Genomic DNA, 57671 nt, shown 5'->3' with positions numbered 1-57671 from the left:
CCGGCAGGTCTTCCTGTACGGCAACCTGCTGCGCGCCCTGCTGGCCGCGGCCACCGCCGCGCTGATGATCGGCCACGCCCCCGAGTGGCTCTTCTACGTCTCCGCGCTGTGCGTCACGGCCGTCAACCGTTTCGTCCTCGCCGGGCTGTCCGCCGCCCTGCCCCGGGTCGTCGACGCCGAGCGCCTGGTGCTCGCCAACTCGATCTCCCCGACCGCCGGCACGCTCGCCGCGACCGCCGGCGGGGGTCTGGCCTTCGGCGTGCGGATCGTGGCGTCGGACTCGGACGCGGCGGTGGTGCTGCTCGGCGCCTTCCTCTATCTGTGTGCCGCCCTGGCCTCACTGGCCATGCCGCGCGCCCTGCTCGGCCCTGACCGGACGCCGGAGCGGCCCCATCTGCGGACCGCGCTCGCCGACACCGCCCGCGATCTCCTCGCGGCCGTCCGGTATCTGGCCGAGCCCCAGCGCCGGGAAGCGGCCTGGGCGCTGGCCTCGATGACCCTGATGCGCTTCTGCTACGGCGCGCTCCTGGTCCTGCTGCTCATGCTGTGCCGGTACGCCCTCTCCTCGACCCCCGACGAAGGGCTTCGCCTGCTCGGGCTCGCGCTGGCGGCGTCCGGTGCGGGCTTCTTCGCGGCTGCCGTGGTGACACCGGCAGCGGCGGGGCGTCTCGGCCCTGCCCGCTGGATCGCGGTCTGCTCCGGCGCGGCCACGGTGCTGGAACCCGCGCTCGGCCTGTCGTTTGCCACCGGCCCGCTGCTCGTCGCGGCCTTCGTCCTGGGCCTGACCACCCAGGGCGCCAAGATCGCCACGGACACGATCGTCCAGGAGTCGGTCGAGGACGGCTTCCGGGGCCGGATCTTCTCCGTGTACGACGTCCTCTTCAACGTCTCCTTCGTGGGCGCTGCCGGAGTGGCCGCCCTGATGCTTCCCCCGGATGGCCGGTCGGTGGTGCTGATCGTGTTCGTCGCCCTGATCTACGCCGGGGTCGCCGTGGCCATGGCGCGGCACCGAAACAGGAACGGGGGCGATGTTTCACGTGAAACATCGCCCCCTCGATAAGACCCCGGGTCATGTTTCACGTGAAACATGACCTCACGGATGGCCTCAGCCCTGCTCGGCCCACCACTCCTTGAGCGCGGCCACCGCGGCGTCGTGCTCCATCGGACCGTTCTCCAGGCGCAGCTCCAGCATGTGCTTGTACGCCTTGCCGACGGCCGGGCCCGGACCGACACCCAGGATCTCCATGATCTGGTTGCCGTCGAGGTCGGGACGGATGGCGTCCAGCTCCTCCTGGTCCTTCAGCTGGGCGATGCGCTCCTCCAGGCCGTCGTAGGCCCGGGACAGCGCCGCCGCCTTCCGCTTGTTGCGCGTGGTGCAGTCGGAGCGGGTCAGCTTGTGCAGGCGGTCCAGCAGCGGACCCGCGTCCCGGACATAGCGGCGGACCGCCGAGTCGGTCCACTCCCCGGTGCCGTAGCCGTGGAAGCGCAGGTGCAGCTCGACCAGCCGTGAGACGTCCTTCACCAGCTCGTTCGAGTACTTCAAGGCGGTCATGCGCTTCTTGGTCATCTTGGCGCCGACCACCTCGTGGTGGTGGAAGGAGACCCGGCCGTCCTTCTCGAAGCGTCGGGTGCGCGGCTTGCCGATGTCGTGCAGCAGCGCGGCCAGGCGGAGGGTGAGGTCCGGGCCGTCCTCCTCCAGCGCGATCGCCTGCTCCAGGACGATCAGCGTGTGCTCGTAGACGTCCTTGTGCCGGTGGTGTTCGTCACGCTCCAGGTGCAGCGCCGGCAGCTCGGGCAGGACATGGTCGGCGAGCCCCGTGTCGACGAGCAGCGCCAGTCCCTTGCGCGGGTGCGCGGAGAGGACCAGCTTGTTCAGCTCGTCCCGAACCCGCTCCGCCGAGACGATCTCGATGCGCCCGGCCATCTCCGTCATGGCGGTGACGACCTCGGGAGCGACCGTGAAGTCCAGCTGGGCGGCGAACCGGGCAGCCCGCATCATGCGCAGGGGGTCGTCCGAGAACGACGCCTCGGGCGTACCCGGTGTGCGCAGCACACGCGCCGCGAGATCCTCCAGGCCACCGTGCGGGTCGATGAACTCCTTCGCCGGCAGCGCCACGGCCATCGCGTTGACCGTGAAGTCGCGACGGACCAGGTCCTGCTCGATGGAGTCGCCGTAGGACACCTCCGGCTTGCGCGAGGTGCGGTCGTACGCCTCCGACCGGTAGGTGGTGATCTCGATCTGGTAGCCGCCCTTGTGCGCGCCGACCGTGCCGAAGGCGATGCCCACCTCCCAGACGGCGTCCGCCCATGGCCGGACGATCTTCAGTACGTCCTCAGGGCGGGCGTCGGTGGTGAAGTCCAGGTCGTTGCCGAGCCGGCCGAGCAGCGCGTCGCGGACCGATCCGCCGACCAGGGCGAGCGAGAACCCGGCCTCCTCGAATCGGCGGGCGAGGTCGTCGGCGACGGGGGCCACCCGCAGCAGCTCGGCGACCGCGCGCTGCTGCGCCTGGCTCAGGGCAGAGGGAGTTTCTTCGTTGGGGTTCGGCACAACAGAAGAGGGTACGTGCCCCGCACGGCCCGGGGCGCCCCCATTAAGGCGGTGGACAGGTCCCGGCATACCCGTGCAAGCGCTGCTCTTGCGGCGTACGGCCGCTCTCCCCTCGATACTGGATATAGAGGACGGGTCACCGCTGCTCTTCGATCTTGTCGAGGAGACCGCGGCACTTCCGTTCAGCGCGCATCGTTACCATGCGTGGACGCACAATCCGACGACCACTGACGACGACGAGGGACGGGCGAGCGCGTGGCCGAGGCGGCTGACTTCCAGGGGACCAGTGCCTCACCTGCCCGCCGCTGGCTGCGGCGCGCCGGAGCGCTCCTCACCGGGGCTCCACTGCTGGCCGGCCTGCTCCAGCTGCCCGCCGCCGGGCCCGCGCAGGCCGCCTCCTCCGGCCCGGTGTCGGTCTCCCTGGACTCGCTCAGCCCCAGTGCCCCCACGGACGACGACACGCTGACCGTGTCCGGCACGGTGACCAACAACGGCAAGCAGGCCGTCACCGACGCCCATGTGGGCCTGCGGGTGGGCTCCCAGCTGACCACCCGCTCGGACATCGACTCCGTCGCCCGGCACTCCGACGACGTGCAGGCCGCCACCGGCTCCGAGGTCGACGACAAGTACGAGGAGAAGTTCGACAAGCTGGCCCCGGGCGTCGCCGAGCACTTCAGCATCTCCGTCCCCATGGACAAGCTCGACCTCGGTGAGGACGGGGTCTACGAGTTCGACGTCGCTCTGTCCGGCCAGACCTCGGCCCAGCGCTGGGACCAGGTGCTCGGCGTGCAGCGGACGTTCCTGCCGTGGCAGCCGTCGGACGCCGACACCAAGACCAGGGCGACGTTCCTGTGGCCGCTGATCTCCACGGTCCACATGACGGCCAAGACGGGCGCGGGCGAGCTGCAGACGCCGGAGTTCCTCAACGACGACCTGGCCAAGGAGCTGGCACCCGGCGGTCGGCTGGCCCAGATGGTGGAGCTGGGCAAGGACCTGGACATCACCTGGGTGATCGACCCGGACCTGCTGGCCTCGGTCGACGCGATGGCCGTGGGCAACTACCGGATCCAGAACGACGACGGCACCAGCACGCCCGGCTCCCGGGAGCACCAGGCGCTCGCCAAGCAGTGGCTGGCCACCCTGCAGAAGGCGGTGACCGGCAAGGAGGTCGTCGCGCTGCCGTTCGGCGACCCGGACCTGGCCTCCCTGGCGCACCGGGGCACGAGCGTCACCGGCTCGCTCAGCCATCTCAAGGACGCCACCGAAGTCGCCGCGACCACCGTGAAGACCGTGCTCCACGTCACCCCGAGCACCGCCTTCGCCTGGCCCGTCAACGGCGCCGTGGACCCGTCGATCATGAAGGTCGCGACCTCCGCCGGGGCCGACCAGGTGATCGCCCGCAGCGACAGCCTCCAGGAGACCTCCGGGCTGTCGTACACGCCGTCCGCCGCCCGCCCGGTCGGCGGAGGCACCACGGCGGTGGTGGCCGACGCCCGGCTGTCCAGGGCGTTCGAGGGCGATCTGACGAAGGCGGGCTCGGCCACGCTCGCCGTGCAGAAGTTCCTGGCCCAGAGCCTGGAGCTGAACGGGCAGACGGACAGGGAGCGCAGCATCGTCGTCGCCCCGCAGCGCATGCCCACGGCGAGCCAGGCGCGGGCGATGGCGGCGGCGCTGACGGCGCTCCAGGGCGGCACCTGGTCCCAGTCGCAGGACCTCACCGCGGCGGCCAAGGACAAGCCCGACCCGGGGGCCACCACGCGCATCCCGTCGACGTCCGCCTACCCCTCCTCGCTGCGCCGGCAGGAGCTGCCGCGGGCGGCCTTCGACCAGATCGCCCGCACCCAGGACAAGCTCGACAACTTCCAGGTGATCCTCACCGACCAGTCCCGTGTGGTCACCCCGTTCGGACGGGCCATAAACCGCGAGATGTCCACGTCCTGGCGCGGCCGGAGCAGCGAGGCGGACAACTACCGAGGCGGCGTGGAGGCATGGCTCGACGAGCTGGCCGACCAGGTCAAGCTGATCGACAAGTCCGAGACCAAGCTCTCGGGCCGCAGCGCCACCATCCCGGTGACGGTCCAGAACAACCTCGTCCAGCCCGTCGGCCACCTGGTGCTGCGCCTGACCTCGACCCAGCCGACCCGGCTGAAGATCGGCGGCAACGCCTACTACGAGCAGCAGGTGGAGGTCTCCGGCGGGCACAGCCAGTCGGTGAAGTTCACCACCTCGGCCAACGCCAACGGCCGGGCCACGGTCATCGCCCAGCTGTACACCGAGGACGGCCGGAGGTACGGCGAAGCCGTCACCTTCGACGTGAAGGTCACCGAGGTCACGCCCACCGTGATGCTGGTCATCGGCGGCGGCGTACTGCTCCTCGTCCTGGCCGGCTTCCGGATGTACACCCAGCGCAAGCGCGCCGCCGCCCGGCAGGCCGACGAGGACGGCCCGGGCACGGCGGAAGAAGGCCCGGACCAGCCCGGGAACCCCGAGACGCCCGGCGGCCGTCTCCCGGAGGAGTCCGACTCCGCCTCCGGGGCAGACGACCCGGAGCAGCCGAGTGACCCTGCGCCGGACACCGCACCGGAAAGCGCCGACCCGTCCGGGACGGGTGAGAGAGTGGACCGTTGAGCGATGTCGTGGCCGGTGGGCCCGGGACGATGAGGTGGGGTAAGCATGAACGCGCCGTACGACGGTGACCGCGGTCAGGGCGCGGCCGGCTCGGGCTACCCCGAGCCGCCGCCCGAGCCCGGCCAGGCGCCGCCGCAGCACGCGGCGGACATGTATCTCCAGGACGCCTACGAGCAGGACCCCTACCGGGCGCACGACCTGGCCGCCCAGGACCCGGTCGCCGAGGCGCTGTACGACCGCGCCGCGCACCCGCCGCCGCCCCCGGGCACCTACGACCCGCAGCAGCAGCCCTACGCGCCGCCCGCCCAGTCCCCCTACGCCCCCGACCCGCAGGTGTGGGCGCAGACCCCGGCGCCGGAGCCGGGCGGCGCCGGGCAGTACCTGCCGTACGGCGACGACCCGCGCACGACCCAGTTCGTGGGCGTGGACGACCTGGTCTCGCACTCCGGCGAGGAGTACCACGAGCCGGACGCCTTCGCTCATCTCTTCAAGGACCAGCAGCACAGCGGCGGGCACGCGCCCATGGACCCGCCGGGCGTCCCCGGGCCGGCCGCCGCGCCGGGTCTGGGCACCGCCGGTCCGTACCCGCAGCAGCACGGTCAGGGCCCGCAGCAGGGCCACCCGTACGCCGCGGCCGGGTACCCGGCCGGCCCCTCCGCCGGATACCCCGCGCAGCCCCCGGTGCCCGCCCCGGCCGCGGCTCCGGATCCCGCCGGTGCCCAGGGGATCGCCGAGCCGGTGGCCACCACGGCCGGTGACGCTCCCGTCGCTCCCGCCGCTCCCGCCAAGAAGGGCGGGCGGGCCTCCGGGCTGCTGAAGTCCAGCGCGGTCATGGCGGCGGGCACGATGGTCTCCCGCCTCACCGGTTTCGTCCGCTCCGCGCTGATCGCCGCCGCGCTGGGCCTCGGCTTCCTCGCCGACTCCTTCCAGGTGGCCTACCAGCTTCCGACGATGATCTACATCCTCACCGTCGGCGGCGGCCTGAACTCCGTGTTCGTGCCGCAGCTGGTGCGTTCCATGAAGGAGGACGAGGACGGCGGCGAGGCCTTCGCCAACCGGCTGCTGACCCTCGTGATGGTGGCCCTGGCCGCCCTGACCGGGCTCGCGATGTTCGCCGCGCCGCTGCTGGTGCGGATGCTGGCCAACCCCGTCGCCAGCAACCCGGCGGCGAACGAGGTCGCGGTCACCTTCACCCGCTACTTCCTGCCCTCGATCTTCTTCATGGGCATCCATGTGGTGATGGGTCAGATCCTCAACGCGCGGGGGAAGTTCGGCGCGATGATGTGGACCCCGGTCCTGAACAACATCGTCATCATCGTGACGCTGGGCATGTTCATCTGGGTCTACGGCACCGCCGCCAACTCCCACCTGGACGTCACCAGCATCCCGCCGGAGGGCCAGCGGCTGCTCGGCGTCGGTGTGCTGCTCGGCCTGGTCGTCCAGGCACTGGCGATGATCCCCTACCTGCGGGAGACCGGCTTCCGGATCCGGCTGCGCTTCGACTGGAAGGGCCACGGCCTGGGCAAGGCCGCGATGCTCGCCAAGTGGACGGTCCTGTTCGTCCTCGCCAACCAGGCGGGTGCCATGGTCGTCACCCAGCTGTCCACCGCCGCCGGAAAGGACTCCGGCGTCAAGGGCACCGGCTTCGCCGCCTACGCCAACGCCCAGCTGATCTGGGGCCTGCCGCAGGCCATCATCACCGTGTCCCTGATGGCCGCCCTCCTGCCGCGCATCTCGCGCTCGGCCGCCGAGAACGACGCGGGCGCCATCCGCGACGACATCTCCCAGGGCCTGCGCACCACCGCGGTCGCCATCGTGCCCATCGCCTTCGGGTTCGTCTCGCTCGGCATCCCGATGTGCACGCTGATCTTCGGCTCCGCCGGCACCGGCGCGGCCGTCAACATGGGCTACATGCTGATGGCCTTCGGCCTCGGCCTGATCCCGTACTCCGTGCAGTACGTCGTCCTGCGCGCGTTCTACGCCTACGAGGACACCCGCACCCCCTTCTACAACACGGTCATCGTGGCCGCGGTCAACGCCGGTGCCTCGGCACTCTGCTACGTCCTGCTGCCGCCGCGCTGGGCGGTCGCAGGCATGGCCGCCGCCTACGGCCTCGCCTACGCCATCGGAGTGGGTGTCGCCTGGCGCCGGCTGCGCAAGCGGCTGGGCGGGGACCTGGACGGGTCCCGGGTGCTGCGCACGTACGCACGGCTGGGCATCGCCTCGGTGCCGGCGGCCCTGCTCAGCGGCGCGGCCTGCTACGGCATCGGGCACAGTCTCGGCCAGGGCGTCGTCGGCTCCTTCGCCGCGCTGCTCGTCGGCGGTGCCGTCCTGTTCGGCGTCTTCTTCGTCGCCGCCCGCCGGATGCGCATCGAGGAACTCAACTCGCTCGTGGGCATGGTGCGCGGGCGTCTGGGACGCTGAGGCGGGGGTAGGCGCACAACCATCGTCCGCCGCCGTGTGTCGTGCATAGCGGCGGACTGTGGGCACAATTGGTTTCGGCGTCGGACAGCGTGCAACGGATGGGGAGGCAGGGACGACGGTGGCGGAACGGAGCACGGCTGCCGTCGACGTGGCAGACAACAGCGGTGAGCAGCCGCTGACCGCCAAGGCGGACCAGTCCACGGCCGACGGGGTGGCCAAGAACCCGGAGCGGGACACGGACAGCGACGAGGCACAGGGAAGCGGCTCAGCCGAAGGTCCCGGACGGAAGGCATCGCCTCCGGAGCTGCACAGCGGTCACAAGCTCGCCAGACGCTACCGGCTGGAGGAGTGCGTCACCCGTCTGGACGGATTCAGCAGTTGGCGTGCGGTCGACGAGAAACTCCGTCGTGCCGTCGGCGTCCATGTACTGCCCGCGGACCATCCCCGCGGCCGCTCCGTGCTCGCCGCCGCCCGTTCCTCCGCACTGCTAGGCGACCCGCGCTTCGTCCAGGTCCTCGACGCCGTCGAGGACAACGACCTCGTCTACGTCGTCCACGAGTGGCTGCCCGATGCCACCGAGCTGTCCACGCTCCTCGCAGGCGGCCCGCTGGAGCCGCACGACGCCTACCAGATGGTCAGTCAGATCGCCTCGGCGATGGCTGCCGCGCACCGGGAGGGCCTCGCCCATCTGCGGCTGAACCCGAACGCCGTGCTGCGCACCTCCACCGGGCAGTGGCGCATCCGCGGCCTCGCCGTGAACGCGGCGCTGCGCGGCATCAGCTCCGACACCCCGCAGCGCACCGACACCGAGTCGATCGGCGCCCTGCTGTACGCGGCGCTGACCCAGCGCTGGCCGTACGAGAACGACGCCTACGGTCTGGCCGGCCTCCCCAAGGACATCGGCCTCATCGCCCCGGACCAGGTGCGGGCCGGTGTGCACCGGGGCCTGTCCGAGCTGGCGATGCGCGCCCTCGTGAACGACGGGGCCACGGCGTCCCGGCACGAGGCTCCGTGCACCACGCCGGAGGAGCTGGTGAAGGCGATCGGCGAGATGCCGCGCATCCGCCCGCCCGAGCCGGCGTTCACGGCCCCGCCGGAGTACCAGCGCACGACCTACCAGCAGGGCACGTACGGCCGCCAGGCGCCGCGCGCCGGTGTCACACAGCCGATGGCGACCCCGCCGCCCCCGCTCCAGAGCCGCACCGGCAAGGCCCTGAAGTGGGCGGTGTCGGCCCTTCTCATCGCCGCTCTGGGACTGGGCAGCTGGCAGCTGGCGGACGCCCTGATGGGCCAGGGCGAGAAGTCGGACGACACCCACAAGAGCCAGACGTCGGACAACGGCGACAAGAACACCGCGAAGCCGAAGCCGAAGCCGATAAAGATCCTGAACGGTCAGGAGTACATCGCCGAGGGCGGCGCCCAGAACTCCGGTGCCGAGCCCAAGACCTACGACGGCGACGCGTCGACGTACTGGAAGACCAAGAGCTTCAACGAGGGTCCGGCGTTCGCGCCTTACAAGCCGGGCGTCGGCATCGTGTACGACCTCGGCTCGGCCAAGGAACTCAGCACGGCCACCATCGACCTCCGCTACGCCGGTGACCACACGACGGTCGAGCTGTACGCTGCGGACTCTCTGACGTCGGCATCGCGCGACTCGGCCCACAGGATCGGCAGCGTCACGACGACCAGCACCACGGCCACGGTGAAGGCCACCAAGTCGGTCAAGACGCGGTACGTCCTCGTCTGGCTGACGGCCGTGCCGAACTCGGGGTACGACTCCACCCTGTACGCCAGCGCCGGCTGGAAGCAGGCCATCGGCGAAGTGAAGTTCACGGGCTGACATCTCACCCGGACCGGAGGGGGCAGATGGCGGACGGCGCCGCATACGACGGAGTGGGCGACCGCGACCTGCTCGCCCGCCACGTGGAAGGCGACCCCGAGGCCTTCGGTGAGATCGTGCGGCGGCATCGGGACCGGCTCTGGGCGGTCGCTCTGCGGACCCTGGGGGACCGGGAGGAGGCCGCCGACGCCGTGCAGGACGCCCTGGTGTCGGCCTACCGGGCTGCCCACACCTTCCGTGGTCAGTCGGCCGTCACGACGTGGCTGCACCGGATCACGGTGAACGCCTGTCTGGACCGGGCCCGTAAGGCGGCCTCGCGGAAGACGGCTCCGGTCGACGACACCGAGCGGCTGGAGCAGTTGCTGGAACCGCACGAGTCCGCCTCGGCACCGGCCGAGCGGAAGGACGTGCACCGTCAGCTCCTCGAAGCGCTCGGCACCCTTCCGCCCGAGCAGCGGGCCGCTCTGGTCCTGGTGGACATGCAGGGCTACCCCGTGGCGGAGGCCGCACGGATCCTGGATGTGCCGACGGGGACGGTGAAGAGCCGGTGCGCCCGGGGCCGGGCGAGGCTGCTGCCCCTGCTCACGCATCTTCGGCCCGAAGGCACCGGGGGCCCGCGATCCGGCGGTACCGGGGACGGGAAAGAAACCGGCCCGGGACGGAACCGGGGGAAGGGTCCATCCGTCCCACCGGCAACGGGGTCCCCGAGCGGACGACCACGGGACGCGGGACCGAGTGATTCAGCCGTAGTGAAGGGCGGAGGTGGGCGAGCGTGACTTCCACGACAGACACGGCCGGGCACCCGGACGTCGCGGAGATCTCCGACCTCACCGAGGGCCTGCTTCCCCCGGACCGCAGCACCGATGTGCGGCGCCATCTCGACACCTGCGAGCCGTGCGCGGATGTGTACACCTCTCTGGAGGAGATCCACGGCCTGCTCGGCTCCGTGCCGGAGCAGGAGCGCATGCCGGACGATGTGGCTGCGCGCATCGACGCCGCTCTTGCCGCCGAGGCAGCGCTGAGCGCCGTCGGCGAGGTCCCCGCGGGCCATGTTTCACGTGAAACATCGACCCCCACTGAACACCTCCCCGACCGCCTCACGGAACGCCCCGCTGACCGACCCGCCGGGCGGCCTCGTGCGGCGACCGGACCCGGCCGCAAGGGATCCGAGCGCGGCCGGCGCCGCGGCCGGCTCGTCCTGGGTGCCGTTCTCACGGCCGCGGTGCTGGGCGCCGGAGGTCTGATCGTGAAGTCGCTCGGCGACAACCCCGACCACCCGACAGCCCACGGAACGCCGACCGCCTCCGCCGGCGCCTTCTCCGGCGACAGCGTGCAGAACCAGGTGCACGCCCTCCTCACCACCAAGAAGACACTGCCGCGGCGCAGCGAGAAGCCCCGGATGGGCACCGACGGCGGAACGAACTCGCCCAGCTCCACCGAGGGACCGAACACCCTGCTGCAGACCTCGGTTCCGGTCCCCGACTGTGTCCGGCAGGCACTCCACCGGACCGCCGATGTCCTGGGCGCCAAGACGGGAACGTACGGAGGGAAGGCCGCCTACCTCGTCGTCGTGGCCGATGCCCACGACACCAAGTGGGTGACGGCCTACGTCGTCGACGCGGCCTGCGTGCACCAGCAGACCACGTCGACCGGCAGGGTTCTGCTGAAGCAGTCCGTCGCTCGCCCCTGAGTCTGGTGGCACACTCCTTCGGTCTTCCCTGGGCATGCGTGTGCCCGGACACACCGGGAATGCGGGCCCCGTAGGATCCGTTGGGTGGGGTGAGAGTCCTGAAAGGGGCTCCCGCCCGGTCGACTGACGCAGACCAGAGACGAGGAATCAAGCCGTGAGCGACGTCCGTAACGTGATCATCATCGGCTCCGGGCCCGCAGGCTACACGGCGGCGCTGTACACCGCCCGTGCCTCGCTGAAGCCCCTGGTGTTCGAAGGCGCCGTCACCGCGGGTGGTGCACTGATGAACACCACCGAGGTGGAGAACTTCCCGGGCTTCCGCGACGGCATCATGGGCCCCGACCTCATGGACAACATGCGCGCCCAGGCCGAGCGCTTCGGTGCGGAGCTGGTCCCGGACGACATCGTCTCCGTCGACCTGGCCGGTGAGATCAAGACCGTCACCGACACCGCGGGCACGGTCCACAAGGCGAAGGCCGTCATCGTCACCACCGGCTCCCAGCACCGCAAGCTGGGCCTGCCGAACGAGGACGCTCTCTCCGGCCGCGGCGTCTCCTGGTGCGCCACCTGTGACGGGTTCTTCTTCAAGGACCAGGACATCGCCGTGATCGGCGGTGGCGACACCGCGATGGAGGAGGCCACCTTCCTCTCGCGGTTCGCGAAGTCCGTGACGGTCGTCCACCGCCGGGACACCCTGCGCGCCTCCAAGGCGATGCAGGAGCGCGCCTTCAACGACCCGAAGATCAAGTTCGTCTGGGACAGCGAGGTCGCCGAGGTCCAGGGCGAGCAGAAGCTCTCCGGCCTGAAGCTGCGCAACGTCAAGACCGGCGAGCTGTCGGACCTGCCCGTGACCGGTCTGTTCATCGCGATCGGCCACGACCCGCGCACCGAGCTGTTCAAGGGCCAGCTGGACCTGGACGAGGAGGGGTACCTGAAGGTCGCCTCGCCGTCCACTCGCACCAACCTGACCGGTGTCTTCGCCGCCGGTGACGTGGTGGACCACACCTACCGCCAGGCGATCACCGCGGCCGGCACCGGCTGCTCCGCCGCTCTGGACGCCGAGCGCTTCCTCGCCGCCCTGGCGGACGAGGACCAGGCGGAGCCCGAGAAGACCGCAGTCTGACCTTCCCCTTCCCCGCCCCCACCGCACGACCGAGGTAAGGAGCCCACCGTGGCCGGCAACCTGAAGATTGTTACCGACGACACCTTTGACGAGGAAGTCCTCAAGAACGACAAGCCCGTCCTGGTGGACTTCTGGGCGGAGTGGTGCGGTCCGTGCCGCCAGATCGCCCCGTCCCTGGAGGCGATCGCCGCCGAGCACGGCGACAAGATCGAGATCGTCAAGATCAACATCGATGAGAACCCGGGCACGGCCGCCAAGTACGGCGTCATGTCCATCCCGACCCTGAGCGTCTACCAGGGCGGCGAGGTCACCAAGGTCATCGTCGGCGCCAAGCCCAAGGCCGCGCTCCTCCGTGACCTCGACGAGTACATCGCCGAGTGACGTTTCACGTGAAACACGAATGGGCCAACCCCCTCGGGGTTGGCCTATTCGCATAGAACGGCCCGTGCACAGAACTACAGCGGCCTCAGCACAGGCTCCTTCTGAACCGCTCCCAGGAGCCGGTCGAGTGCCATCTCCACGTCTTCCTTCCAGGAGAGCGTGGACCGCAGCTCCAGCCGCAGCCGGGGATGCGCGGGATGCTGCCGGACCGTCTTGAAGCCCACGGCCAGCAGATGGTCGGCCGGCAGCAGACAGGCGGGTGCCTCCCAGCGGGCATCGCCGAACGCCTCGATCGCCTTGAAGCCCCGGCGCAGCAGATCCTTGGCGACCGCCTGCACCAGCACCCGGCCCAGCCCCTGCCCCTGGTAGCCGGGCATGACGAACCCCGTCATCAGCTGGACGGCGTCCGACGAGACCGGGCTCGTGGGGAAGGCCGTCGACCGAGGGACATAGGCCGGCGGAGCGTAGAGGACGAAGCCCGCCGGCACGTCATCGACGTACACCACCCGGCCGCACGACCCCCAGTCCAGCAGGACGGCGGAGATCCAGGCTTCCTTCTCCAGCGCGGACGTGCCCGCCTTCACCGCCGCTTCGCCGCTGACGGGGTCCAGTTCCCAGAAGACACACGATCGACAGCGGTGGGGAAGGTCCTGAACGTTGTCCAGCGTGAGCGGCACGAGCCGACGCCCCATGAAGGCAGATCCTCGCTTCCTTCGCCCGCCGCATCGCGAGCGGCTGACAGAGCGCTCCGTTCCCTGAGCAGGCTGCCGACGAATCCGCCGACCGCTCCCAGGCCCAGGACGGCGCTCACCAGTCCGGTGCGGCTCATCGATCGCATGGCCCCCGACTCCCCACTCACAGATGCAGATGCTGTCCGGTGGATGTGCCATACCTGATCGCATCGTATCCACGATGGGATTCACGAGATACCGCCTCAAAGCAAAGAGCGGGCCGTGTTCCGGTACACACCGGACACGGCCCGCTCCACTGCACCCCGGGGCAGCACCGCCGGAGGATCAGTCCTGCGGCTCCTCGCCGTCGTTCTCCTGAAGGCTCTGCTGGAGGGCCAGCCGCTCGCCCGGGGCGAGCGTGCTGAGGATCCTTTCGAGATCGTCCGCGGAGGCGAACTCGACGGTGATCTTGCCCTTCTTCTGGCCCAGCTCGACCTTCACGCGCGTCTCGAAGCGGTCCGAGAGCCGCGTGGCCAGCTCGCTCAGCGCCGGAGAGGGCACCGAACCGGCCCGCGGGCCACGGGAGCGCGAGGCCTTCTGAGGCCGCGAGCCCATCAGCGTCACGATCTCTTCCACGGACCGCACCGACAGCCCCTCGGCCACGATCCGGTGCGCCAGCCGGTCCTGCTCCTCCGAGTCCTCGACGGCCAGCAGCGCCCGGGCGTGGCCGGCCGAGAGCACGCCGGCCGCTACCCGCTTCTGGACGGTCGGGGAGAGCTTCAGCAGACGCAGGGTGTTGGAGACCTGCGGACGGGAACGCCCGATCCGGTCGGCCAGCTGGTCATGCGTGCAGTTGAAGTCCTTCAGCAGCTGGTCGTAGGCAGCGGCCTCTTCGATCGGGTTCAGCTGCGCGCGGTGCAGGTTCTCCAGCAACGCGTCCAGGAGGAGCTTCTCGTCGTCCGTGGCCCGGACGATGGCCGGGATGGCCTCCAGACCGGCCTCACGGCAGGCGCGCCAGCGGCGCTCGCCCATGATCAGCTCGTAGCGGGCGGGCCCCACCTGACGGACCACGACGGGCTGCAGGAGACCGACCTCGGTGATCGAGGTGACCAGCTCCTGGAGCGCGTCCTCGTCGAAGATCTCACGCGGCTGGCGTGGGTTCGGCGTGATGGCGTCGAGCGGGATCTCGGCGAAGTGGGCACCCATCGGAGGCGCCGGCACCTCGACCGCCGGGCTCGCCGAGAGCACCTCGGTCTCCTGCGCCACGGGCGGCAGCGTGGCCACCTTCGCCGCGGCCACTCCGCGGTCGGTCGTCAGCACCGGGACGGCCGCGGGGGAGGTGGACGCTCCGCCCCCCATCGCGGCCGGAGCCGGAGCCTTCTCGGTCGGGGCAGCGGGGATCAGTGCGCCGAGACCACGGCCCAGACCCCTCCGTCGCTCACTCACTGGATCCCCTCCACCATGCTCGGGTCGTTCTGGGCGCCGATGTGGGCCTGGCTCGCGTCATAGCTGATGCCGATGCCCTTCAGCGCGATCTCTCGGGCCGCCTCGAAGTACGAGAGGGCGCCGCTCGATCCTGGATCGTAAGTCAGCACCGTCTGCCCATAGCTCGGCGCCTCGGAGATACGGACGGAGCGGGGAATGCTCGTCCGCAGCACCTCGTCACCGAAGTGGCTGCGCACCTCCTCCGCGACCTGGGAGGCGAGACGCGTCCGGCCGTCGTACATGGTGAGCAGGATGGTCGACACATGCAGGGTGGGGTTGAGGTGCCCCCGGACCAGGTCGACGTTGCGCAGGAGTTGGCCGAGGCCCTCCAGTGCGTAGTACTCGCACTGGATCGGAATGAGCACCTCGGCGCCCGCGACGAGCGCGTTGACCGTCAACAGGCCGAGCGAAGGCGGGCAGTCGATGAGGATGTAGTCCAGCGGCTGCTCGTACGCCTGGATCGCCCGCTGCAGCCGGCTCTCCCGGGCCACCAGGGACACCAGCTCGATCTCCGCACCGGCGAGATCGATGGTGGCGGGGGCGCAGAAGAGGCCTTCGACGTCCACCACGGGCTGGACGACCTCGGCGAGAGGCTTGCTCTCCACCAACACGTCGTAGATGGAAGGTACTTCGGCGTGGTGGTCGATCCCGAGCGCCGTGGACGCGTTGCCCTGCGGGTCGAGATCGATCACCAGGACGCGGGCACCGTGCAGAGCCAGCGAAGCGGCAAGATTGACGGTCGTCGTCGTCTTGCCCACGCCGCCCTTCTGGTTGGCGACCACGATGACTCGGGTCTGCTCCGGTCGCGGCAGGCCTTCGCCGGCGCGGCCGAGAGCCTCCACCGCCAGTTGGGCCGCACGACCGATGGGAGTGTCGTCCATCGGGGACGGTGTTTCACGTGAAACATCCGTCCCCATCGACTCGGTACGGGGACCGGGGACCGGATCGGTCATCGGTCCCGCGATGTTGGCGTCGGACCGCAAGGATTCACTCTCCTCGACTTCAGGCTCGCAATGAACAGAGCCTCCCATGTCTTCGGGGTCGTGAACCAGTGAGGCCTGGTGTTCTGTGGAGAAATCCACCTCTGTGGACAACTCCGTGCCCCTGGAGGGGGACGGACTGTCCGGGGACACCGGCTCCTCCGCGAGCGAGCCCAGGGGCTTCCGGTCGCGAGGTTCGGCCGCGGCGCGGCCACGACTGATGATGCCGTGCAGCAGTGAGCGACGTTTCACGTGAAACACGATGCACAGCCACTGCGACCGGACCTTCGCGACACTCCGTCTTGCATAGGTTTGGCAGCTTGTGTGGAGTACGTCTCGTCGTCAGGACGGATCAGTGACGTCCGTCCATCGACTCACCGCCGACGACGAGCCCGGCCGGCGCGGGCCGCCTTGGCGCGCTTCGCGGCGAAGCGCACACCGCCCGGACTCTCCCCCACCTCGACCCGCACCACGGTGGACAGCGGATCCACCACGCCCTCGCCCACATGCAGGATGGACGTCTCGACCGCGCCGAGCTTGCTGAGAGCGGTGGCCGCGGCCTTCAGCTCCTCCTCGGCGGTGTCACCCTTGAGCGCGAGCATCTCGCCGTAGGGGCGCAGCAGAGGGATGCCCCAGGCGGCCAGGCGGTCCAGCGGGGCCACAGCCCGGGCCGTCACCACATGGACCGGGGGCAGCTTGCCCAGGACCTCCTCGGCACGGCCGCGCACCACGGTGACGTGATCCAGGCCGAGTAGTTCGACGACCTCGGTGAGGAAGTTGGTGCGCCGCAGCAGCGGCTCCAGCAGGGTGATGTTCAGGTCGTCGCGGACCAGGGCCAGCGGGATGCCCGGCAGCCCGGCACCGGAGCCGACATCGCAGACCGTCACTCCCTCCGGGACGGCCTCGGAGAGCACCGCGCAGTTCAGCAGGTGCCGCTCCCACAGGCGGGGCACTTCCCGTGGGCCGATCAGGCCACGCTGCACGCCCGCCTCGGCGAGCAGCTCCGCATAGCGAACCGCATCGGCGAAGCGATCACCGAATACTGCCCGCGCCTGCTCGGGCGCGGGGGGAAGCTCCGCTGCCTCCGTCACAGGGACCGTCCTTCCGTACAGCGCCGGTGCTTCGCGCACCGGCCACCAGAACTACAGGCTGACAAAGTTCGGCCCCGCCTGCTCAACAGACGGGGCCGGGGAAATGAGGGGGCCGATCAGGCAGGCAGCACGACGACGAAGCGCTGCGGCTCCTCGCCCTCGGACTCGCTGCGCAGTCCTGCGGCCTTGACCGCGTCGTGCACGACCTTGCGCTCGAACGGGGTCATCGGCTTGAGCTTCACGGGCTCGCCGGTGCTCTTCACCTCGGCGGCGGCCTTGGCGCCCAGCTCGGACAGCTCGGACCGCTTCTTGGCCCGGTACCCCGCGATGTCCAGCATCAGCCGGCTGCGGTCGCCGGTCTCCCGGTGCACCGCCAGGCGCGTCAGCTCCTGCAGCGCCTCCAGCACCTCGCCGTCCCGGCCGACCAGCTTCTGCAGGTCGCGGCCGCCGGTGTCGCTGATGATCGACACGGAGGCGCGGTCGGCCTCGACGTCCATGTCGATGTCGCCGTCGAGGTCGGCGATATCCAGCAGACCCTCCAGGTAGTCCGCCGCGATCTCACCCTCCTGCTCCAGGCGGGTGAGGGTGTCTGCACCCTCGGCAGCGGCGGAGGTGGTGCCTTCCGTCACGGGATGGGCTCCTTCTTACTTCTTGGACGGGGACTTGGGCCGCTGCGGGCCACCCTTGCGCTGGCCGGACTGGGCCTTGCTGCGGGTGCCGGAGCCGGGCTTCTGGGGCTGCTTGGCAGCAGCGGGCTTGGTGTCCTCCGGCTCGTCGGACTTCTCCAGCGACGGGGAGTCACCTGCCTGCTTGGTCCCGCCGGACTGACGCTGGGCCTTGGACTGGCGCTTGGGCTGCTGGCGCCGGCCCGCGGCGGCGGTGGCCGTGGTGGTGGCCGCGCCCTCCTCGGTCTGCGCCGCGGCCTGGGCCGCGCTCTGCGTCACGGTGCCGTCGGTCTGGGCGGCGAGGCCGGCCTTGTTCAGCGCGTTGACGAACTTGCGCTCGAACTCGTTGCGGTCGCGGCCCTTGGCGACGATCGCCTTGACGATGGCCTTCTCGCTGCGCCGGCGGATCTTGCCGTGCTGCGTGACGTGCTTGGTCAGCCGCTCCAGGTAGGCGGCCTGAGCCTTGGAACCCGGGGTCGGGTTGTTGCGGATGACGTACATCTGCTGGCCCATGGTCCACACGTTGGTGGTCAGCCAGTAGACGAGGACACCGACCGGGAAGTTCACACCGAAGACGGCGAACATGACCGGGAAGACGTACATCAGCATCTTCTGCTGCTGCATGAACGGCGTCTTCACCGTGGTGTCGACGTTCTTCGTCATCAGCTGGCGCTGCGTGTAGAACTGCGACGCCGACATCAGCACGATCATGATCGCCGTCACGACGCGGACGTCGGTCAGCGAGGCGTGCAGCGCGGCGACCTGGTCCTCGCTGCTGAAGAACTTGGAGGCCAGCGGGGCGCCGAAGATGTGCGCCTTTCGGGCGCTCGTGAGCAGGCCCTCGTCGATGACGCCGATCTGCTTGCCCGACGCGATGCCGTTGAGCACGTGGTACAGGGCGAAGAAGAACGGGGACTGCGCCAGGATGGGAAGGCACGAGGAGAGCGGGTTGGTACCCGACTCCTTGTACAGCTTCATCATCTCTTCCGACTGGCGCTGCCGGTCGTTCTTGTAGCGCTCCTGGATCTTCTTCATCTCCGGCTGGAGCGTCTGCATCGCGCGCGTCGCCTTGATCTGCTTCACGAAGAGCGGGATCAGGCAGATGCGGATCAGGATCACGAGGGACACGATGGACAGGCCCCAGGCCCACCCCGTGTCAGCGCCGAAGATGGCGCCGTACACCGTGTGGAACTGGACGATGACCCATGAGACGGGTGTCGTGATGAAGCTGAAGAGGCTGGCAATCGTGTCCACTAATCATGCTCCTTGGGCATGGGACGAGGTCTCTGCGGCCGGGCTCGAAGGAGACTCGGGAACAAGCTTCGCTTCGGTGGCCGGTTCGGCGGCGGAGGGCCCGCCCCTGCGTGCACGCCAGGCGTCGCGCAGCATTTCGTGCCACCGCGGGCGCTTGCGCGGCGGGACGTGGTCCACACCGCCGAGCGACCACGGATTGCACCGGAGGATGCGCCAGGCGGTGAGTGCCGTTCCCTTGATCGCACCGTGCCGGTCGATGGCCGTGTAGCCGTAGTGGGAGCACGACGGGTAGTACTTGCACACCGGCCCCAGCAGTGGACTGATCGTCCACTGGTACAGCTTGATCAGAGCCAGCAGTGGGTACTTCATCGCGCGCCCCCTCCCAGCAGCCGCTGAAGGGCGGCATCCAGGTCTCGGGCCAGCTGTGCGTGGTCTGCGTCGCCCGCTCCGGGCAGCGCTCGTACGACTACCAGGCTACCGGGGGGAAACAGGGCGACTCGGTCACGCATCAGATGGCGCAGTCTGCGCTTCACTGTGTTGCGCACGACCGCACCACCCACGGCCTTGCTCACGACGAAACCCGCACGCGTCGGGGGAGCGCTCTCCCCTGGCGCGTGCGGGTCCGTGGCACCGCTACGAAGGTGGACGACGAGGGTCGGACGTCCGGCCCGACGACCCCGTCGTACCGCGGTCGCGAAGTCCTCGCGCCGCCTCAGCCGGTTCTCGGTGGGCAGCACGACGTCATGACCTGATCGGGATCAGGCGGACAGGCGGGCGCGACCCTTGCTACGGCGGGACGCGAGAATCGCGCGGCCGGCACGGGTGCGCATACGCAGCCGGAAGCCGTGGGTCTTCGCGCGACGACGGTTGTTCGGCTGGAAGGTGCGCTTGCTCACTCGGGGGCTCCAGAAAGAATCGGTAGTGGCGGGGTGCCGTCCTGGCTGTCACCGTGCGCCCACGAGTAGCTCGCTCACGCCCGAGTGCACCGCTTCCCGATCACCTGACGTGATCTGTGCCCATCGGAGGCAGGCGGCAGCAGCCATCGACAACTCGACCTGGTTACGGTACGCGGGGCCGCGCCATCCGGTCAAACCGAGGGTCGCCGAGAGACACTGTCCACAGGCTGGGGACAACAACTTGAACCGCACCCGCCACGCTGACTACCGTGGCTGGACTCCGATTCGTTCCCTTGTCCCCACCCGAGCGGGATTGCCCCCCGCCCATCCGTCCCGGATTCCGTCCCGACCCGTCCGCGAACCACACGTTCGTGGGACCTGTGAGAGAGCGTGCCCTGTGGCTGACGTACCTGCCGATCTTGCCGCAGTGTGGCCACGAGTACTCGAGCAGCTCCTCGGGGAGGGCCGCGGACAGGGTGTCGAGGCGAAGGACGAGCACTGGATCCGGCGCTGCCAGCCGCTCGCGCTGGTGGCGGACACCGCCCTGCTCGCCGTACCGAACGAATTCGCGAAGAACGTACTGGAGGGCCGTCTCGCGCCGATCGTCAGCGAGACCCTGAGCCGTGAGTGCGGCCGGCCCATCCGCATCGCGATCACCGTGGACGACTCGGCGGGCGAACCGCCGGCGCCCGCGGCACCCCCCGTCCAGCAGGCGCCCAAGCCGCGCTACGAGGAGCCGGAGCTGCCCTCCGGGCCGTACGAGGGCTACGGCCGTCACCGCGGCGCCGACCAGCTCCCGGGCAGCGAGCCGCGCTCCGAGCAGCTCCCGCCCGCGCGCCAGGACCAGCTGCCCACCGCCCGCCCGGCCTACCCGTCCGAGTACCAGCGCCCCGAGCCGGGCGCCTGGCCGCGCCCCGGGCAGGACGAGTACGGCTGGCAGCAGCCCCGGCTCGGCTTCCCCGAGCGCGACCCGTACGCCTCGCCGTCGTCCCAGGACTACGGCTCCGGCCCGGACGCGTACGGCGCGCCGGCCCCGGACTACCGCCCGCAGGGCATGGACCGGCCGCCGTACGAGCAGCAGCGCGGCGAGTACGACACCCCGCGCGCGGACTACGAATCGTCCCGCCCGGACTACGACTCCGCGCGGCCCGAGTACGACCCGTCCCGGACCGAGTACGACCAGCGCGACCCGGTCCGCCGTGAGCTGCCCGAGCCGCCGGCGCACCGCGGCGGCACCGGCCGCCCGGACGTGTCCCCGGCGGGCGGGCCCGGTCCTCTGGGCGCGCAGTCGGCGCCGGTCGGCGGCCAGGGCGAGCCGACGGCACGGCTGAACCCGAAGTACCTGTTCGACACGTTCGTCATCGGCGCCTCCAACCGGTTCGCGCACGCGGCGGCGGTGGCGGTCGCCGAGGCGCCGGCGAAGGCGTACAACCCCCTGTTCATCTACGGGGAGTCGGGGCTCGGCAAGACGCATCTGCTGCACGCCATCGGGCACTACGCGCGCAGCCTCTACCCGGGCACGCGTGTGCGGTACGTCAGCTCGGAGGAGTTCACCAACGAGTTCATCAACTCCATCCGCGACGGCAAGGGCGACAGCTTCCGCAAGCGCTACCGCGAGATGGACATCCTGCTCGTCGACGACATCCAGTTCCTCGCGGACAAGGAGTCGACGCAGGAGGAGTTCTTCCACACCTTCAACACGCTCCACAACGCCAACAAGCAGATCGTGCTCTCCAGCGACCGGCCGCCCAAGCAGCTGGTCACGCTGGAGGACCGGCTGCGGAACCGTTTCGAGTGGGGTCTGATCACCGATGTCCAGCCGCCCGAGCTGGAGACGCGGATCGCGATCCTCCGGAAGAAGGCGGTCCAGGAGCAGCTCAACGCCCCGCCGGAGGTGCTGGAGTTCATCGCCTCCCGGATCTCGCGCAACATCCGTGAGCTGGAGGGCGCGCTGATCCGGGTGACGGCGTTCGCCTCGCTCAACCGGCAGCCGGTGGACCTGGGGCTGACGGAGATCGTCCTGAAGGACCTGATCCCCGGCGGCGAGGACTCGACGCCGGAGATCACCGCGACGGCCATCATGGCGGCGACCGCGGACTACTTCGGGCTCACGGTCGACGATCTGTGCGGCAGCTCGCGGGGCCGCCAGCTGGTCACGGCCCGGCAGATCGCGATGTACCTGTGCCGGGAGCTGACGGATCTGTCGCTGCCGAAGATCGGCGCGCAGTTCGGCGGGCGTGACCACACGACCGTCATGCACGCCGACCGTAAGATCCGTGCGCTGATGGCCGAGCGGCGCTCGATCTACAACCAGGTCACCGAGCTGACCAACCGCATCAAGAACGGCTGACACCGGCCGTACGGCGACGCCGAGGGCGCCCTGGGAGGTATCCAGGGCGCCCTTTCGCATGCCGGCGCCCGATGCCGTGGCTGGGCGGCGGTGGGGTCGCTCACCGGTGCCCGCCGGGTGCCGCTGCGCCCACCCGTGCCGCCCCGGGGGCACCGCCCAGGCCCTTGGGCACCGGGGGAGGCACGACTGCCCGCAGCCACGACTCGTCATCCGGTGTTCGATTACTTGCCTGGTTACGGCCACTCTCCACAGATTCGGTGACTTTCTTCCGTCCACATCCTGGGGACTGTGGAGTTGTCCCGAACTGCGTCCACAGGGAAGCTGGCCTCACGGCGTCCACCCAGCTCAGGGGGCTGTGGAATCGTGGACGAAGGATCTCCACAGGCTGTGGAAAACATGGAGATCCCCAGGCTGTGTACGAAGTTGTCCACCGGTACCCCACAGGCTGGGGGCGGTTGTCCCCAGTGATCGGCGGCTTCTCCACATGGCTGTCCACTGTTCGGCAACCCGACGCACCCGCTCACCGCGTCGAGTGAAAGCCGTCACAGGAAGCTGCCGGATTGGGGTGTGGGAAACCTGGGTATTCCTGGGGACACAGCTGGGGAGAACTGCCCTCAGCCTGTGGGCGATGTGTGCAGAACTTTCTGTTCTCCACAGACAGCCCAAGTTGTCCACTGCCTCCACCCACAGGGTCGGTGGACAAAAAAGCCGTGCTGAGCTGGGCAAACGTGGTTATCCACGGTATCCACAGGCCCTACTACTACTCCCAACTAGAGAGAGCTCGGCAATCGCTTTGAAGCGGGGGCTGTGCACAACTCGCCGTCTCGCGTCCGGCTGCCCCTCGGACCGACTTGACCCCGACGGGCACCTACTGTCAGTGCCGTGCGTCAGACTGGTCCCCGGTGTCCTTCCCGTCCCAGTGGGCGGTGACACCGAGTCGGAGGACTCAGTAGCAACAGCAGGAGGCGGCTTACGGTGAAGATCCGGGTGGAACGCGACGTACTCGCGGAGGCAGTGGCGTGGGCTGCACGCAGCCTCCCGGCCCGTCCGCCGGCGCCTGTCCTCGCCGGCCTGCTGCTGAAGGCCGAGGACGGCCAGCTGAGCCTGTCGAGCTTCGACTACGAGGTCTCCGCACGGGTGAACGTCGAGGCGGAGGTCGAGGAGGAGGGCACCGTCCTCGTCTCCGGCCGGCTGCTCGCCGACATCTCCCGCGCCCTCCCCAACCGGCCGGTGGAGATTTCCACAGACGGTGTACGGGCGACGGTGGTCTGCGGTTCCTCGCGGTTCACACTCCACACCCTGCCTGTGGAGGAGTACCCGGCGCTGCCGCAGATGCCGAACGCGACCGGCACCGTCCCCGGCGAGATCTTCGCCGCCGCCGTCTCCCAGGTGGCCATCGCCGCCGGCCGGGACGACACGCTCCCGGTGCTCACCGGTGTGCGTATCGAGATCGAGGGCGACACGGTCACCCTGGCCTCCACCGACCGCTACCGCTTCGCGGTCCGCGAGTTCCTGTGGAAGCCGGAGAACCCGGACGCCTCCGCCGTCGCCCTGGTCCCGGCCAAGACGCTGCTGGACACCGCGAAGTCGCTGGGGGCCGGGGACAGCGTCACGCTGGCGCTGTCCGGCTCGGGCGCCGGTGAGGGCCTGATCGGCTTCGAGGGGGCCGGGCGGCGCACGACGACACGTCTGCTCGAAGGCGACCTGCCGAAGTACCGGACGCTGTTCCCGACCGAGTTCAACTCCGTCGCCGTGATCGAGACCGCGCCGTTCGTGGAGGCCGTCAAGCGCGTGGCCCTCGTGGCCGAGCGGAACACGCCGGTGCGGCTGAGCTTCGAGCAGGGTGTGCTGATCCTGGAGGCCGGTTCCAGCGACGACGCACAGGCTGTGGAAAGGGTCGACGCGCAGCTGGAGGGCGACGACATCTCGATCGCCTTCAACCCGACGTTCCTGCTCGACGGCCTGAGCGCGATCGACTCGCCGGTGGCGCAGCTGTCGTTCACCACGTCCACGAAGCCGGCGCTGCTGAGCGGCAAGCCGGCCGTGGACGCGGAGGCGGACGAGGCCTACAAGTACCTGATCATGCCGGTGCGGCTCAGCGGCTGATCGTTTTCCACAGGTGTGCACAGTGCCGGGCGCCCGCTGTGGGTGCCCGGTGCCGTGAGGGGCGGCGGTGTCTCCGCATGTGAGCGGCTATGCCCACAGCTGTGCATGAGCGTCCGGGTTTAGGCTCGGCTCGGCACTCAGGTGCCTCTCACGCCACACAGCGACCTAAGGAACACAACTGATGGAGCTCGGTCTCGTCGGCCTCGGCAAGATGGGCGGCAACATGCGCGAGCGGATCCGCCGCGCGGGCCACACCGTCATCGGATACGACCGCAACGCGGACGTCGCGGATGTCCACAGCCTGGAAGAGCTTGTGGGCAAGCTCAGCGGCCCGCGCGTGGTCTGGGTGATGGTCCCGGCCGGCGAGCCCACCCAGTCGACCATCGACCAGCTGGCCGAGCTGCTGGAGCCCGGCGACGTGGTCGTGGACGGCGGCAACTCCCGCTGGACGGACGACGAGAAGCACGCCGAGGAACTGGCGGCCAAGGGCATAGGCTTCGTCGACTGCGGCGTCTCCGGCGGCGTCTGGGGCCTGGAGAACGGGTACGCGCTGATGTACGGCGGCGACGCCGAGAACGTCGCCAAGGTGCAGCCGGTCTTCGACGCGCTGAAGCCCGAGGGCGACTTCGGTTCGGTGCACGCGGGCAAGGTCGGCGCGGGCCACTTCGCGAAGATGGTCCACAACGGCATCGAGTACGCCATGATGCAGGCCTACGCCGAGGGCTGGGAGCTGCTGGAGAAGGTCGACTCCGTCACGGACGTCCGTGAGGTCTTCCGCTCGTGGCAGGAGGGCACCGTCATCCGCTCCTGGCTGCTGGACCTGGCGGTCAACGCCCTCGACGAGGACGAGCACCTGGACGGCCTGCGCGGTTATGCACAGGACTCCGGTGAGGGACGCTGGACTGTGGAGGCCGCCATCGACAACGCGGTGCCGCTTCCCGCGATCACCGCGTCGCTGTTCGCGCGGTTCGCCTCCCGGCAGGAGGACTCGCCGCAGATGAAGATGATCGCCGCGCTGCGCAACCAGTTCGGTGGTCACGCCGTAGAGAAGAAGTAATCCACAGGGTCGCTCCGCGATCCACAACCCTGGGGGAGGTCGGCGCACGACCATGCACGTCACGCATCTTTCGCTGGCCGACTTCCGCTCGTACGCCCGGGCCGAGGTTCCGCTCGACCCGGGCGTCACCGCCTTCGTCGGCCCCAACGGGCAGGGCAAGACCAACCTCGTGGAGGCGGTCGGCTATCTGGCGACCCTCGGCAGCCACCGGGTCGCCTCGGACGCGCCCCTGGTCCGCATGGGCGCCGAGCGGGCCGTCGTACGGGCGCAGGTGCGGCAGGGCGACCGGCAGCAGCTGATCGAGCTGGAGCTGAACCCGGGCAAGGCCAACCGTGCCCGCATCAACCGGTCCTCGCAGGTCAGACCGCGTGACGTGCTGGGGATCGTACGGACCGTGCTGTTCGCGCCCGAGGATCTCGCGCTGGTGAAGGGGGATCCGGGCGAGCGGCGGCGGTTCCTCGACGAGCTGATCACCGCGCGCTCGCCGCGCATGGCCGGCGTGCGCTCCGACTACGAGCGGGTGCTGAAGCAGCGCAACACCCTGCTGAAGACGGCGGCGCTGGCCCGGCGGCACGGTGGGCGGTCCATGGACCTGTCCACGCTTGACGTGTGGGACCAGCACCTCGCGCGCGCGGGTGCGGAGCTGCTGGCCCAGCGGATGGATCTGATCGCGGCGCTGCATCCGCTGGCCGACAAGGCGTACGAGCAGCTGGCTCCCGGCGGCGGTCCGGTAGCGCTGGAGTACAAGCCGTCCGCGCCGGGCGAGGCGCACACGCGCGAGGACCTCTACGCCCAGCTGATGGCGGCACTCGCCGAGGCGCGCAAGCAGGAGATCGAGCGGGGTGTGACCCTGGTGGGCCCGCACCGGGACGACGTGATGCTCAAACTCGGTGAGCTGCCCGCCAAGGGGTACGCCTCGCACGGCGAGTCCTGGTCCTACGCCCTCGCCCTGCGGCTGGCCTCCTACGACCTGCTGCGCGCCGAGGGCAACGAGCCGGTGCTGATCCTGGACGACGTCTTCGCCGAGCTGGACGCCCGCCGCCGGGAGCGGCTGGCGGAGCTGGTCGCGCCCGGCGAGCAGGTGCTGGTCACCGCCGCCGTGGACGACGACGTACCTCATGTGCTGGCCGGCGCGCGGTACGCGGTGGCCGGCGGGACGGTGGAGCGCGTATGAGCACGGACGAACCCGCGCCGGACGGCCGGAAGAACGGGCCGGACAACGCCCGCAAGAGGACGGAACCCTCCGGTGTCGACCTCGCGCGCGTGGCGTTGCGCGCCGCGAAGGAGCAGGCACGCGCGCGTGGGGACGCGGCGCGGCAGAAGAAGCAGGCGCGGCGCGGCGGAGGTCTGCGCTCCGGGGCGCGCGCCGACGGCCGCGATCCGATGGCGCTCGGCGCGGCGATCAACCGGCTGATCAACGAGCGCGGCTGGGAGACCCCGGCCGCGGTGGGCGGGGTGATGGGCCGCTGGCCGCAGATCGTCGGCGACGACCTGGCCAAGCACTGTGTGCCGCAGCGGTACGACGAGGACGAGCGGGTGCTGACCGTGAGTTGCGACTCGACGGCCTGGGCGACCCAGCTGCGTGTGCTCGCCCCGGCGCTGGTGGCCCGGCTCAACGAGGATCTCGGGCACGGCAGCGTGCGGATGATCAAGGTGCTCAATCCGGGCGGCCCGGCCCGCCGCTACGGACCGCTGCGGGCTCCGGGGAGCACCGGACCCGGCGACACCTACGGCTGACGGACCGACTCCGCGCAGGTGACGTACCTCACGTCGGGAGGTTCCTCAGGCGTGCCGTCGTACCTGCGTACACAGCTGTGGATCACCGCTCGACCGGCGCCGGCTCCCCTTCTGACCCCTCAGTAGCCAAGGGTTGACGGCTCGAAGCGCTGAGTGCCGCCGTGAGCCCCTTGGAGCCCCCATCCGCATATCGGGACCCGGCCGAGACCGGTTGAGGGCGGCACATGGGGGCTCAGGTGCCCGCAAACCCCCATCGATGTCAGTGCTACCGGTAGACTGGAAGACAATCCCGCCCCAATGTGGGGACCGCCCGGGAAAAGCTGAGCAACGCTGATCAAGGCTTACCAACGCAACATGCCGCAGCCGCTCCGGCAACCTGCCGACGAGCCCGGCTCGTGCTGTGCCAGAAAGGGCGCTTCGTGGCCGATTCCGGCAACCCCAACGAGAACATCCCGTCCACCGACGCCGGCGTGAACGGCGAGGCCACGGAAGCCGCCGCGGCCTCCGCCTCCTACGACGCCAGCGCCATCACCGTGCTCGAAGGGCTGGACGCGGTCCGCAAGCGGCCCGGCATGTACATCGGCTCCACGGGCGAGCGCGGTCTGCACCACCTGGTGTACGAGGTCGTCGACAACTCGGTCGACGAGGCGCTGGCCGGCTACGCGGACACCATCGACGTGACGATCCTCGCCGACGGCGGCGTGCGTGTCGTCGACAACGGCCGTGGCATCCCGGTGGGCATCGTGCCCTCCGAGGGCAAGCCGGCCGTCGAGGTCGTGCTGACCGTGCTGCACGCGGGCGGCAAGTTCGGCGGCGGCGGGTACGCCGTCTCCGGCGGTCTGCACGGTGTGGGTGTGTCCGTCGTGAACGCGCTGTCCACGAAGGTCGCCGTCGAGATCAGGACGGACGGCCACCGCTGGACGCAGGACTACAAGCTCGGCGTCCCGACGGCCCCGCTCGACCAGCACGAGGCGACGGACGAGACCGGCACCTCGGTCACCTTCTGGGCCGACCCCGACATCTTCGAGACCACCGAGTACTCCTTCGAGACGCTGTCCCGGCGTTTCCAGGAGATGGCGTTCCTCAACAAGGGCCTGACGATCCGGCTCACCGACGAGCGCGAGTCGGCGAAGGCCACCAGCGGTGCGGACGAGGCGGGTGCCGACGAGAAGGCCGAGGTCAAGACCGTCACGTACCACTACGAGGGCGGCATCGTCGACTTCGTGAAGTACCTCAACTCCCGCAAGGGAGAGGCGGTGCACCCCACGGTCGTCTCGCTGGAGGCCGAGGACAAGGACAAGAGCCTGTCCCTCGAGGTCGCCATGCAGTGGAACAGCGGCTACAGCGAGGGCGTGTACTCCTTCGCGAACATCATCCACACCCATGAGGGCGGTACGCACGAAGAGGGCTTCCGGGCCGCTCTGACGTCGCTGATCAACAAGTACGCGCGCGACAAGAAGCTGCTCCGCGAGAAGGACGACAACCTCACCGGTGACGACATCCGTGAGGGTCTGACCGCGATCATCTCGGTCAAGCTGAGCGAGCCGCAGTTCGAGGGCCAGACGAAGACCAAGCTGGGCAACACGGAGGCCAAGACCTTCGTGCAGAAGGCGGTCTACGAGCACCTGAACGACTGGCTGGACCGCAACCCGGTCGAGGCCGCGGACATCGTCCGCAAGGGCATCCAGGCGGCCACCGCGCGCGTGGCGGCCCGCAAGGCCCGTGACCTGACCCGCCGCAAGGGCCTGCTGGAGTCGGCGTCCCTGCCGGGCAAGCTCTCCGACTGCCAGTCGAACGACCCGACCAAGTGCGAGATCTTCATCGTCGAGGGTGACTCCGCCGGCGGCTCGGCCAAGTCCGGCCGCAACCCGCAGTACCAGGCGATCCTCCCGATCCGCGGCAAGATCCTGAACGTCGAGAAGGCCAGGATCGACAAGATCCTGCAGAACCAGGAGATCCAGGCGCTGATCTCCGCCTTCGGCACGGGTGTGCACGAGGACTTCGACATCGAGAAGCTCCGCTATCACAAGATCATCCTGATGGCGGACGCCGACGTCGACGGCCAGCACATCAGCACCCTGCTGCTGACCTTCCTGTTCCGCTTCATGCGGCCCCTGGTCGAGGCCGGGCACGTGTACCTCTCCCGCCCGCCGCTCTACAAGATCAAGTGGGGCCGGGACGACACGGAGTACGCGTACTCGGACCGCGAGCGCGACGCACTGATCGAGCTGGGGCGGCAGCGCGGCAAGCGCGTCCGCGAGGACTCGATCCAGCGCTTCAAGGGCCTCGGCGAGATGAACGCCGAGGAGCTGCGGGTGACCACCATGGACCAGGAGCACCGGGTCCTCGGCCAGGTCACGCTCGACGACGCCGCCCAGGCCGACGACCTGTTCTCGGTCCTGATGGGCGAGGACGTCGAGGCCCGACGCGCGTTCATCCAGCGCAACGCCAAGGACGTCCGCTTCCTCGACATCTGAGTCGGTCTCAGCTGACCGCACCAGGAAGGATCTTCACCAGCAATGGCCGACGAGAACACTCCCACGACGCCTGAAGAGGGCGGCGAACTCGTGATGCGTGTCGAGCCCGTCGGGCTCGAGACGGAGATGCAGCGCTCGTACCTGGACTACGCGATGTCCGTCATCGTGTCCCGCGCGCTGCCCGATGTCCGGGACGGTCTCAAGCCCGTCCACCGCCGTGTGCTGTACGCGATGTACGACGGCGGCTACCGCCCCGAGCGCGGCTTCTACAAGTGCGCCCGTGTCGTCGGCGACGTCATGGGCAACTACCACCCGCACGGCGACTCCTCGATCTACGACGCGCTGGTGCGCCTCGCCCAGCCGTGGTCGATGCGGATGCCGCTGGTGGACTCCAACGGCAACTTCGGCTCCCCGGGCAACGACCCGGCGGCGGCCATGCGGTACACCGAGTGCAAGCTCGCGCCGCTGTCGATGGAGATGGTCCGCGACATCGACGAGGAGACCGTCGACTTCACGGACAACTACGACGGCCGCTCCCAGGAGCCGACCGTCCTGCCGGCCCGCTTCCCGAACCTGCTGATCAACGGCTCGGCCGGTATCGCGGTCGGCATGGCGACCAACATCCCGCCGCACAACCTGCGCGAGGTCGCGGCCGGCGCCCAGTGGTACCTGGAGAACCCCGAGGCCTCGCACGAGGAGCTGCTGGACGCGCTCATGGAGCGCATCAAGGGCCCGGACTTCCCGACCGGCGCCCTGGTGGTGGGCCGCAAGGGCATCGAGGAGGCGTACCGCACCGGGCGCGGCTCCATCACGATGCGCGCGGTGGTCGAGGTCGAGGAGATCCAGGGCCGCCAGTGCCTGGTCGTCACCGAGCTGCCGTACCAGGTGAACCCGGACAACCTGGCGCAGAAGATCGCCGACCTGGTGAAGGACGGCAAGATCGGCGGCATCGCCGACGTCCGCGACGAGACGTCGTCCCGTACGGGCCAGCGCCTGGTGATCGTCCTCAAGCGGGACGCGGTCGCCAAGGTCGTCCTGAACAACCTGTACAAGCACACCGATCTGCAGACGAACTTCGGCGCCAACATGCTGGCGCTGGTCGACGGCGTGCCGCGCACGCTGTCCCTGGACGCGTTCATCCGCCACTGGGTGACGCACCAGATCGAGGTCATCGTCCGCCGTACGCGCTTCCGCCTGCGCAAGGCGGAGGAGCGCGCGCACATCCTGCGGGGTCTGCTGAAGGCCCTGGACGCCATCGACGAGGTCATCGCGCTGATCCGGCGCAGTGAGACCGTCGAGATCGCGCGCGGCGGCCTGATGGAGCTCCTGGAGATCGACGAGATCCAGGCCAACGCCATCCTCGAGATGCAGCTGCGCCGGCTGGCGGCCCTGGAGCGGCAGAAGATCGTCCAGGAGCACGACGAACTCCAGGCGAAGATCAACGAGTACAACGAGATCCTCGCCTCGCCGGTCCGCCAGCGCGGGATCGTCAGCGAGGAGCTGGCCGCGATCGTCGAGAAGTACGGCGACGACCGCAAGACCATGCTGGTGCCCTACGACGGTGACATGTCCATCGAGGACCTGATCGCCGAGGAGGACATCGTCGTCACCGTCACGCGCGGCGGCTACGTCAAGCGGACGAAGACGGACGACTACCGGGCGCAGAAGCGCGGCGGCAAGGGCGTGCGCGGCGCGAAGCTGAAGGAAGACGACATCGTCGACCACTTCTTCGTCTCCACCACGCACCACTGGCTGCTGTTCTTCACGAACAAGGGCCGGGTGTACCGGGCGAAGGCGTACGAGCTGCCGGACGCCGGCCGGGACGCGCGCGGGCAGCACGTGGCGAACCTGCTGGCCTTCCAGCCGGACGAGGCGATCGCCGAGATCCTCGCGATCCGCGACTACGAGGCGGCGCCGTACCTGGTCCTCGCGACCAAGGCCGGTCTGGTCAAGAAGACGCCTCTGAAGGATTACGATTCGCCCCGCTCCGGCGGTGTCATCGCGATCAACCTGCGTGAGCGGGAGGACGGCAGCGACGACGAGCTGATCGGTGCCGAGCTGGTCTCGGCCGACGACGATCTGCTGCTGATCAGCAAGAAGGCACAGTCGATCCGGTTCACCGCCTCGGACGACTCCCTGCGCCCGATGGGCCGCGCCACCTCCGGCGTGAAGGGGATGAGTTTCCGTGAGGGCGACGAGCTGCTCTCGATGAATGTTGTTCGACCCGGTACGTTCGTGTTCACTGCCACCGACGGTGGGTACGCGAAGCGGACCGCCGTCGACGAGTACCGCGTCCAGGGCCGCGGCGGCCTCGGTATCAAGGCCGCCAAGATCGTGGAGGACCGCGGTTCGCTCGTCGGCGCGCTGATTGTCGAGGAGAACGACGAGATCCTCGCCATCACCCTCTCCGGCGGTGTGATTCGTACGCGAGTCAGCGGGGTCAGGGAGACGGGCCGTGACACCATGGGCGTCCAACTGATCAACCTGGGCAAGCGCGATGCCGTGGTCGGTATCGCACGTAACGCCGAGGCGGGGCGCGAGGCGGAGGAAGTCGACGGCGACGTGGCCGTGGACGAGACCGCCGAGGGCGCCGCGGTCATCGGCACGGACGAGGGTGAGGCGCCCTCGGCCGAGTAGCACGAGGAGTGAGTCATCGTGAGCGGAGCCACGGGCGCCGGATCGGCCGGTACCTCCACGGGTACGGACACGGACGGCGGCGGCCGTGGCTCCGCCGCGAACGGCTCGGGTGCGGGGAGTACGGCCGACCCGCACACGACCAACCTGAAGCCGGTGAAGGTGTCCGACAAGGACTCTTCCCGTACGTCTGGATCCCAGGGGGGAACTGTGACGGACACCCGAGGCCCGGCCGCGGCCGGTGAGACCCGGCCGGCGTCGCCGCTTCCCGGCGAGCGGCACCCGGAGCAGCCCGCGCCGTACCACCCGCCGCAGGCCTATCCGGCGCAGGCGGCCCCGGCGGAGGCGGTGCGCAAGCCGCGTACCGGCGCGCGGACGGCGCCCCGCACCCGCAAGGCCCGGCTGCGGGTGGCCAAGGCCGACCCCTGGTCGGTGATGAAGGTCAGCTTCCTGCTCTCGATCGCGATCGGCATCTGCACGATCGTCGCCTCGGCGGTGCTGTGGATGGTCATGGACGCGATGGGCGTGTTCTCGACGGTGGGCGGCACGATCTCGGAGGCGACCGGCTCCAACGAGGCGAACGGCTTCGACCTCCAGGCGTTCCTGTCCCTCCCCCACGTCCTGACGTTCACGTCGATCATCGCGGTCATCGACGTGGTCCTGGCCACGGCGCTCGCGACCCTCGGCGCGTTCATCTACAACCTCTCCGCGGGCTTCGTGGGCGGCATCGAGCTGACCCTGGCCGAGGACGAGTGAGGCCCGCCGGCCACCCCGCGGCGCCCTGACCCGACGGCCCCCGACAACCGATTTTGGGACTGGCGCGGTCGTGCGCTAATCTTCAGGAGTCAGCGCGCGGGACACACACCGCAGAGCGCGGCGGGGCTATAGCTCAGTTGGTTAGAGCGCATCCCTGATAAGGATGAGGCCACAGGTTCAAATCCTGTTAGCCCCACCAGTACGAAGACCCCCGGTCCATAGGACCGGGGGTTTTTGGCACGCTCAAACCACCTGTTCCCGACGTGTCCGGCGACCTACACTCTGCGGATGACCTTGGAATGGGAACAGGTAATCGTTCACTCGGTGGATCCGGCGGCTCTGGGACAGTGGTGGGCCGAGGCCCTTGGCTGGGTCGTTGTCTATTCCTCCGATGACGAGTTCGAGATCCGCCCGGAGCCGGATCGCATGCCAGGGTTGGACTTCGTCCGGATCGAAGAGACCAAGAAGGCCAAGAGCCGGCTGCATCTCGACTTCAGGCCCGATGACCAGGCCGCCGAGGTGGCACGCCTGGAGGCTCATGGCGCCAAGCGGGTCGACATCGGCCAGGGCGACCAGTCGTGGGTGGTCATGGCGGACCCCGAGGGCAACGAGTTCTGTGTCCTTGGCCAGCGGAGTCAGTGAGAATCCCTGAGAACTCCTGAGAACTCCTGAGAGCCCCGGTCTGCATGGGCCGGGGCTCTTTGACATCGCCGACCGGTGGGCGTTCCCTGGAAGTACCGGCGGTGAAGCGAGCCTGCGTCCCCCGGCCACGGCTTTCTCGCCGCCGTCATCCAGCGCTCATGCGGAGGTGGCTGAGGTGAAAGCCGTCGTCTATGAGAAGCCGTTCAGCGTGACGGTGCGGGACGTCGACGACCCGCGGATCCAGCATCCCAACGATGTGCTGGTGCGGGTCACGTCGACCGCGATATGCGGCTCCGACCTGCATATGTACGAGGGCCGTACGGCAGCCGAGGCGGGCATCGTGTTCGGGCACGAGAACCTCGGCGTCATCGAGGAAGTCGGCGCCGGTGTGACCTCCCTCTCCGTGGGGGACCGCGTGGTCATGCCGTTCAATGTCGCCTGCGGGTTCTGCAAGAACTGCCTTGCCGGGAAGACCGGGTTCTGCCTGACGGTCAATCCGGGCTTCGCGGGCGGCGCCTACGGCTATGTGGCCATGGGCCCGTACAAGGGCGGCCAGGCCGAGTTGCTGCGGGTGCCCTTCGCCGACTTCAACTGTCTGAAGCTGCCGCCGGGCGAGGAGTTCGAGACGGACTTCGTGCTGCTCGCCGACATCTTCCCGACCGGGTACCACGGCTGCGAGCTGGCCCAGGTCTCTCCCGGTGAGAGCGTGGCCGTCTTCGGCGCCGGCCCCGTGGGGCTGATGGCCGCCTACTCCGCGCTGCTGCGCGGTGCGTCGAAGGTGTTCTCGGTGGACCGGGTGCCCGAGCGGCTCGCCAAGGCGGAGGAGATCGGGGCGATCCCCATCGACTTCACCAAGGGCGACCCGGCCGACCAGATCAAGGAGCAGACGAACGGAGAAGGCACCGACAAGGGAGTGGACGCCGTCGGCTACCAGGCGCAGGCGCACGACGCCAGCCACGAGGAACCGGCGATCGTCCTGAACGAGCTGGTCATGACGGTGCGCCCCACCGGCATGCTCGGCGTGCCGGGGCTGTACGTGCCCGCCGACCCCGGTGGCCCCGACGAGCACGCCAAGCACGGCCAGCTGCTGGTCTCCATCGGCAAGATGTTCGAGAAGGGCCAGCAGATGGGCACGGGGCAGTGCAACGTCAAGCGGTACAACCGCCAGCTGCGCGACCTGATCATCGCCGAGCGGGCCAAGCCCAGCTTCGTGGTCTCCCACGAGCTGCCGCTGGAGGATGCACCGGCGGCCTACGAGAAGTTCGACAAGCGGATCGAGGGATACACCAAGGTCGTCCTGCATCCGGGGCACGCCCTGGCCGCCTGAGGAGCAGCCGGGCGCCGGCCGGGCCGCAATGAAAAGGACCCGACCGCTGGCGACGGGGGATGCACCAGCGATCGGGCTATGGCCAAGGGTAACAAGGTTGTCGGTTCCGTGGGGCCAAGTCCGAGGGGAATCAGGCAGGTTGGCCGATCATCGACCGCACGGGGGGTCGTAGGAGAGGCGGGGCAGGTACTCGTGCCACCGCCGGGGGGTCAGTACGCCCCGGGTCACCGAGCAGATGTGCCGGATCGCCGTGTCGGCGTCCAGGCTCCACAGCCGGACCGTGTCGGCGCCGCTGGAGACGCCGAGGACATGGCTGCTGGGGCTGAAGGAGAGGAAGGTGCCCGTCTTGGCGTTGGGGGTCATCGACTGGCCGATCGGGGTCGCCGAGGCCGGGTCGGTGACGTTCCACAGCCGGACCGTGTTGTCGTTGCCGCCGCTGGCCAGCGTGTGCCCGCCGGAGCTGAACGTCAGGGAGGTGACCGCTTCGGTGTGACCGGTCAGCGGGGCGCCGAGCGCGCTCGCCGAGGCCGGGTCGGTGACGTTCCACAGCCGGACCGAGTCGTCGTCGCTGCCGCTGGCCAGCGTGTGCCCGTCCTGGCTGTAGGCGAGCGCGTTGACCGGGCCGGAGTGCTCGGTGAGCGGCGGGCCGGCCGGCCGGGCGTGCGCGAGGTCGGTCACGTCCCACAGCCGGATCGCGCTGTCCGCGCTGCCGCTGGCCAGCGTCCTGCCGTCCGGGCTGAACGCGAGGGCGTTGATGTAGCCCCGGTGGCCGGTGAGCGGCTTGCCGAGCGGTACGGCGTGCGCAGGGTCGGTGACGTTCCACAGCTGGACGGTGCGGTCGTCGTAGGCGGTGGCCAGGGTCTTGCCGTCGGGGCTGTAGGCCAGCGCGTCCGGGCCCATGAAGCGGGTGCGCAGGGCGAGCGGCGGACCGGCGGCGACCGGGTGCGCGGGGTCGGTGACGTTCCACAGGTGCACCGTCCGGACGCCGGTGAGGACGGCGAGGGTGCGGCCGTCGGGGGAGAACGCGAGGGAGCGCTGGTCGCCGTCGGCCCGCATGAACGGCCTGCCGAGCGGGACCGGGCGGTCCGGGCGGGTCACGTTCCACAGCCGTAGCCTGCCGTCCCGGGCGGCCGTGGCCAGCACCTTGCCGTCCGGGCGGAACGCCCCGCTGCGGCCGATCATGTCCGAGGTCGGGACCGACCACAGGCGCACCTTGCCGTCCCCGCTGCCGGTCGCGAGGGTACGGCCGTCCGGGCTGAACCCCAGCGCGTACATCTCGCCGCTGCTGCCCGCGAGCGGCTCGCCGACCTGGGACGGGGAGGCCGGGTCGCTGACGTTCCACAGGCTGGCCGTGCTGTCCGCGCTCGCGGCGGCCAGCCGTCCGCCGTCGGGACTGAACGCCACCGACCAGATCGGTCCGGTGTGGCCGGTCAGCGGGGAGCCGGTCGCCGTGGCGCGGCCGGGCTCGCGGACGTCCCACAGCCGGATGGTGTCGTCCGCGCTGCCGCTGGCCAGGGTGGCGCCGTCGGGGCTGAAGGCCACCGAGTGGATCAGGTCCGTGTGCCCGCGCAGCGTCCTGACCTGCTCGGGCCGGCGCGGCGCGGACACGTCCCACAGCCGGATCGTGTCGTCGTCGCCGCCCGTGGCCAGCGTCCGCCCGTCCGGGCCGAACGCCACACAGCGCACCGCGTCGGTGTGCCCGCGCAGTGTGGAGAGCGCGGTGGGCCGGCCCGGGTCGGCCACGTCCCACAGCCGTACCGTGCGGTCCTCGCCGGCGGTGGCCAGCGTGCGCCCGTCCGGGCTGAAGGCGACCAGGTAGATCGTGCCCCGGTGGCCGGTGAGCGGCTTGCCGAGCGGTACGGCGTGCGCCGGGTCGGTGACGTCCCACAGCCGGATCGTGCCGTCGTCGCCGGCGCTGGCCAGCGTCCGGCCGTCCGGGCTGAAGACGGCGCTGCTCACCCAGCTGGCGTGGCCTGCGAGGGGTCTGCCGAGCGCGGCCGGGCGGTGCGGGTCGGCGACGTTCCACAGCCGGACCGTGCGGTCGTAGCTCGCCGTGGCCAGGGTCCTGCCGTCCGGGCTGAACGAGGTGAGGTAGACGGCACCGGTGTGGCCGGACAGCGGCGTGGCCAGCGGCGCGTTCACGATCGAGATCAGCCTGCTGTACGTGCCCTCGTCGTCGGGGCGCAGCCGGTGCGCGACCAGGTCGAGCTGGGCGGCCAGGGACGGATCGGTGTGCTGGACCCGGTCGGCCTCGGCGAGCACCTGCTCGAACACGGCGTCGTCGCGCTGCTTCCAGGCGATCACCGCGGAACCGGCGGCGAGGACGGCCAGCACGACCAGCGCCGTCACCGCGGCCCGGCTCACCCACACCGTGCGCTTGCGCAGCCGTACCGAGGCGGCCAGGAACTCCACCGCGCTGCGGGTCAGGTAGGTGTCCCCGGCCGACCGGGCCCAGCTGCGGGCCTGCTCCAGCCGGGACCCCCGGTACAGCAGCGAGCTGTCCCGGTCCGAGTCCTCCCAGGCCCGGCCGTCCTCCTCCAGCCGCTGGCGCAGCAGATGGTCGCCCCGGCCCTCGTCGATCCAGTGCCGCAGCCGCGGCCAGGCGTGCAGCAGCGCCTCGTGGGTGATCTCCACGGTGTCCGCGTCCAGCGTCACCAGCCGGGCCCGCACCAGGGCCTCCAGCGACTCCTCCGTCTTGCCCGGGTCCGCCGACTCCTGGGCCAGCTGCCGCCGGGTGCCGCGCCGGCGCGTGGCCTGGGTGTCCTCGCCCAGCCGGACCAGCCGCAGCAGCAGCAGCCGGGCGGCGGCTCGGGCCGCGGGGTCCAGGCCGGACCAGGCACGCTCGGCGGTCGCCGCCACCGCGCCCTGGATCCCGCCCGCCGCGCGGTAACCGGCCAGCGTCAGCTTTCCGGACTTCCGGCGCTGCCAGGTGGCCAGCAGGGCGTGGGACAGCAGCGGGAGCACGCCCGCGTCGTGCGCGCCGCGCGGGCCGTCGGCGCTGACCTCGCGCACGATCAGCTCGGCGAGCCCCGGCTCCAGCTCCAGACCCACCGCCTTGGCCGGGCCGGTCACCGCCTCCCGCAGCTCGGCGCTGGTCAGCGGGCCGAGGACCATGTGCCGGTGCTGGAGCGCGTCGGCCAGTTCCGGATAGCCGAGGCACTGCTCGTAGAAGTCGGCGCGGATGCCGAGGACGACCCGGACGGGCGCGGGTCCGGCGGCGCCGGCGGGCGGGGTGCAGGCGGCGTGCAGGAGCTGGATGAAGGTGCGCCGGTCCGCCTCGTCGGCGCAGAGGGTGAACGTCTCCTCGAACTGGTCCACGATCAGGACCGGCCGGGTGTCCGGGCCCGTCGTCCGGCCGGCCCGGACGGCGAGCGCCTCGCGCACGGCCCGGGCGAGGTGCGGGGCGTCGCTGCCCGGCAGCGCGGGGTTCTCCGACGCCTCCTGCTCGGCCCTGCGCGCGTCGGCGGCGACGTCGGCCAGCTCCGGGACGCGGCGGACCAGCGCGTCGAGCGGATCGGCACCCGGGACGAGCTGGAGGACGGGGTCCGGGGGCTCGGCGGTCTCCGGGGACCGGGGGGACTCTCCGGACTGCGCATGGCCCGGCTGCGGCGGGGCCGCGGTGGCCGCCGTGTCCTCGGCGCCGGTGTCCAGGGCGCCGCCGCGGACCGCGGGGACCAGGCCGGCGTTCAGCAGGGACGACTTCCCGGCTCCCGAGGCGCCGACCAGCATCACCAGTCCGCCGGACCGCTCGGCCGCGCGGAGCTGGGCGACGAGGGCGTTGGTGCTCCGCTCCCGGCCGAAGAACCAGCGGGCGTCCTCGGACCGGTAGGGAGCCAGCCCCCGGTACGGGCACACGCCGCCGGCGACGGGCGGGGCCTGGGCCGGTGGCCGCCGGTTCTCCTCCGAGGGCGGCGCGGGCCGGTCGCCGGCCGGTCCGGCCAGCGCCAGCTCCCACAGGCGCTGCCAGTGGGCGAGGTCGTACAGTCCGGTCGAGACCGGCGCGGGGCGCAGCCGGCGGGCCTCCGGGATGAGGATCTGCAGGACCGCCGCGAGGGCGGCGAACTGGGCCGGTACGTTCCTGGCCCGGCGCCAGTCACTGATCCGCTGCGCCGACACCCGTACGGGCCGGCCGCGCTCGTCGACGCGCTGCAGCCGTACGACCGCCTCGGCGACGCTCTTGAGGGGAGGGTTTCCGGCCTCCTTGTACAGCAGCGCGAGGCGCTCGGCGAAGGCTGTGCGTGCCCCTGAGTCGGAACTCAAGGTCCCACCCCTTAACTCTCCCGCGCGCGAACGTCCGGACCGGAAAACTCACCCTATACGGCTGACCTGCGGTTAAGGGGCGGACCGGAGACCGGAACCTCCTCGCTGGCGGCGGCAGATGGCAGGATCCGAACCCGGTAGCGGATCCGTCACATACCGTCCGAACAGGCCACCGGCTCGGCGCTCGGAGAGACAGCCCATGGCATCGAACGTTCTCGGTCAAAGTCGGTCAACTCATGCCGTGCCCGCCGGGTGAGTCCGCGCGCACCAGGAAAGCGTCCCCGTTCTTCGACCCGTGCCGCACCGCCGACCGGGCACGGGTCGACAGCCCCGCACCGTTCGGCACCGGTCCCCACGAGGGGAGGGACCGGTGCCGGGCGGGCGGGACCGCGGAATCACTCAGGCGAGCCAGCCCGCCTCGCGGGCCGTGTCGACGGCCCGCCGCTCGGCCTCCTCGGCAGCGGCGTTCAGCGGCGTGTCCCGCCCCGGCGCGGGTCCGCCGGCCGCTGCCGCGGCGGTCCGGGACGCCGTGAGGGCCGCGCGCAGGGCGGCCGCTGCGGCGGGGCCGCCGTCCCTGGCCGCGGCCAGCTGTGCCGCCAGGGCGGCGGTGGCGGCGGCGTTGCGGGCGCAGCGGGCGTCGGCCGCCGGGTCCGGGGCGCTCTCGGCCAGGGCGGCGAGCGAGCCGGCCGACAGCCGTAGCGCGTTGGCGGCCCGGCCCGCGGAGTCCTTCGGAACGACCTCGGCCGCGTCCTGCCCGACACCGGCGTACCGGCACGCGGCGACCGCCCGGCCGTAGGCACTGCGAGCGCGCCCACCGTGCACCCGCCGCAGCTCCGACACCGTCGCTTGCTGTGGGTCCGTCATCCGGCCTCCCGGGATCGATACCGCGTGCCCCGCCGGTCCGGGCCGGGCGCGGGCAGGGTGGCATGCCGGGCGTGAAGAGGCCACAGGAGCGTTCACATCTGATGGTGCGTCAGATAGCCTCGGCTCGGCCGCCGTTCCTGGAGGGGTGAGTGTCATGGCGAAGCAGCGTTCCCGGTGCCCGCGACCGTCCGGTGAGCCGCGGTGGGTCGCGATGTTCTACGAGCCCGCCCGGGACAGCTGGACGGCGGGCGCCGAGTCCCCGTACCGGGCTCCGGTGCTGTACGCCGTCGGAGACATGACCCGGACCGTGCGGGCACGCGGCGACGAGGTGACGGTCGCGCTCTGGGGTCCCGAGGACGGCGCCTGGCGCCTCTTCGACACCCCGTCCGCCTCCGCCGGGACTCCTGCCCCGGAGCGGCCCGCGCCCGGCTCCCCGGAGCCCGCGCGGCTCACGGAACGCATGACGGACCGCCGGCACCAGGTGCTCATGGCGGGTCTGAGCAAGGCGGGCCTGTACGACCTGAGCCCCGAGGACGGCGACGCGGTACGGATCCTGGCCGACCGGCTCGACGAGCCGACGGTCCGCCGGGTGGCCCACTGGCTCTCGGCCGCGGGCGGCGGACGGTAGCCACCGCGACCGTACGGCCGGTTCGGCGCACGGTCCGCCGGGCAGGGACGTCCTGGAGGTCACCGCTGACGGCTGGAGGACGCATGAAGGTCTCCGTCGACCGCTCCCTGTGCTACGGCTCGGCCGAGTGCGCGCACCGGGCGCCGGCCGTGTTCGCGTTCGAGGACGGCTACGGCGTCGTGCGCCCCGAAGGCGCGGAGTCCGCCGAGGACCCGCGGGTCCGCGAGGCGGTCCGGGAGGCGGCCGAGAGGTGCCCGTCGCAGGCCATCGTGCTCAAAGAGCAGGAGGAGTAGGCGGATAGGTCCAGTCGAAGGCGGCGAGCGCGCGGGCCCGGGCCTCCGCGACCGCCATGCGGGCCGCGCGTTCGGCGGGGTCGACGTGTGCCGCCTGGCCGGTGACCTGCCCCTCCCACTTGCGGTACAGCAGACCGGCCCGCGCCGAGAACCAGCCGCGGCTCACCGCGTTCAGCGCCAGCAGCAGGCCGGTGTCCTCCGAGGCCGGCAGCGCCATCCAGCCGCCCAGGGCGACCAGCAGCTCGCGTCGTACGCACAGGCTCGCCGGGTGGACCGGGGCGCGGAAGTCGTTCCGCTTCCACTGGTCGAGGACGGTCCCGCGGGCGATCGGGCCCTCGTCGGGGTCGCCGGGGAAGCCGGCCGTGGAGCCGTCGGGCAGCAGGTCCAGGACGCGGGACGTCGTCCAGCCGACGGTGGGGTCCGCCTCCAGCGCGGCCAGGTCGCGGGCGAGGGCGCCCGGCGTGAGCTGGTCGTCGGCGTCCAGCACCTTGACGTACGTGCCCTCGGCGCGCGCCAGCGCGATGGTCCGGGCGACTCCCGGCCCGCCGGACCGGCCCTGGCGGAAGGTCACGCGCGCGTCGTCCGGGACGTACGGGCGGACCTCGTCCGTCGTGCCGTCCTCCTGGACGACCCAGTCCCACTCCCAGCCGGCGGGCAGCCGTTGCGCGCACAGGGAGGTGTACGCGTCCGGCAGGAACCGGGCGGACGGGCCGTGGACAGCGGTGACTACGGTGACGCGCCGGCTCACGGCAGCGCTCACCACCTTTCCGTGCGGTGCGGGTCGTTGCCGTACGAGGATGACGCATCCGTATACAGCGCGAGACCCCCGGCCGAACCCGGCCGGGGGTCTTTCCGTGTCGACTGGTGCGTACGCAAGTCGCCGTGAAGTCGAGACGTTGCGGTACTGCGGGAGGGGCGGGATCAGCAGTCGAGGGAGACCGCGGCGTGGTCGGGGGCCGTGGTCCCCGACTCCTGCTCCGTGAGCGTCTGTGCCGGCGACTGCGTCTCGGTGAGGGGGCGGTGGCGGCAGCTCGGGGACTTCCCGTGGGCCTCGGCCCGGATCCGCTGCTTCATCGTGGGGGGCAGTGCGCTGCCGTGGGACCAGGCCCAGTGGCTCATCGCCGGGATCGCGGGGGCCGTGTGCTGCGCGGTGCCGGTGCGCGGGCTCTCGGTCCGGGGTCCGGCCGCGGCGGCGGTCGCGGTGCTCGCGGCGACGAATCCGAGCGCCGTGCACAGCGCGAGGAAGGCGGTGACGATGGCGGACCACAGCTTCATGACCTTGTTCCTGGTCATGGCCCCTCACTTTCGGGTTGGGCGATTTGCGTACTTTGTTCATGATGTGTATGGGGATCGCGAAGTGGTGGACCGACGCCCGTGGCGCGTCGATGTTCAGATCAACACCACCCGGATGGCCGCAAGAGGGCGGAAAAGTGTCCAAATCCCGGTGAGGGTGAGCGAAGGGGGAGCAAAGTAACCGTGCGTGGGGGCGCGGTCACCCTCCGGCCCGAAAGGCGTCCGACCTGGCCTATTGCGCTGTCGGGGGCGGGAGTTGGGCCCCGACGCAGGTCACCGATCGATATCGGTCGGTGTGTATAGTCGGGCGCCAGAGGTCCCCTACGTCAAGGAAAGACGAGGTCGCGCGGTGAAGAAGCTGCTCCTGGTCGCACTGGCCGCCATCGGCGGGCTCCTCGTGTACCGCCAGATCCAGGCGGATCGCGCCGAGCAGGACCTGTGGACGGAGGCGACTGACTCCGTGCCCACGGGTTCGTGAGTCCCGGATACCGAATCTGAACAGACCCCGGCCGCTCTCGCGGCCGGGGTCTTGTGCTGCCCGCGGGTGTTGCCCGCGGTTCTCCCGTGTTGCGGGGCCCCGCCCGGTGCGGTAGACGAGGCGGGCGGGGGCGCGCCCGAAGTGCCGGGCGTTTCGGACGGCCGTGCCCATTGCCCGGATGGCGCAGGGGCGGGCGGGGCAGGATGGGGCCTGTGGTCCGGTGCGGCGGTCCGACGACTGGGGGTGGTGGCGCGTGCGGGGGCGACGGGGCACGTCGGGGCGGGCGTGGTGGCGGGCCGTCGGCGCCCGGCGCGCCGTGATCACGCTGCTGGGACTCGGTGCCGCCCTCGTCCTGCCGGCCGGCGTCCCGGCCGCCGCCGACACGCGCCCGGGGTCGTACGGCTTCACGCCCGGCGACCGGACCGTCGAGGGCGCGGAGGGCACCGCGGGCGCGGCCCTGCTGGACCCCCACCACACCTACCGCAGCTCCCTGCCGCGCAACGGCAAGCTCTACTACCGCCTCCGCCTCGCCGCCACGGACACGGCGTACGTCCCGGTCACCGCCGTACCGCCGGCGGACGCCACCGTCTCCGCCACCGACGGCATCCGTGTCTCGGTCCGGGACGCGCACGGCACCTCCTGCGACTACGCCTCCGCCCGCTTCGGCGCCGGACTCAGCCCGCGCCCGGTCACGGCCCTGGGCCGGCGCGAGGCCGGCAGGGCGCTCTGCCAGGGCGGGGGCACCTACTACCTGCTCGTCGAACGTCTCGACGCCGAGGGCTCAGGCGCGGCGGCCTCGGCCGCGCGCTGGGACCTGGAGATCGCGCCCGCCACCGAACCGGGCCTCACCCGGACCGGCCCCACCACCGCGCCGCGGACCTGGGACTCCGCCACCCCGCAGCCCCTCACCGGCCGGGCCCGGGACCGCTCCGGCGGCACCGGTTTCGCCACGGCGCGCCCGCTGGGCCAAGGGGTCTGGCGGACCGCTCTCGTCCCCGGCGAGACCCGGTTCTACAAGGTGCCGCTGGACTGGGGCCGGCAGCTGCACGCCTCCGCCGACCTGGCCGGCGCCCCGGGCCGCGGCTATGTCGGCGGCGCCCTGAACCTCTCCCTCCACAACCCCGTCCGCGGCTACGTCGACGACACCTCCCTCGGCTACACCGGTACCGCGAAGTCCGCCGCCCTCGCACCGCTCCCGCCGGTGGAGTACGCCAACCGGTACGCCGTTCCGGCCGCGGTGACCTCGGTCCGCTTCGCCGGTGACTACTACCTCGTCCTGCACCTCAGCACGCAGCTGGCCGGCACGTTCGGGCGAGGACCGTTCGAGGTGACCCTGCGGGTCCGGCTGGACGGCCAGGCGCACGCCGGGCCCGCGTACGCCGGCCGGCCCGCGCCGCAGGACGTCTTCACGGTCACCGAGCAGGACCGGGAGGCCGCGCTGACCGGGAGCACCGGGGGCGGGGGTGACGACCGGACGATGAAACTGGTCGCGGTCGGCGGGATCGGCTCGGGAACCGCGCTGCTGCTGGTCCTCGGCGGCTGGACGGCGACGGCCCGGCGGGCCCGGTCACGGCGCTGACCGGCGCCCCGGGCTCAGATGCGGGTCAGTGCCCAGAAACCGACCGCGTAGCAGGCGAGCGCCAGCAGCAGGATCGGGATCGCCGCCTTGGCCGGGGGCCCGGGCCTGCGGGCCGCGCGGCGCGCCCGGCGCCCCCGTGCGCGCGGGGCGGGCGCGGAGGCGGGCGCGGGCAGGGGAGGGGCGTACGGCGGGACCTGCGCATCGCGGGCGGTGTACGCGGCGGTGGTGGTGTCGACGGGAGGGGCCGGCGGCAGGTACGGCAGCGGGTTCGGGGCCGGGACGGGGACCGGGTCCGGGGTCGGGGGCTGCTGGGGAGGCGGCAGCCGGAAGCTTCCGGTGTCGGACAGGGAGCCGGTGCGGGTGGGTGTACGCGCCTCCTCCGGGACCTCTCCGGACGCCGTCACCGAGGCGGCGGGCGGGACCGGTTCGGACGTCTCGTCCGTACTCGGCTCCCGTGCCCCGCCCTGGACCAGCTCCAACGCCACGCCGGAGGCCTGCCGGAGCGGTCCGTCGGGGCCGAAACCCGGTGGCAGGGGGCCGAGTTGGTCGAAGATCTCGATGAGTTCGTCGTCGGGGCCGGGCTCCGGCAGGAGTTCCACGGCGGCGGCGAGCGCCTTGCGCGCCCCCGTGGCGGTGCGGAAACGGTCCACGGGATCGGGCTGCAGCAGCGAGGCGACGACCTGCCACAGCGGTTCCGGAACGCCCTTGGGCGGTCCGGGGGTCCCGTGCTCGAGGAAGTACTGCACGAGGGCCTTGGCGTCGGGTCTGGCGCCTTCGAGGAGGTACAGGGCGACCAGGCCGACGGCGAACAGGTCGGCCGGGAAGTCGGGTTCGGCGCCCAGCATCTGCTCGGGGGCGAGGTAGCCGGGCGTGCCGACCACGAGGTTCGTCTCCGTCAGCCGGGGTTCGCCGAGCCGCATGGCGATGCCGAAGTCGGACAGCCTGAGCCGCGGCCGGCCGGTACCGGTGGCTTCGAGGAGCACGTTGGCGGGCTTGATGTCCCGGTGGACGACGTCCTCCGCGTGGACGGCGGCCAGCCCGGACAGCAACTGGTCGAGCAGGGTGCACACGAACGCCGGCGGGAGGGGGCCGTAGTCGCCGACCAGGTGGACCAGCGAGCCGCCGGCGACCAGGTCCATGGTGAACAGCACCTTGTCGTCGTCGGCGGCCCAGCTGGCCGGGGCGAGGACGTGCGGGTGGTCGATGCGCAGGCCCTGCTCCCGGACGAACCGGAGCAGGGAGTGGGCGTCGCGCTGCTGGAGGACCTTGGCGGCCACGTAACGGCGTCGGCGATGGTCCCAGGCCCGCCATACGGCGCCCACGCCACCGCGCCCGATCGGGTCGGCCAGCTCGTACCGGCCGGCGAAGACCTCACCCATGGCAGCCGCCGCTCCTCCCCTGGTCCGACGAATGGCCCGACTGGTCCGACGAAGCTCCCCCCGGGGATCAGTTCTGGTGGGACTGGTAGTGCGCGACCGCGTCGGAGGTGCGGCCGGCGCCGTAGACCCGGAGGAACTCCGCGAGTTCGGGGTGGCTCGGGGCGAGGGTGTCCGCGGCGTCGATGATGTCGCCCGCGGCGGCCACCGAGCGCAGCAGCGACTGGATCTCGCGGACCACGCGCTTGACCGTGGGCGCCCCGGAATTGTTCGTGGACTGGGTGGTGCTGCTGAGCACGGAGCCTCCCTGCGACTTCTTGATCTCGTCCATGCGCTCGGTCGCCTCGGCGGCGCTGACGCTGCCGTCCGCGACCTGGGACGCCAGCTCCTGCAGCAGCTGCACCCGCTGGACCACCGCCGGATTGCCGATCTTCGCGCGCTGGCCGCTCATCAGCTGCGAGAGCATCGGAGCGGACAGGCCCAGGACCGCCGCGAGACGTGCCTGGTTCAGCCCGAGATCGTCGATGAGCTTACGGAAGAGCGCCCCCAACGGCTCCCCGTACCAGTTCCGCTGCAGCTCCCGCGCTCTGGCGGTGGCTTCCTGCTGTGCGGCGTCCATTGCGTCTCCCCATCGCTTCCCCTGAAAAACCGCGGTTCGCTGTAGCGAACCACGTCGAGCATCTTACGGAGAGTGGTCATCCGCGGGGACCCCCAATCTTTTTGCGGGATACGGGGGGTGACCCGGTACTCTGGTCTGCGGCACCCGCCGGAACGGGATTCCTCCGGCCGGGCGCTCCTTCTCGGGGCCTTAGCTCAGTTGGTAGAGCGCCGTCTTTGCATGGCGGATGTCAGGGGTTCGACTCCCCTAGGCTCCACCGAGAAAGACCCCTCTGACCTGCGGAAACGCGGTTGGAGGGGTCTTTTTGCCGTTTCCGTGGCCGGCCGGGGCCGTCCGCGGGCGGTCTACGACTGCTGGAACGTGCGGCGGTAGATGTTCGGCGGGACGCCGACGTGGCGTTTGAAGAGGGTCCGCAGGTTCGCCGGGGTGCCCAGTCCCGACGCGCGCGCCACGGCCTCCAGGGGGTCGCCGGACGCTTCGAGCAGTTCGCGCGCGCGGTCGATGCGGGCGTTGATCAGCCACTGGAGCGGCGGCAGTCCGGTCTCGTCGTGGAAGCGGCGGACGAGGGTGCGGCGGGACATGCAGGCCTTGCGTGCCAGCTGGTCGACGGTCAGCGGCTCGGCGAGGTGGCTGAGCGCCCAGGCGAGCAGTTCGTCGAGCGCGCCGGTCCGCCGGGGCGGGGTGGGCCGGTCGATGTACGGTGCCTGGCCGCCGATGCGATGCGGTGCCGCGACGAGTTCCCGGGCCCGCTGGTTGGCCGCCGCGGCCCCGAGGTCGGTGCGGATGATGTGCAGGCACAGGTCGATCCCGGCGGCCGCGCCCGCCGAGGTGAGGACCTTGCCCTCGTCGACGTAGAGGATGTCCGGCTCGACCGTCACCGCCGGGTGGGCGTGGGCGAGTGCGGTGGCCTGCTGCCAGTGGGTGGTGGCGCGTCGGCCGTCGAGCAGTCCCGCGGCGGCGAGCACGAAGGCACCCGTGCAGATGGAGACCGTGCGGGTGCCGCGAGCGGCGGCCGCGGCGAGGGCGGCGCACACGGCCCGCGAGGTCGTGCCCGGCCGCTTCTGGCCGGGCACGACGATCGTGTCGGCGTGGGCGAGTTCGCCGAGGCCGTGCTCGACGAGCAGCGCGGGGCCGCCCTCGACCGGCACCGGTCCCGGTGCCTCGGCGCACACCGTCACCGTGTACGGCCCGCTCTCCCAGTTGCCGAACACGTGGAGCGGGATGCCGAAGTCCAGCGCCAGGACACCGGGCAGTGCCAGCACCGCCACCCGGTGCGGTCGCGCGGTCACGGGCATGTCACTTCCTGTCGGTGTCTGGCTTCCGCGTGCTGCCGGCCGGCGCTCAGCGGGCCGGTGTCTCCAGCAGGGTGATGACGCCGGAGAACAGGCACAGGTCGTTCTGCACCAGGGAGACGATCGCGCGGGTCGTCTTCCGGCCGGGCGGGTCCAGGAGGCTGGCGTGGACCCAGCACGGTGCGTCGAACTCGCAGTAGCGGGCGAACACGGCGTCCATGCCGATGGCCGTCACGGGCTGCGGGTACGCCACGGCCTGCGCCGCCTGGCGTGCGGCCTCCAGGAGGAGCATGCCCGGAACGTGGTCGACGGGGTGGTCGAACAGCACGGGGTGCCGGAGGTCGACCCGCAACCGGCTGCGTCCCGGGACGTCGGTGGCGGAGAGGACCACGTCGTCCGGGCGGTCGCGTCCGACCCGGAGGTGGGCCATCGGGGGTGACGCGGGGACCGCGCGGCCGGTGGACCAGGCGATGTCGGCGTAGGGCCCGCGCACGCGCTCGTAGAGGGCCGGTGCGTGGTTGGCGAACTGGGTCTGGGCGGTCCCCACCGGTACGCCGTCCCGCACGATGTCGACCCGCATGCTCGCGGAGGCGAGCCGGCCGGCACGGCGTACGACGTCCTGGCAGGCGATGGTGAGGTCGACGGTCGTCTCGCCCTCGTCCTCGCCGACGGCCAGGGCCTCGGGGGTGAGGGAGTAGCTCAGGCTGCTCCACGACTGGCGGTGGCCGAACGGCACGCCGTAGGCGGCGTGGCTGAGCAGGGGAACGGTCTGGCGGACGGTCTCGGCGAAGAGGAGCGGGTCGTGCAGGCCGTGTCGGGAGCCGTAGAAGCGGTGTCCCTTCGGCCAGTTGGCCATGACGCGGTACGTGTCGGGTGCCGTCTCCCGCCACTCCGTGAGCAGGACCTCCGAGGCGTCCGCTTTGTGGACGTAGTCACTGGTGACCGGAAGGCCGACCCCGACATCTGGCACGAGCTGACCGGTACTGGACATGCGAGCTCCCCCTAGCATTGACCAACTCTGGCCTTGCGAGAGGCCAGGATCATATAAACATAAAGATCACTCTGTTTCTGTATGGTCAGGCATGAGCAAAGAGATCTTCAACAGGTTGCCAACAGGATGAGCGCCGCCCCAGCGGGAGGGCGGCCTCTTCTGTGGGCATACGGGGCAGATGTGGGTCAATCATGTAAAGCGTTCATCAAGCTGTAGCGTGGTGAACATTCTTTTTTGGGGAGTCGACATGAGACAGCTGAAGCAGCAGCGAGCCGTGGAGACCCGAGAGGCGATCCTTCTTGCCGCGGCGGCCGTCTTCGACGAGTGCGGCTACGCCGGGGCGAGCATCCACCGCATCCTCGAGCGGTCCGGCGCGACCTCCGGCGCCCTCTACTTCCACTTCCGCTCCAAGGAAGGCCTCGCCCGCGCCGTCATGCAGGCCCAGCCCCGGACCATAGTCCCGCTGCTGACCTCCGAGGGGCTCCAGCGACTGGTGGACACCACCATGATCTGGTCCCATCTGCTGCAGACGGACACGCTGTTGCGCGCCGGCGTACGCCTGACCACGGAGCAGAGCGCGTTCGGCATGGAAGGTGCCGCGACCCCCTACCAGGAGTGGGCGGCCATCATGGAAGAGTGCCTGCTCGTGGCCGTGGAACGGGGCGAACTGCAGGCCGGGGTGGACCCGAAGGAGCTGGCCGAGCTCGTGGTCGAGACCTGTACGGGCATGCAGCTCTTCTCCGCCGCCGCCAGCGGGCGGGCCGACCTTCCCCAACGCGCCGTCCGCATGTGGAAGTTGCTGCTCCCCGGCGTCGCCGTCCCTGCCCTCGCGGTCCGCATCACGATCGATCCCGAGCGTGGGAAGGCGGCCGTCTATGGCAGTCTTCCGGATGCAAGTTCGACGTGACCGGGCCCCGCGCGGCGGCGGCCCGGTGATCCGCGAGATCAGGGACTGCTGCCGACGTCTGCCCAGAGCAACGATGCCCGGGCAGTTCCCTGCATGCCCACCAGGTGTGCGAGGCCGCTCGGGAGTCCCGGACGGCGGGCACCGTACTTCTGGGAGGGGAACATGGGACGGGAACTCGAAAGACTGAGACTGGCCGCGCTCAACATCGACGGGGTGCTGCTGAACGACACCTTCAGCCCGGTCATCCACCACTTCATCGTCAGCCGGGGCGGGGTGTACACGGCCGAGACGGAGCGCGCCATCTTCTCCCAGCCCCAGCACATCGCGGGGCAGCGCATGGCGGAGGCCGTGGGCGGCACCCTGTCGGGCGAGGAGGCGCTGGCCGCCTACTTCGAGGAGCGCGACCGCTATGTCGCCGGCCATCCTGTCGTGGTGGCCGACGGCGCGGTCGAACTGCTGCGGCTCCTGCGCCGGCTGGGACTGCGCACGGTCTGCTACGGCGGACTGCCGAAGGCTCACTTCGACCGGTTCCTCGGGGAGCACGCCGAACTCTTCGACGGGCCGGGGTACGTGTGCACCAACGACTTCCGGCCCGGGGTCCACGAGATCACCACGGAAGTCTTCGACCTGAAGTCCGACCAGGCGGTGTTCGTGGACGACGTGGCCCGGGTCGCCGAAGCCGCCAAGTCCCTCGGTACTCCCTTCATCGGCCTCCCCAGCCCCTTCGAGCACGGATTCCAGCGTCAGCTGATGAGGGAGGCCGGCGTGCGCCACATCGTCGACCGCCTCGACCGGATCGACGAGGACCTGCTGCGCCTGGTCGACGGCCAGGCCGCGGCCGGCGACGTGTGGGGGGAGTGACCGTGCTGGACGGGCGAGTCGCCATGATCACCGGGGCCTCCAGCGGCATCGGGGCAGCCGCGGCCAGGCTGTTCGCCGCCGAAGGCGCCTCGGTCGTGCTCATGGCCCGGCGCGCGGAGCCGCTCCGGGCGCTGGCCGAGGAGATACGCGGCCTCGGCGGCCGGGCCCTGGCCGTACCCGGCGACGTGGCGCGGGCCGGGGACGTGGCGCACGCGGTCGAGCGCGCGGTCGACACCTTCGGCCACCTGGACACCGCCTTCAACAACGCCGGCTTCGCCACCGCGGGCCTGCCGCTCCACGAGATCGACGACGCGACGTACGAGCAGACCATCGACGTCAATCTGCGCGGTGTGTGGAACTGTCTCCGGCATCAGATACCGGCCATGCTCGCCTCCGGCCGGGGCGGGGCCGTGGTCAACACCTCCAGTGTCGCCGGCACCGCGGCTACCGGCGCCTCCGCGGCGTACGTGGCCGCCAAGCACGCGGTCATCGGCCTGACCAGGGCCGCCGCCGCGGACTACGGCGCACGGGGCATCCGGGTCAACGCCCTGGTGGTGGGCGCCACCCGCACCGAGATGATGGAGCAAGTCCTCAAGCAGCTGCCCGAGTTGGAGGAGACGTTCGCGGCGGCCGCGATCCAGAAGCGCATGGCCGACCCCGTGGAAGTGGCGCGGACCGCCGCCTGGCTCTGCAGTGACCAGGCCTCCTTCATCACCGGGGCGGCAGTGCCGGTCGACGGGGGTGCGACCGCCACCCACTGATCGCGCGCCTGCCCGTGCGGCGAAAAAAGAGAACACTCTCTTTGTAACGGGGCCGTTTCGGAGTACTTTTCCGTATCGGGGCGGCCGCACGGGCCCGGCCGCCCGTCGGTCCGGCCGTCGGGCAGGACCCCAGGAGGGAGTGCGGCGGTGCAGGGCAGGGCGGCGCGTACCCGGGAGGAACTCATCCGGGGTGCTGCGGTGTGCATGGACGCACAGGGCTACCGGGGGGCCACCCTCACGGCCATCTCCAAGCTGTGCAACGTCTCCATAGGCGCGCTGACCTTCCATTTCCCGGACAAGACCAGCCTGGCCGCAGCGGTGGTCCAGGCCGGCGCCGCGGCCGTCCGCGAGGCCGTGGAGGCGGCGTCGGAGGAGGACGACTCCCCCCTGCGGGCGGTGGGCGCCCTGCTGCGCACCCTCGCGCGGCTGCTCGAGGAGGACGTCGTCGTCCGGGCGACCGCCCTGCTGGCGCGCGAACGAGCGGACATCGCCGACGACTGGCACGAGGCGTGGATGCCGCGCCTTGCCGAACTGGCCGAACAGGCCGACGCGCGCGGCGAACTCGACGCCGGCGGCGGGCCGCAGCTGGTGGTGGCCCTGGCGGGCTGGCTGCTGGTGGCGGCCGAGGCGTACCCGCGCACACGGCCGGGACGCCGCGCCGGCATCGGCGCCGAACTCGCCCGTGTGTGGCCGCTGATCGAGCGCGGGGTCGCCGGGCGCGCGGTGTAGGCCCTGTCCTTCGGATTCCTTCGGATCATCCCGGCGTCGCGGGGTTTGGCGCGCACATCTGCGGCGTTGTCGTCGGTCGCCGACTCCCCCACGCTCGGCTGCGCTCGCGGCGGCGCTGCCGCCGGCCCGTGTCGCCAGCCTCCCTGTGGGGGGCCCGTGGCGGATGTGGATGGCCAAAACAAAACGAGTATTCTATATTTTTCCCACGTCGTGTCCTGGCACAACCAGGGCGCATGAGACGGGGGAGCTGTATGCACACCGTGGTCCAGCCGAAGCCCGCACGCCCACAGCACACCAGCCGTGGCCCCAGACGGATCCCGAGAGACCACCACAGAAGCGCGGAGCTGCGACGGCACCGGGAGGAGCTCCTGGAGACGCTCCTGTCCGCCCTCAGCCGACGGGACCAGCGGGTGCGCGGTGAGCTCTATCTGCGGGGCCTGCTGCTCGCGGACGGCCGCAAGTCGGTCCGTAACCTCGCCTACTCGCTCGGCCGGCCGGACGAGGAACAGCGGCTCCACCACTTCATCTGCGGTTCGACCTGGGACTGGACGCCCATGCGCGCCGCGCACGCCGGCTTCCTCGACCGGCTGTGCCCGCCGCAGGCATGGGTGCTGCACGCCGTGACCATTCCGAAGGACGGCGAGCACACGGTGGGCGTGGACCGGTTCCTCGATCACCAGGCCCGCCGGTACGTGAACGGCCAGCGGGCCTTCGGCGCGTGGTACGCCTCCACGGCCTTCAGCGCGCCCGTCAACTGGAAGCTGTTCATGCCACGGCACTGGATCGACGACGCGGCGCTGCGCGGGCGTGCCGACATCCCGCCCGCCGTCGCCTACGAGTCGATGGAGCGGTGCGCGGCGGACGCGGTGCTGGAGGCGGCACGGGACCGGTCCGGCCCGCCGCGGCCCGTACTCATGGATCTGCGGGCGGACGCCGAGTGGCAGTCCGCCCGGCGCCTCACCGCCGCGGGGCTGCCCATGGTGGCCAGGATCGCCGAGACCACCTGGTTCGTCGCGGACGACCCCACGCTGCCCCGGTCCGGCACGCGGCCCCTGCCGGCCGCGAGCATCCTGGACTCGGTCAAGTCCGCACGGCGCGCGGTCGACTGGGCCGACCCGGGCGGCTCGGGCAGCGTGCACACGTCGTGGGTGGCCGCCGTCCGGGTCCGGATGGCCGAGGCCGCCCGACTCGGCCACGACCGGCCTCTCGTACTCCTCGGCGAGTGGCGCCCCGGGCAGGAGACCCCCGCGGAGGTATGGGTGTCCGACCTCGTGGACACCGCTCCGGCGGACCTGCTGAAGCTGACCAAGCTGACCCGCAAGGTGGCACTCGACTGGAGCCTCGGTGCCGACCGGACGGGTGCCCGGGACTTCGTGGGGCGGTCGTTCTGCGGCTGGCACCGGCACATGACCCTCGCGTCCGCCGCGCACAGCCTGCGCCTGCTGGGGCTGCAAGAGGGCCGCTGAGGGCCGCGACCGGGTGCGGTTGCGGTAGGCACGGTGCTGACGGAACCGCGTCAGGCGACGCCTTCCCGCGCCGGCTGACACGGCCGGACCGGGCCTTCGCCGTCCCGTGCCGCGGCGCACTCGCCCAGCGGGATCTCCGGGGACTCGGGTGCGCCGGGCAGGACGGTCCAGCGGTGCAGCCGCGCGTGCTGGTCGAGCCGGGGGTCGCCCGCGACGGCGACGGGCGCGCCCACCGCGTTCAGCAGCGGCAGGTCGGACAGATGATCCCCGTAGGCGGAGCAGTCGGCGAGGCTCACCCCGTGGACCGAGGCCGCCAGCCGCGCCGCGTCGGCCTTCGCCGCGCCGATCATCGGCGTTCCCAGCAGCTCCCCGGTGTAGCGGCCGTCGGCGATCTCGGGCGCGGTGGCCCAGACATCGGTCACGCCGAGGTGCTCGGCGATCGGCCGGAGCACGGCGGGGAAGGACCCGGAGACGAAGACGACGGTGTCGCCCCGGGAGCGGTGCCGGTTCAGGGCGTCGACGGCACTGGGGTTGAGGAAGCCGCCCTGGGACAGCTCCCTCTCGAACCAGGCCCGGCCCAGGTCGGACACGGCCGTCGAGTCGGCGCCGCGGAAGTTGGTGAAGTAGGCGCGGTTCGTCGCCTCGCGGGGCACACCCACGGCCGTCATGGCCTTCAGCCGCTGCCGGCACTGCTCGTACACGTCGGGGCGCTGTCCCTGCGCCGCGAGGTAGTAGCGCAGGAAGCGGAAGAGCGTGGTGCCCGTGGTGAGGGTTCCGTCCACGTCGAAGAACGCGAGGCGTCGGGGGCTCATGGTCTCTCCTGTCAGGCGTAGGGCCTCCGCTCGACGCCGACGGCCGCGGCGTCGAGCGGAGGCACCGATCCGGTCAGCCCTGGACGCCCTTGGACTTCAGGAGCTCGGCGGTGGCGGCGATGGTTCCGGCCTCCTGGAGCTCGTGGTCCTCCACATCGACGTCGAAGCGGCGGGAGAGCGCCACGGCGAGCTCCACCAGGACGAGGGAGTCGAACTCGAGGCTCTCGAAGTCGGTGTCCACGTCGGTGTTCTCCGGCACCTCGTAGTCGGAGCGCAGGATGTCGATCAGGACGTCGGCCAGCGGCAGGGTCGAGGTGTTCATGTTCGGGTTCGCCTTTCGATTCTGAGCAGCTGCGTGAAGGGGGTGGGGCCGGGTCGGTCAGACGGGGACGATGTCCGGCCAGGTGAGGGCGGCGGCGCCCCAGGTGAGACCTCCGCCGAAGGCGGTGAGCAGGACACGGGCGCCCGGCGTGAGGGAGCCCTTGGCGGCGGCGTCGGCGAGGGCGAGCGGAATCGAGGCCGCGGAGGTGTTGCCGACCCTGTCGAGGTTGATGACCGCTCGCTCCGCGGGGATGCCGAGTCCGCGGGCCACGGAGTTGAGGATCCGCACGTTGGCCTGGTGGCCCACGAGCCAGTCGACCTGGTCGGCCGTCCAGCCCAGCCGGTCGAGCACGGTCTGCGAGGACTCGGTCATGCGGTTGACGGCCTGGGTGAAGACCTGCTTGCCCTGCATGGTGAAGTAGCGGTCGTCGGCGTCGGGTGCCGACGTGGTGGCGCGCTGGCGCGAGCCGCCGCCCGGGATGGTGATCAGGTCGCGTCCGGTGCCGTCGGAGCCCAGATCGATGTCGAGCACCAGGCCGTCCTCGGTGTCGTCCGACGCCGCGGAGAGCACGACCGCTCCCGCGCCGTCACCGAAGATGACATTGGTGGTGCGGTCGGCGGGGTTGAGGATGGTGGAGTAGGTCTCGGCCCCGATGACCAGGGCCCGCCGCGCCTGACCGGCGGTGATGTGTGCCGAGGCGGCCGCGAGCGCGTAGAGGAAGCCCGAGCACACCGCCGCGATGTCGTAGGCCGCTATGGGGCCGAGGCCGAGGCGGGCGGCCACGTCGGGGCAGGTGGCGGGGCACGGGTTGTCGGGTGTGGTGGTGGCCAGTACGACGATGTCGACGGCGCCGGGTTCGGCCTCCAGGCCGGCCGACTTCAGGGCCCGGTGACCGGCTTCCACGGCGAGATCGCCGGTGGCGACGCCGGGGCCGGCCCAGTGCCGGCTGCGGATGCCGGTCCGGGTGGTGATCCATTCGTCGGTGGTGTCGAGGCGTTCGCAGAGGGCTTCGTTGGTGATGCGCTGCGGGGGCAGATAGCTGCCCAGGCCGACCAGCGCGACGGGTGTGGTGGGCACGGTGATCGCTTTCTGGCGGATGGCAGCGGGACTCAGGGCAGCAGGTGGACGACGTTGCACGTCAGCTGGGTGCTGCCGAGGGCGGCGGTGAGACGCGCGGTGCGCCAGGTGCCCTCGGAGGTGGGGAGCTGGGCGGTACGGTCCAGCGTCACGCGGAAGCGGCCGCCGGGCTCGGCCTCGGCCTCGGTGCTCGGCGTGAACCTGGTGCTGCGCATCCACAGCGTGTTGGATTCCGCACGGGTCAGCCCGTCGAGTTCGTAGAGCAGCACCTGCCCGAGCTGGAGCGCGGAGACGAACAGGTCGATCGCGGTGGGGCCGTACTCCTCGGTCGTTTCCCGGCCGGGAGTGTCGACGAGGGTGAGCCGGGCGTGCGCCGTGCCGGCGGACACGTCCGCCACCACGTCCTCCAGGTACTGGCTGCGGTCGTGGTGCGAGACGCCGAACGCCGTGGAGTTCCACGGTCCGTCGAGCTCCTCGGCCGTGGCGTAGGAGCCGGGCGCGCGGACGGCGTCGTCCGCTGCCGGGTGCTCGGCCTCGACCTGCAGACTCATGGAGCCGATCGTGCAGTCCATGGTGGTGAGGGACAGACCGGGGGCGTCCGGGGAAGCCGTGGTCGAGCGGTGCCGGGCCGTCACACCGAAGCGGGCGAGGCCCTCTTCGTCGGGCTGGGAACCGGCCTTGATGCGTACGTCGCGGACACGGAAGTGCGCGTCGGCCGCCAGCCGGTGGGTGTGAGCGGCGTAGAAACCGGTGAGCCGGGCCGCGAGGAGCATCCCGTCGAGGGTCGACAGGTGCGGCCGCTGGAGGGCCTCGCCCTTGCGCGACCAGGTTTCGGGCAGATGGATGCCGGCGGTGGCGTGCACCTCGCCCGGCGTCGCACCGGTGCCGGGGGCGACGGTGATGTCGTCCAGCGAGTAGGTGACCCTCTTGAAACCCTCTCCGAAGAACCGGGTGTGCCGATCTCCCAGAACGTCGTCCACGCTCGCGAGCCGAAGCTCTTGTACAAGGCCGTTGGCCTGCATGTGCGGAATCCTCCCCCATCAGGATTTGGTGGCTTTCGCCCGCCCCGGCGCGCTGCGCCGGGGCGGACAGAAGGGGCGTACGGCCCTCACTCGTGGCGAGGGCGAGCGTCCCCGTGTACGGCGCTCAGTGGGCGCCGAGCTGTGCCTGCACCTGGAAGACACCCTTGTGGAAGTACAGCCGCGCCTCGGCGATGAGGCCCTCGTCGTTGAGCCGGAAGACCGAGATGCCGGACCAGTTCACGGGGTTGCCGTCCTTGGTCACCACCGCGCCGCGCCAGGAGACGGCGGTCTCGCCGCCGGTGGTGTAGGCCTCGATCGGGGTGATGCCGATGAACCGGTCGAACAGCGGGATCACGTTGCGCAGCTTGGTGAGGATCGCCTCACGGCCACGGATCGGCTCGGTGCCGACCGGGTCGTAGAAGAGGGCGTCCTCGGCGAAGCCCGCGCCCCACAGCTCGGCGTCCGCCGCCAGCGAGCCTTCGTAGAACTGGTGGACAGCCTTGGGCATGGCGGGGAATGACATGTGCTTCTCTTTCTTCTTGTTCTTCTTGTTCTTCGTGGAACCGGAGCGATCCGGGATCGGCCGGGAAAGGGCCCGCGTCAGGCGGTGAACGCCTCGTGGATCGCGTAGCTGTCCTCGTACATGTGGTAGCGGACGATGCGGCCGTCGGTGACGGTGAAGTGCAGCGCGTACCGGTTGGTGAACTTCTTCTTCGTGGCGATCACTTCGAAGACGCAGTTGGCGATGACCACGGCGTCCTCGCCCTGCGTGACGCGGGTGGTGATCTCGAACGACTCGGGGCCGCTGAGGAGTTGCGGGAAGAGGCCGAAGAACTCGCCGATCTCGTCCTTGGTGGACCGGGAGCCGGCCCAGGGGACGTTCGGGGAGCCGCCGACGTGGAAGTCGACGGTGTCGGCGAACTGGCCCAGCAGGGCCTGGCCGTCCCCGGCGCCGAAGGCGGCGAAGAAGGCGTCGACGGTCTCGTCGGTGGTGCGCGTGGCAGCGGTGGTCACGGTGGTTCCAACTCTCCTGTGGGGGTGGGTTTCCGGCGGGTCGGGGTCAGGCGGTGGTGTTGAGGGCTTCGCGGCCGGCGAGGACGATGGCGGTGTGGTGGGCGACGCGTTCGCCGAGGTGTTCGGCGGTGGCGATGTCGGCCTTGGAGACGTCCTGCGGGGGGAGGTCTGCGGGGGTGCTGGCGGCGGCGCCGTTGAAGTAGCCGAGGCGGTTGAGGTCGTTCTCGGATTCGGTGGTGGTGTGCCAGCCGGGGTGGAGGCCGAG

General features: G+C 70.9%; 51 protein-coding genes, 2 tRNA genes and 1 pseudogene (1 of these 54 running past the window's edge). 29 read left to right on the top strand and 25 right to left on the bottom strand.

The annotated features are described in order from the left end of the window. Nucleotides 1-1060: the 3' portion of an MFS transporter gene (locus ABZ937_RS26075; protein ID WP_361695729.1), read on the top strand. It extends 242 nt beyond the left edge of the window; the window shows 1060 of its 1302 coding nt (coding positions 243-1302); its start codon lies off the left edge, out of view; it ends in the stop codon at nt 1058-1060. A gap of 45 nt (nt 1061-1105) precedes the next feature. On the opposite strand, the gene ABZ937_RS26070 is transcribed toward ABZ937_RS26075, so the two are convergent. Then, entirely contained in the window at nt 1106-2548 is a 1443-nt protein-coding gene (locus ABZ937_RS26070; protein ID WP_361695728.1) for a CCA tRNA nucleotidyltransferase, read from the bottom strand. Nucleotides 2549-2803: 255 nt separating this feature from the next. Here ABZ937_RS26070 and ABZ937_RS26065 point away from each other — a divergent pair, with 255 nt between their 5' ends. From ABZ937_RS26065 to trxA, 7 genes are all read left to right on the top strand, one after another. Beyond that, nucleotides 2804-5176, top strand: a complete 2373-nt coding sequence (locus ABZ937_RS26065) for a DUF6049 family protein (protein WP_361695727.1) — start codon at nt 2804-2806, stop codon at nt 5174-5176. A 45-nt stretch (nt 5177-5221) separates the two neighbouring features. Further along, nucleotides 5222-7600, top strand: a complete 2379-nt coding sequence (gene murJ / locus ABZ937_RS26060) for a murein biosynthesis integral membrane protein MurJ (RefSeq protein WP_361695726.1) — start codon at nt 5222-5224, stop codon at nt 7598-7600. Nucleotides 7601-7718: 118 nt separating this feature from the next. Beyond that, nucleotides 7719-9440, top strand: coding sequence for a serine/threonine protein kinase (locus tag ABZ937_RS26055; RefSeq protein ID WP_361695725.1), 1722 nt, complete (start codon nt 7719-7721; stop codon nt 9438-9440). 26 nt (nt 9441-9466) lie between these two features. Further along, complete coding sequence (gene sigM, locus ABZ937_RS26050) at nt 9467-10216, top strand: RNA polymerase sigma factor SigM (protein ID WP_361695724.1); 750 nt, start codon at nt 9467-9469, stop codon at nt 10214-10216. Then, nucleotides 10213-11130 (top strand): zf-HC2 domain-containing protein, encoded by a 918-nt coding sequence (locus ABZ937_RS26045; RefSeq protein WP_361695723.1) that lies wholly within the window; start codon nt 10213-10215, stop codon nt 11128-11130. Before sigM ends, ABZ937_RS26045 begins: the two co-directional genes overlap by 4 nt. 154 nt (nt 11131-11284) lie before the next feature. Beyond that, nucleotides 11285-12253 (top strand): thioredoxin-disulfide reductase, encoded by a 969-nt coding sequence (trxB, locus tag ABZ937_RS26040; RefSeq protein ID WP_361695722.1) that lies wholly within the window; start codon nt 11285-11287, stop codon nt 12251-12253. A 48-nt stretch (nt 12254-12301) separates the two neighbouring features. Continuing rightward, nucleotides 12302-12634, top strand: a complete 333-nt coding sequence (gene trxA, locus ABZ937_RS26035; RefSeq protein WP_361695721.1) for a thioredoxin — start codon at nt 12302-12304, stop codon at nt 12632-12634. Between the two features lie 74 nt (nt 12635-12708). On the opposite strand, the gene ABZ937_RS26030 is transcribed toward trxA, so the two are convergent. The 9 genes from ABZ937_RS26030 to rpmH all read right to left on the bottom strand — a co-directional run bounded on the left by ABZ937_RS26030 (nt 12709) and on the right by rpmH (nt 19676). Continuing rightward, nucleotides 12709-13326, bottom strand: a complete 618-nt coding sequence (locus tag ABZ937_RS26030) for a GNAT family N-acetyltransferase (RefSeq protein ID WP_361695720.1) — start codon at nt 13324-13326, stop codon at nt 12709-12711. Nucleotides 13327-13650: 324 nt separating this feature from the next. Next, entirely contained in the window at nt 13651-14751 is a 1101-nt protein-coding gene (locus ABZ937_RS26025; RefSeq protein WP_361695719.1) for a ParB/RepB/Spo0J family partition protein, read from the bottom strand. Then, nucleotides 14748-15821: a ParA family protein gene (locus ABZ937_RS26020; protein ID WP_361695718.1), complete on the bottom strand. Its 1074-nt coding sequence runs from the start codon at nt 15819-15821 to the stop codon at nt 14748-14750. Before ABZ937_RS26020 ends, ABZ937_RS26025 begins: the two co-directional genes overlap by 4 nt. Before the next feature lie 323 nt (nt 15822-16144). Further along, nucleotides 16145-16861 (bottom strand): 16S rRNA (guanine(527)-N(7))-methyltransferase RsmG, encoded by a 717-nt coding sequence (gene rsmG, locus ABZ937_RS26015; protein WP_361695717.1) that lies wholly within the window; start codon nt 16859-16861, stop codon nt 16145-16147. A gap of 116 nt (nt 16862-16977) precedes the next feature. Next, on the bottom strand, nt 16978-17490 hold the full coding sequence (locus ABZ937_RS26010; RefSeq protein WP_361695716.1) for a R3H domain-containing nucleic acid-binding protein: 513 nt from the start codon (nt 17488-17490) through the stop codon (nt 16978-16980). A 15-nt stretch (nt 17491-17505) separates the two neighbouring features. Next, nucleotides 17506-18780 (bottom strand): membrane protein insertase YidC, encoded by a 1275-nt coding sequence (yidC, locus tag ABZ937_RS26005; RefSeq protein WP_361695715.1) that lies wholly within the window; start codon nt 18778-18780, stop codon nt 17506-17508. A 3-nt stretch (nt 18781-18783) separates the two neighbouring features. Continuing rightward, nucleotides 18784-19149 carry a membrane protein insertion efficiency factor YidD gene (gene yidD / locus ABZ937_RS26000; RefSeq protein ID WP_361695714.1) on the bottom strand — a complete coding sequence of 122 codons (366 nt, stop codon included), beginning with the start codon at nt 19147-19149 and terminating at the stop codon, nt 18784-18786. Beyond that, nucleotides 19146-19517, bottom strand: coding sequence for a ribonuclease P protein component (gene rnpA, locus ABZ937_RS25995; RefSeq protein ID WP_078611778.1), 372 nt, complete (start codon nt 19515-19517; stop codon nt 19146-19148). Before rnpA ends, yidD begins: the two co-directional genes overlap by 4 nt. Nucleotides 19518-19538: 21 nt before the next feature. After that, nucleotides 19539-19676 carry a 50S ribosomal protein L34 gene (rpmH, locus tag ABZ937_RS25990; RefSeq protein ID WP_003956500.1) on the bottom strand — a complete coding sequence of 46 codons (138 nt, stop codon included), beginning with the start codon at nt 19674-19676 and terminating at the stop codon, nt 19539-19541. A 397-nt stretch (nt 19677-20073) separates the two neighbouring features. On the opposite strand from rpmH, the gene dnaA reads away from it, so the two are divergent. From dnaA to ABZ937_RS25935, 11 genes are all read left to right on the top strand, one after another. Next, complete coding sequence (gene dnaA, locus ABZ937_RS25985) at nt 20074-22026, top strand: chromosomal replication initiator protein DnaA (protein WP_361695713.1); 1953 nt, start codon at nt 20074-20076, stop codon at nt 22024-22026. Nucleotides 22027-23001: 975 nt separating this feature from the next. Then, the gene (gene dnaN / locus ABZ937_RS25980) at nt 23002-24132 is read left to right on the top strand and encodes a DNA polymerase III subunit beta (RefSeq protein WP_361695712.1); all 1131 of its coding nucleotides are present in this window, start codon (nt 23002-23004) and stop codon (nt 24130-24132) included. 181 nt (nt 24133-24313) lie between these two features. After that, nucleotides 24314-25189 (top strand): phosphogluconate dehydrogenase (NAD(+)-dependent, decarboxylating), encoded by an 876-nt coding sequence (gnd, locus tag ABZ937_RS25975; RefSeq protein ID WP_361695711.1) that lies wholly within the window; start codon nt 24314-24316, stop codon nt 25187-25189. Nucleotides 25190-25241: 52 nt separating this feature from the next. Beyond that, entirely contained in the window at nt 25242-26363 is a 1122-nt protein-coding gene (recF, locus tag ABZ937_RS25970; protein WP_361695710.1) for a DNA replication/repair protein RecF, read from the top strand. Next, entirely contained in the window at nt 26360-26926 is a 567-nt protein-coding gene (locus ABZ937_RS25965; protein ID WP_361695709.1) for a DciA family protein, read from the top strand. The genes recF and ABZ937_RS25965 overlap by 4 nt, the downstream gene beginning before the upstream one ends. A 395-nt stretch (nt 26927-27321) precedes the next feature. After that, nucleotides 27322-29403, top strand: coding sequence for a DNA topoisomerase (ATP-hydrolyzing) subunit B (gene gyrB, locus ABZ937_RS25960; RefSeq protein ID WP_361695708.1), 2082 nt, complete (start codon nt 27322-27324; stop codon nt 29401-29403). Between the two features lie 42 nt (nt 29404-29445). Then, nucleotides 29446-32040 (top strand): DNA gyrase subunit A, encoded by a 2595-nt coding sequence (gyrA, locus tag ABZ937_RS25955; protein WP_361695707.1) that lies wholly within the window; start codon nt 29446-29448, stop codon nt 32038-32040. Between the two features lie 18 nt (nt 32041-32058). Then, nucleotides 32059-32793, top strand: a complete 735-nt coding sequence (locus ABZ937_RS25950; protein ID WP_361695706.1) for a DUF3566 domain-containing protein — start codon at nt 32059-32061, stop codon at nt 32791-32793. A gap of 122 nt (nt 32794-32915) precedes the next feature. Beyond that, a tRNA-Ile gene (locus ABZ937_RS25945) sits at nt 32916-32992 on the top strand. 89 nt (nt 32993-33081) lie between these two features. Continuing rightward, nucleotides 33082-33435, top strand: coding sequence for a VOC family protein (locus ABZ937_RS25940; RefSeq protein WP_361695705.1), 354 nt, complete (start codon nt 33082-33084; stop codon nt 33433-33435). Between the two features lie 175 nt (nt 33436-33610). Continuing rightward, a complete protein-coding gene (locus ABZ937_RS25935; RefSeq protein WP_361695801.1) occupies nt 33611-34762 on the top strand; it encodes a glutathione-independent formaldehyde dehydrogenase in 1152 nt (383 codons plus the stop codon). A 147-nt stretch (nt 34763-34909) separates the two neighbouring features. Here ABZ937_RS25935 and ABZ937_RS25930 read toward each other — a convergent pair whose 3' ends face one another. Next, the gene (locus tag ABZ937_RS25930; RefSeq protein WP_361695704.1) at nt 34910-39022 is read right to left on the bottom strand and encodes an AAA family ATPase; all 4113 of its coding nucleotides are present in this window, start codon (nt 39020-39022) and stop codon (nt 34910-34912) included. 399 nt (nt 39023-39421) lie between these two features. Continuing rightward, complete coding sequence (locus ABZ937_RS25925) at nt 39422-39886, bottom strand: hypothetical protein (RefSeq protein ID WP_361695703.1); 465 nt, start codon at nt 39884-39886, stop codon at nt 39422-39424. Between the two features lie 154 nt (nt 39887-40040). On the opposite strand from ABZ937_RS25925, the gene ABZ937_RS25920 reads away from it, so the two are divergent. Together ABZ937_RS25920 and ABZ937_RS25915 are read left to right on the top strand one after the other, a co-directional pair. Then, complete coding sequence (locus ABZ937_RS25920; protein ID WP_361695702.1) at nt 40041-40514, top strand: hypothetical protein; 474 nt, start codon at nt 40041-40043, stop codon at nt 40512-40514. 83 nt (nt 40515-40597) lie between these two features. Continuing rightward, nucleotides 40598-40807, top strand: coding sequence for a ferredoxin (locus ABZ937_RS25915; protein WP_361695701.1), 210 nt, complete (start codon nt 40598-40600; stop codon nt 40805-40807). Here the strand turns inward: ABZ937_RS25915 and ABZ937_RS25910 are convergent. Together ABZ937_RS25910 and ABZ937_RS25905 are read right to left on the bottom strand one after the other, a co-directional pair. Next, entirely contained in the window at nt 40788-41567 is a 780-nt protein-coding gene (locus tag ABZ937_RS25910) for a glycosyltransferase family 2 protein (RefSeq protein ID WP_361695700.1), read from the bottom strand. The two genes, ABZ937_RS25915 and ABZ937_RS25910, sit on opposite strands and share 20 nt — an antisense overlap. 161 nt (nt 41568-41728) lie before the next feature. Next, entirely contained in the window at nt 41729-42100 is a 372-nt protein-coding gene (locus tag ABZ937_RS25905; protein ID WP_361695699.1) for a DUF6344 domain-containing protein, read from the bottom strand. A 349-nt stretch (nt 42101-42449) separates the two neighbouring features. Here ABZ937_RS25905 and ABZ937_RS25900 point away from each other — a divergent pair, with 349 nt between their 5' ends. Together ABZ937_RS25900 and ABZ937_RS25895 are read left to right on the top strand one after the other, a co-directional pair. Next, nucleotides 42450-42578 carry a DLW-39 family protein gene (locus ABZ937_RS25900; RefSeq protein WP_003999697.1) on the top strand — a complete coding sequence of 43 codons (129 nt, stop codon included), beginning with the start codon at nt 42450-42452 and terminating at the stop codon, nt 42576-42578. A gap of 253 nt (nt 42579-42831) precedes the next feature. Further along, complete coding sequence (locus tag ABZ937_RS25895; protein WP_361695698.1) at nt 42832-44157, top strand: hypothetical protein; 1326 nt, start codon at nt 42832-42834, stop codon at nt 44155-44157. Nucleotides 44158-44171: 14 nt separating this feature from the next. On the opposite strand, the gene ABZ937_RS25890 is transcribed toward ABZ937_RS25895, so the two are convergent. Beyond that, complete coding sequence (locus ABZ937_RS25890; RefSeq protein WP_361695697.1) at nt 44172-45536, bottom strand: serine/threonine-protein kinase; 1365 nt, start codon at nt 45534-45536, stop codon at nt 44172-44174. A gap of 67 nt (nt 45537-45603) precedes the next feature. Continuing rightward, on the bottom strand, nt 45604-46152 hold the full coding sequence (locus ABZ937_RS25885) for a DNA-binding protein (RefSeq protein ID WP_361695696.1): 549 nt from the start codon (nt 46150-46152) through the stop codon (nt 45604-45606). A gap of 183 nt (nt 46153-46335) precedes the next feature. On the opposite strand from ABZ937_RS25885, the gene ABZ937_RS25880 reads away from it, so the two are divergent. Then, nucleotides 46336-46408: transfer RNA gene (locus ABZ937_RS25880), tRNA-Ala, on the top strand. Between the two features lie 88 nt (nt 46409-46496). Here ABZ937_RS25880 and ABZ937_RS25875 read toward each other — a convergent pair. Beyond that, complete coding sequence (locus tag ABZ937_RS25875; RefSeq protein ID WP_361695695.1) at nt 46497-47447, bottom strand: helix-turn-helix domain-containing protein; 951 nt, start codon at nt 47445-47447, stop codon at nt 46497-46499. A gap of 46 nt (nt 47448-47493) precedes the next feature. Beyond that, a complete protein-coding gene (locus tag ABZ937_RS25870; RefSeq protein ID WP_361695694.1) occupies nt 47494-48435 on the bottom strand; it encodes a ScbA/BarX family gamma-butyrolactone biosynthesis protein in 942 nt (313 codons plus the stop codon). 247 nt (nt 48436-48682) lie between these two features. Here ABZ937_RS25870 and ABZ937_RS25865 point away from each other — a divergent pair, with 247 nt between their 5' ends. From ABZ937_RS25865 to ABZ937_RS25845, 5 genes are all read left to right on the top strand, one after another. After that, nucleotides 48683-49342, top strand: coding sequence for a ScbR family autoregulator-binding transcription factor (locus ABZ937_RS25865; RefSeq protein ID WP_361695693.1), 660 nt, complete (start codon nt 48683-48685; stop codon nt 49340-49342). Nucleotides 49343-49504: 162 nt separating this feature from the next. Continuing rightward, entirely contained in the window at nt 49505-50203 is a 699-nt protein-coding gene (locus ABZ937_RS25860) for an HAD family phosphatase (RefSeq protein WP_361695692.1), read from the top strand. Nucleotides 50204-50205: 2 nt separating this feature from the next. After that, complete coding sequence (locus ABZ937_RS25855) at nt 50206-50964, top strand: glucose 1-dehydrogenase (RefSeq protein ID WP_361695691.1); 759 nt, start codon at nt 50206-50208, stop codon at nt 50962-50964. A 147-nt stretch (nt 50965-51111) separates the two neighbouring features. Continuing rightward, the gene (locus tag ABZ937_RS25850) at nt 51112-51693 is read left to right on the top strand and encodes a TetR/AcrR family transcriptional regulator (RefSeq protein WP_361695690.1); all 582 of its coding nucleotides are present in this window, start codon (nt 51112-51114) and stop codon (nt 51691-51693) included. A gap of 251 nt (nt 51694-51944) precedes the next feature. Further along, entirely contained in the window at nt 51945-53159 is a 1215-nt protein-coding gene (locus ABZ937_RS25845) for a transposase (protein ID WP_361695689.1), read from the top strand. Between the two features lie 50 nt (nt 53160-53209). On the opposite strand, the gene ABZ937_RS25840 is transcribed toward ABZ937_RS25845, so the two are convergent. The 7 genes and pseudogenes from ABZ937_RS25840 to ABZ937_RS25810 form a co-directional block, all read right to left on the bottom strand. Beyond that, entirely contained in the window at nt 53210-53971 is a 762-nt protein-coding gene (locus ABZ937_RS25840) for an HAD-IB family hydrolase (RefSeq protein WP_361695688.1), read from the bottom strand. A 73-nt stretch (nt 53972-54044) separates the two neighbouring features. Beyond that, entirely contained in the window at nt 54045-54293 is a 249-nt protein-coding gene (locus ABZ937_RS25835; RefSeq protein ID WP_361695687.1) for an acyl carrier protein, read from the bottom strand. 57 nt (nt 54294-54350) lie between these two features. Then, nucleotides 54351-55370 (bottom strand): beta-ketoacyl-ACP synthase III, encoded by a 1020-nt coding sequence (locus ABZ937_RS25830; RefSeq protein WP_361695686.1) that lies wholly within the window; start codon nt 55368-55370, stop codon nt 54351-54353. A gap of 32 nt (nt 55371-55402) precedes the next feature. After that, entirely contained in the window at nt 55403-56350 is a 948-nt protein-coding gene (locus ABZ937_RS25825; RefSeq protein WP_361695685.1) for an AvrD family protein, read from the bottom strand. 166 nt (nt 56351-56516) lie between these two features. Further along, nucleotides 56517-56915, bottom strand: a complete 399-nt coding sequence (locus ABZ937_RS25820; RefSeq protein ID WP_361695684.1) for a nuclear transport factor 2 family protein — start codon at nt 56913-56915, stop codon at nt 56517-56519. A gap of 77 nt (nt 56916-56992) precedes the next feature. Beyond that, nucleotides 56993-57406, bottom strand: a complete 414-nt coding sequence (locus ABZ937_RS25815) for a nuclear transport factor 2 family protein (RefSeq protein ID WP_361695683.1) — start codon at nt 57404-57406, stop codon at nt 56993-56995. Between the two features lie 46 nt (nt 57407-57452). Next, nucleotides 57453-57671 (bottom strand): annotated as a pseudogene (locus ABZ937_RS25810) (NADPH-dependent FMN reductase); the annotation flags it as partial.

This window comes from Streptomyces sp. NPDC046727, from assembly GCF_040645635.1.
Classification (GTDB): Bacteria; Actinomycetota; Actinomycetes; order Streptomycetales; family Streptomycetaceae; genus Streptomyces.
This window is presented reverse-complemented; position numbering and strand designations above follow the sequence as displayed.

Bases quoted from the DNA above. Each gene is read 5' to 3' on its own strand.
- murJ (WP_361695726.1), top strand. From the start codon at position 5,222: ATGAACGCGCCGTACGACGGTGACCGCGGTCAGGGCGCGGCCGGCTCG.
- ABZ937_RS25845 (WP_361695689.1), top strand. From the start codon at position 51,945: ATGCACACCGTGGTCCAGCCGAAGCCCGCACGCCCACAGCACACCAGC.
- ABZ937_RS25865 (WP_361695693.1), top strand. From the start codon at position 48,683: ATGAGACAGCTGAAGCAGCAGCGAGCCGTGGAGACCCGAGAGGCGATC.
- sigM (WP_361695724.1), top strand. From the start codon at position 9,467: ATGGCGGACGGCGCCGCATACGACGGAGTGGGCGACCGCGACCTGCTC.
- ABZ937_RS25940 (WP_361695705.1), top strand. From the start codon at position 33,082: ATGACCTTGGAATGGGAACAGGTAATCGTTCACTCGGTGGATCCGGCG.
- recF (WP_361695710.1), top strand. From the start codon at position 25,242: ATGCACGTCACGCATCTTTCGCTGGCCGACTTCCGCTCGTACGCCCGG.
- yidD (WP_361695714.1), bottom strand. From the start codon at position 19,149: ATGAAGTACCCACTGCTGGCTCTGATCAAGCTGTACCAGTGGACGATC.
- ABZ937_RS25870 (WP_361695694.1), bottom strand. From the start codon at position 48,435: ATGTCCAGTACCGGTCAGCTCGTGCCAGATGTCGGGGTCGGCCTTCCG.
- ABZ937_RS25920 (WP_361695702.1), top strand. From the start codon at position 40,041: ATGGCGAAGCAGCGTTCCCGGTGCCCGCGACCGTCCGGTGAGCCGCGG.
- ABZ937_RS26020 (WP_361695718.1), bottom strand. From the start codon at position 15,821: ATGGGAGGCTCTGTTCATTGCGAGCCTGAAGTCGAGGAGAGTGAATCC.
- ABZ937_RS25840 (WP_361695688.1), bottom strand. From the start codon at position 53,971: ATGAGCCCCCGACGCCTCGCGTTCTTCGACGTGGACGGAACCCTCACC.
- ABZ937_RS25965 (WP_361695709.1), top strand. From the start codon at position 26,360: ATGAGCACGGACGAACCCGCGCCGGACGGCCGGAAGAACGGGCCGGAC.
- ABZ937_RS25915 (WP_361695701.1), top strand. From the start codon at position 40,598: ATGAAGGTCTCCGTCGACCGCTCCCTGTGCTACGGCTCGGCCGAGTGC.
- ABZ937_RS25820 (WP_361695684.1), bottom strand. From the start codon at position 56,915: ATGTCATTCCCCGCCATGCCCAAGGCTGTCCACCAGTTCTACGAAGGC.
- ABZ937_RS25890 (WP_361695697.1), bottom strand. From the start codon at position 45,536: ATGGGTGAGGTCTTCGCCGGCCGGTACGAGCTGGCCGACCCGATCGGG.
- ABZ937_RS26030 (WP_361695720.1), bottom strand. From the start codon at position 13,326: ATGGGGCGTCGGCTCGTGCCGCTCACGCTGGACAACGTTCAGGACCTT.
- ABZ937_RS25875 (WP_361695695.1), bottom strand. From the start codon at position 47,447: ATGCCCGTGACCGCGCGACCGCACCGGGTGGCGGTGCTGGCACTGCCC.
- gyrA (WP_361695707.1), top strand. From the start codon at position 29,446: ATGGCCGACGAGAACACTCCCACGACGCCTGAAGAGGGCGGCGAACTC.
- ABZ937_RS25905 (WP_361695699.1), bottom strand. From the start codon at position 42,100: ATGACCAGGAACAAGGTCATGAAGCTGTGGTCCGCCATCGTCACCGCC.
- ABZ937_RS25860 (WP_361695692.1), top strand. From the start codon at position 49,505: ATGGGACGGGAACTCGAAAGACTGAGACTGGCCGCGCTCAACATCGAC.
- ABZ937_RS25925 (WP_361695703.1), bottom strand. From the start codon at position 39,886: ATGACGGACCCACAGCAAGCGACGGTGTCGGAGCTGCGGCGGGTGCAC.
- gnd (WP_361695711.1), top strand. From the start codon at position 24,314: ATGGAGCTCGGTCTCGTCGGCCTCGGCAAGATGGGCGGCAACATGCGC.
- ABZ937_RS25835 (WP_361695687.1), bottom strand. From the start codon at position 54,293: ATGAACACCTCGACCCTGCCGCTGGCCGACGTCCTGATCGACATCCTG.
- ABZ937_RS25885 (WP_361695696.1), bottom strand. From the start codon at position 46,152: ATGGACGCCGCACAGCAGGAAGCCACCGCCAGAGCGCGGGAGCTGCAG.